Annotated in this window: 59 protein-coding genes (1 of these 59 running past the window's edge); 48 read left to right on the top strand and 11 right to left on the bottom strand. The window is 69.0% G+C overall.

All coding sequences use genetic code 11. The features are described 5' to 3' along the window. Window positions 1-25 precede the first annotated feature (25 nt). From EHW97_RS08465 to lysA, 3 genes are read left to right on the top strand one after another with little or no spacing between them, the layout of a single operon-like run. Complete coding sequence (locus EHW97_RS08465) at window positions 26-415, top strand: response regulator (RefSeq protein WP_124236734.1); 390 nt, start codon at window positions 26-28, stop codon at window positions 413-415. 20 nt (window positions 416-435) lie between these two features. Next, a complete protein-coding gene (gene argS / locus EHW97_RS08460; RefSeq protein ID WP_124236733.1) occupies window positions 436-2100 on the top strand; it encodes an arginine--tRNA ligase in 1665 nt (554 codons plus the stop codon). After that, window positions 2100-3497 (top strand): diaminopimelate decarboxylase, encoded by a 1398-nt coding sequence (gene lysA / locus EHW97_RS08455; protein ID WP_208001959.1) that lies wholly within the window; start codon window positions 2100-2102, stop codon window positions 3495-3497. The genes argS and lysA overlap by 1 nt, the downstream gene beginning before the upstream one ends. Before the next feature lie 162 nt (window positions 3498-3659). Here the strand turns inward: lysA and soxR are convergent, their stop codons facing one another. After that, window positions 3660-4148: a redox-sensitive transcriptional activator SoxR gene (gene soxR, locus EHW97_RS08450; protein WP_124236731.1), complete on the bottom strand. Its 489-nt coding sequence runs from the start codon at window positions 4146-4148 to the stop codon at window positions 3660-3662. A 54-nt stretch (window positions 4149-4202) separates the two neighbouring features. Between soxR and EHW97_RS15300 the strand changes: the two genes are divergently transcribed. From EHW97_RS15300 to EHW97_RS15295, 24 genes are all read left to right on the top strand, one after another. Continuing rightward, window positions 4203-4352: a hypothetical protein gene (locus tag EHW97_RS15300; protein ID WP_166367448.1), complete on the top strand. Its 150-nt coding sequence runs from the start codon at window positions 4203-4205 to the stop codon at window positions 4350-4352. Further along, complete coding sequence (locus EHW97_RS08445) at window positions 4349-5704, top strand: MFS transporter (RefSeq protein ID WP_124236730.1); 1356 nt, start codon at window positions 4349-4351, stop codon at window positions 5702-5704. The genes EHW97_RS15300 and EHW97_RS08445 overlap by 4 nt, the downstream gene beginning before the upstream one ends. A 63-nt stretch (window positions 5705-5767) precedes the next feature. Next, window positions 5768-7069: a homoserine dehydrogenase gene (locus tag EHW97_RS08440; protein ID WP_124236738.1), complete on the top strand. Its 1302-nt coding sequence runs from the start codon at window positions 5768-5770 to the stop codon at window positions 7067-7069. Beyond that, window positions 7070-8134, top strand: coding sequence for a threonine synthase (gene thrC / locus EHW97_RS08435; protein WP_124236729.1), 1065 nt, complete (start codon window positions 7070-7072; stop codon window positions 8132-8134). Next, on the top strand, window positions 8131-9009 hold the full coding sequence (gene thrB / locus EHW97_RS08430; RefSeq protein ID WP_124236728.1) for a homoserine kinase: 879 nt from the start codon (window positions 8131-8133) through the stop codon (window positions 9007-9009). The genes thrC and thrB overlap by 4 nt, the downstream gene beginning before the upstream one ends. 222 nt (window positions 9010-9231) lie before the next feature. After that, window positions 9232-11121: a transcription termination factor Rho gene (gene rho, locus EHW97_RS08425; RefSeq protein WP_124236727.1), complete on the top strand. Its 1890-nt coding sequence runs from the start codon at window positions 9232-9234 to the stop codon at window positions 11119-11121. Window positions 11122-11345: 224 nt separating this feature from the next. Beyond that, a complete protein-coding gene (gene rpmE / locus EHW97_RS08420) occupies window positions 11346-11552 on the top strand; it encodes a 50S ribosomal protein L31 (RefSeq protein WP_121793116.1) in 207 nt (68 codons plus the stop codon). Window positions 11553-11640: 88 nt separating this feature from the next. Continuing rightward, the gene (gene prfA / locus EHW97_RS08415) at window positions 11641-12705 is read left to right on the top strand and encodes a peptide chain release factor 1 (RefSeq protein ID WP_124236726.1); all 1065 of its coding nucleotides are present in this window, start codon (window positions 11641-11643) and stop codon (window positions 12703-12705) included. Beyond that, the gene (gene prmC / locus EHW97_RS08410) at window positions 12702-13535 is read left to right on the top strand and encodes a peptide chain release factor N(5)-glutamine methyltransferase (RefSeq protein WP_124236725.1); all 834 of its coding nucleotides are present in this window, start codon (window positions 12702-12704) and stop codon (window positions 13533-13535) included. The genes prfA and prmC overlap by 4 nt, the downstream gene beginning before the upstream one ends. Window positions 13536-13571: 36 nt before the next feature. Further along, window positions 13572-14159, top strand: a complete 588-nt coding sequence (locus EHW97_RS08405; protein ID WP_124236724.1) for a CDP-alcohol phosphatidyltransferase family protein — start codon at window positions 13572-13574, stop codon at window positions 14157-14159. Next, window positions 14156-14653 (top strand): YqaA family protein, encoded by a 498-nt coding sequence (locus tag EHW97_RS08400; protein ID WP_124236723.1) that lies wholly within the window; start codon window positions 14156-14158, stop codon window positions 14651-14653. Before EHW97_RS08405 ends, EHW97_RS08400 begins: the two co-directional genes overlap by 4 nt. Window positions 14654-14780: 127 nt before the next feature. Next, a complete protein-coding gene (locus EHW97_RS08395) occupies window positions 14781-15425 on the top strand; it encodes an L-threonylcarbamoyladenylate synthase (protein ID WP_124236722.1) in 645 nt (214 codons plus the stop codon). Then, complete coding sequence (locus EHW97_RS08390; protein ID WP_124236721.1) at window positions 15425-16546, top strand: MraY family glycosyltransferase; 1122 nt, start codon at window positions 15425-15427, stop codon at window positions 16544-16546. The genes EHW97_RS08395 and EHW97_RS08390 overlap by 1 nt, the downstream gene beginning before the upstream one ends. Continuing rightward, a complete protein-coding gene (locus tag EHW97_RS08385; RefSeq protein WP_124236720.1) occupies window positions 16543-16977 on the top strand; it encodes a Cg1360 family ATP-synthase-associated protein in 435 nt (144 codons plus the stop codon). Before EHW97_RS08390 ends, EHW97_RS08385 begins: the two co-directional genes overlap by 4 nt. An 84-nt stretch (window positions 16978-17061) precedes the next feature. Beyond that, entirely contained in the window at window positions 17062-17856 is a 795-nt protein-coding gene (gene atpB / locus EHW97_RS08380) for a F0F1 ATP synthase subunit A (protein WP_243696358.1), read from the top strand. A 130-nt stretch (window positions 17857-17986) separates the two neighbouring features. Continuing rightward, the gene (locus tag EHW97_RS08375) at window positions 17987-18172 is read left to right on the top strand and encodes a F0F1 ATP synthase subunit C (RefSeq protein ID WP_208001963.1); all 186 of its coding nucleotides are present in this window, start codon (window positions 17987-17989) and stop codon (window positions 18170-18172) included. A 40-nt stretch (window positions 18173-18212) separates the two neighbouring features. Further along, complete coding sequence (locus EHW97_RS08370) at window positions 18213-18746, top strand: F0F1 ATP synthase subunit B (RefSeq protein WP_124236719.1); 534 nt, start codon at window positions 18213-18215, stop codon at window positions 18744-18746. After that, window positions 18746-19546 carry a F0F1 ATP synthase subunit delta gene (locus tag EHW97_RS08365; protein WP_124236718.1) on the top strand — a complete coding sequence of 267 codons (801 nt, stop codon included), beginning with the start codon at window positions 18746-18748 and terminating at the stop codon, window positions 19544-19546. The genes EHW97_RS08370 and EHW97_RS08365 overlap by 1 nt, the downstream gene beginning before the upstream one ends. 33 nt (window positions 19547-19579) lie before the next feature. Continuing rightward, window positions 19580-21220, top strand: coding sequence for a F0F1 ATP synthase subunit alpha (atpA, locus tag EHW97_RS08360; protein ID WP_124236717.1), 1641 nt, complete (start codon window positions 19580-19582; stop codon window positions 21218-21220). 2 nt (window positions 21221-21222) lie between these two features. After that, on the top strand, window positions 21223-22161 hold the full coding sequence (locus EHW97_RS08355; protein ID WP_124236716.1) for a F0F1 ATP synthase subunit gamma: 939 nt from the start codon (window positions 21223-21225) through the stop codon (window positions 22159-22161). A 5-nt stretch (window positions 22162-22166) separates the two neighbouring features. After that, window positions 22167-23609 carry a F0F1 ATP synthase subunit beta gene (gene atpD, locus EHW97_RS08350; protein WP_124236715.1) on the top strand — a complete coding sequence of 481 codons (1443 nt, stop codon included), beginning with the start codon at window positions 22167-22169 and terminating at the stop codon, window positions 23607-23609. Continuing rightward, window positions 23609-23986 carry a F0F1 ATP synthase subunit epsilon gene (locus EHW97_RS08345; RefSeq protein ID WP_124236714.1) on the top strand — a complete coding sequence of 126 codons (378 nt, stop codon included), beginning with the start codon at window positions 23609-23611 and terminating at the stop codon, window positions 23984-23986. Before atpD ends, EHW97_RS08345 begins: the two co-directional genes overlap by 1 nt. 20 nt (window positions 23987-24006) lie before the next feature. Beyond that, window positions 24007-24453: a DUF2550 domain-containing protein gene (locus EHW97_RS08340; protein WP_124236713.1), complete on the top strand. Its 447-nt coding sequence runs from the start codon at window positions 24007-24009 to the stop codon at window positions 24451-24453. Window positions 24454-24508: 55 nt separating this feature from the next. Beyond that, window positions 24509-24670: a hypothetical protein gene (locus EHW97_RS15295; RefSeq protein ID WP_166367447.1), complete on the top strand. Its 162-nt coding sequence runs from the start codon at window positions 24509-24511 to the stop codon at window positions 24668-24670. A 48-nt stretch (window positions 24671-24718) separates the two neighbouring features. Here the strand turns inward: EHW97_RS15295 and EHW97_RS08335 are convergent, their stop codons facing one another. The 3 genes from EHW97_RS08335 to EHW97_RS08325 form a co-directional block, all read right to left on the bottom strand. Beyond that, entirely contained in the window at window positions 24719-25303 is a 585-nt protein-coding gene (locus EHW97_RS08335) for a cob(I)yrinic acid a,c-diamide adenosyltransferase (protein WP_124236712.1), read from the bottom strand. Window positions 25304-25476: 173 nt separating this feature from the next. Continuing rightward, the gene (locus EHW97_RS08330; RefSeq protein WP_124236711.1) at window positions 25477-27120 is read right to left on the bottom strand and encodes an acyl-CoA dehydrogenase family protein; all 1644 of its coding nucleotides are present in this window, start codon (window positions 27118-27120) and stop codon (window positions 25477-25479) included. Beyond that, on the bottom strand, window positions 27117-27770 hold the full coding sequence (locus EHW97_RS08325) for a TetR/AcrR family transcriptional regulator (protein ID WP_124236710.1): 654 nt from the start codon (window positions 27768-27770) through the stop codon (window positions 27117-27119). The genes EHW97_RS08330 and EHW97_RS08325 overlap by 4 nt, the downstream gene beginning before the upstream one ends. A 70-nt stretch (window positions 27771-27840) precedes the next feature. Between EHW97_RS08325 and EHW97_RS08320 the strand changes: the two genes are divergently transcribed. Both EHW97_RS08320 and EHW97_RS08315 read left to right on the top strand, forming a co-directional pair. Next, a complete protein-coding gene (locus EHW97_RS08320) occupies window positions 27841-29373 on the top strand; it encodes a class I adenylate-forming enzyme family protein (RefSeq protein ID WP_124236709.1) in 1533 nt (510 codons plus the stop codon). Window positions 29374-29452: 79 nt separating this feature from the next. Next, entirely contained in the window at window positions 29453-31429 is a 1977-nt protein-coding gene (locus EHW97_RS08315) for a protein meaA (RefSeq protein ID WP_243696357.1), read from the top strand. 91 nt (window positions 31430-31520) lie between these two features. On the opposite strand, the gene EHW97_RS15290 is transcribed toward EHW97_RS08315, so the two are convergent. Next, on the bottom strand, window positions 31521-31679 hold the full coding sequence (locus EHW97_RS15290; RefSeq protein ID WP_166367446.1) for a hypothetical protein: 159 nt from the start codon (window positions 31677-31679) through the stop codon (window positions 31521-31523). A 60-nt stretch (window positions 31680-31739) separates the two neighbouring features. On the opposite strand from EHW97_RS15290, the gene EHW97_RS08310 reads away from it, so the two are divergent. Continuing rightward, complete coding sequence (locus EHW97_RS08310) at window positions 31740-32264, top strand: ferritin (protein WP_124236708.1); 525 nt, start codon at window positions 31740-31742, stop codon at window positions 32262-32264. Window positions 32265-32333: 69 nt separating this feature from the next. Here the strand turns inward: EHW97_RS08310 and nucS are convergent, their stop codons facing one another. Continuing rightward, window positions 32334-33011 carry an endonuclease NucS gene (gene nucS, locus EHW97_RS08305; protein ID WP_124236707.1) on the bottom strand — a complete coding sequence of 226 codons (678 nt, stop codon included), beginning with the start codon at window positions 33009-33011 and terminating at the stop codon, window positions 32334-32336. A gap of 95 nt (window positions 33012-33106) precedes the next feature. Here nucS and EHW97_RS08300 point away from each other — a divergent pair, with 95 nt between their 5' ends. From EHW97_RS08300 to EHW97_RS08290, 3 genes are read left to right on the top strand one after another with little or no spacing between them, the layout of a single operon-like run. Further along, complete coding sequence (locus EHW97_RS08300; RefSeq protein WP_124236706.1) at window positions 33107-34297, top strand: 3-hydroxyacyl-CoA dehydrogenase family protein; 1191 nt, start codon at window positions 33107-33109, stop codon at window positions 34295-34297. A 36-nt stretch (window positions 34298-34333) separates the two neighbouring features. Continuing rightward, a complete protein-coding gene (locus EHW97_RS15745) occupies window positions 34334-34621 on the top strand; it encodes a hypothetical protein (protein WP_124236705.1) in 288 nt (95 codons plus the stop codon). 1 nt (window position 34622) lies between these two features. Continuing rightward, the gene (locus tag EHW97_RS08290) at window positions 34623-35405 is read left to right on the top strand and encodes an alpha/beta hydrolase (RefSeq protein ID WP_124236704.1); all 783 of its coding nucleotides are present in this window, start codon (window positions 34623-34625) and stop codon (window positions 35403-35405) included. A 57-nt stretch (window positions 35406-35462) separates the two neighbouring features. Here EHW97_RS08290 and ccrA read toward each other — a convergent pair whose 3' ends face one another. Together ccrA and mce are read right to left on the bottom strand one after the other, a co-directional pair. After that, window positions 35463-36800, bottom strand: coding sequence for a crotonyl-CoA carboxylase/reductase (gene ccrA, locus EHW97_RS08285; RefSeq protein ID WP_124236703.1), 1338 nt, complete (start codon window positions 36798-36800; stop codon window positions 35463-35465). Window positions 36801-36898: 98 nt separating this feature from the next. Continuing rightward, the gene (gene mce, locus EHW97_RS08280) at window positions 36899-37348 is read right to left on the bottom strand and encodes a methylmalonyl-CoA epimerase (protein WP_124236702.1); all 450 of its coding nucleotides are present in this window, start codon (window positions 37346-37348) and stop codon (window positions 36899-36901) included. Between the two features lie 113 nt (window positions 37349-37461). On the opposite strand from mce, the gene EHW97_RS08275 reads away from it, so the two are divergent. From EHW97_RS08275 to EHW97_RS08255, 5 genes are all read left to right on the top strand, one after another. After that, window positions 37462-38652, top strand: coding sequence for an acetyl-CoA C-acetyltransferase (locus EHW97_RS08275; protein WP_124236701.1), 1191 nt, complete (start codon window positions 37462-37464; stop codon window positions 38650-38652). Continuing rightward, window positions 38653-39612 (top strand): methylmalonyl Co-A mutase-associated GTPase MeaB, encoded by a 960-nt coding sequence (gene meaB / locus EHW97_RS08270; RefSeq protein WP_124236700.1) that lies wholly within the window; start codon window positions 38653-38655, stop codon window positions 39610-39612. 62 nt (window positions 39613-39674) lie between these two features. After that, a complete protein-coding gene (locus EHW97_RS08265) occupies window positions 39675-40592 on the top strand; it encodes a tetratricopeptide repeat protein (protein WP_124236699.1) in 918 nt (305 codons plus the stop codon). A gap of 46 nt (window positions 40593-40638) precedes the next feature. Continuing rightward, on the top strand, window positions 40639-41376 hold the full coding sequence (locus EHW97_RS08260) for a hypothetical protein (RefSeq protein WP_124236698.1): 738 nt from the start codon (window positions 40639-40641) through the stop codon (window positions 41374-41376). Continuing rightward, window positions 41373-42344 carry a DUF8094 domain-containing protein gene (locus EHW97_RS08255; RefSeq protein ID WP_124236697.1) on the top strand — a complete coding sequence of 324 codons (972 nt, stop codon included), beginning with the start codon at window positions 41373-41375 and terminating at the stop codon, window positions 42342-42344. Before EHW97_RS08260 ends, EHW97_RS08255 begins: the two co-directional genes overlap by 4 nt. 7 nt (window positions 42345-42351) lie before the next feature. Here EHW97_RS08255 and EHW97_RS08250 read toward each other — a convergent pair whose 3' ends face one another. Continuing rightward, window positions 42352-43212 carry an NUDIX hydrolase gene (locus tag EHW97_RS08250; RefSeq protein ID WP_208001958.1) on the bottom strand — a complete coding sequence of 287 codons (861 nt, stop codon included), beginning with the start codon at window positions 43210-43212 and terminating at the stop codon, window positions 42352-42354. A 65-nt stretch (window positions 43213-43277) separates the two neighbouring features. Here EHW97_RS08250 and EHW97_RS08245 point away from each other — a divergent pair, with 65 nt between their 5' ends. After that, on the top strand, window positions 43278-44333 hold the full coding sequence (locus EHW97_RS08245) for a DUF418 domain-containing protein (protein ID WP_124236696.1): 1056 nt from the start codon (window positions 43278-43280) through the stop codon (window positions 44331-44333). Between the two features lie 77 nt (window positions 44334-44410). Here the strand turns inward: EHW97_RS08245 and EHW97_RS08240 are convergent, their stop codons facing one another. Both EHW97_RS08240 and EHW97_RS08235 read right to left on the bottom strand, forming a co-directional pair. Then, entirely contained in the window at window positions 44411-44668 is a 258-nt protein-coding gene (locus tag EHW97_RS08240; protein ID WP_124236695.1) for an HPr family phosphocarrier protein, read from the bottom strand. Window positions 44669-44678: 10 nt separating this feature from the next. Further along, a complete protein-coding gene (locus EHW97_RS08235; RefSeq protein ID WP_124236694.1) occupies window positions 44679-46727 on the bottom strand; it encodes a PTS fructose transporter subunit IIABC in 2049 nt (682 codons plus the stop codon). A 161-nt stretch (window positions 46728-46888) separates the two neighbouring features. On the opposite strand from EHW97_RS08235, the gene EHW97_RS08230 reads away from it, so the two are divergent. The 9 genes from EHW97_RS08230 to EHW97_RS08190 all read left to right on the top strand — a co-directional run. Next, window positions 46889-47668 (top strand): enoyl-CoA hydratase/isomerase family protein, encoded by a 780-nt coding sequence (locus EHW97_RS08230; RefSeq protein ID WP_124236693.1) that lies wholly within the window; start codon window positions 46889-46891, stop codon window positions 47666-47668. A gap of 2 nt (window positions 47669-47670) precedes the next feature. Continuing rightward, window positions 47671-48633 carry a hypothetical protein gene (locus tag EHW97_RS08225; RefSeq protein WP_124236692.1) on the top strand — a complete coding sequence of 321 codons (963 nt, stop codon included), beginning with the start codon at window positions 47671-47673 and terminating at the stop codon, window positions 48631-48633. Between the two features lie 173 nt (window positions 48634-48806). After that, complete coding sequence (locus tag EHW97_RS08220; RefSeq protein ID WP_243696356.1) at window positions 48807-49586, top strand: electron transfer flavoprotein subunit beta/FixA family protein; 780 nt, start codon at window positions 48807-48809, stop codon at window positions 49584-49586. 15 nt (window positions 49587-49601) lie between these two features. Further along, window positions 49602-50549, top strand: a complete 948-nt coding sequence (locus EHW97_RS08215) for an electron transfer flavoprotein subunit alpha/FixB family protein (RefSeq protein WP_124236690.1) — start codon at window positions 49602-49604, stop codon at window positions 50547-50549. 75 nt (window positions 50550-50624) lie between these two features. Then, on the top strand, window positions 50625-51509 hold the full coding sequence (locus tag EHW97_RS08210) for a hypothetical protein (protein WP_124236689.1): 885 nt from the start codon (window positions 50625-50627) through the stop codon (window positions 51507-51509). A 198-nt stretch (window positions 51510-51707) separates the two neighbouring features. After that, a complete protein-coding gene (locus EHW97_RS08205; RefSeq protein ID WP_124236688.1) occupies window positions 51708-53321 on the top strand; it encodes a peptide ABC transporter substrate-binding protein in 1614 nt (537 codons plus the stop codon). A gap of 129 nt (window positions 53322-53450) precedes the next feature. Beyond that, window positions 53451-54377, top strand: a complete 927-nt coding sequence (locus tag EHW97_RS08200) for an ABC transporter permease (protein WP_124236687.1) — start codon at window positions 53451-53453, stop codon at window positions 54375-54377. Between the two features lies 1 nt (window position 54378). Then, on the top strand, window positions 54379-55347 hold the full coding sequence (locus EHW97_RS08195) for an ABC transporter permease (RefSeq protein WP_243696355.1): 969 nt from the start codon (window positions 54379-54381) through the stop codon (window positions 55345-55347). After that, window positions 55344-56044, top strand: partial view of a dipeptide ABC transporter ATP-binding protein gene (locus EHW97_RS08190; RefSeq protein WP_124236685.1) — the start only. It continues 1006 nt past the right edge of the window; the window shows 701 of its 1707 coding nt (coding positions 1-701); the start codon lies at window positions 55344-55346; its stop codon lies beyond the right edge, outside the window. Before EHW97_RS08195 ends, EHW97_RS08190 begins: the two co-directional genes overlap by 4 nt.

The following is a 56044-nucleotide window of genomic DNA, read 5'->3' as shown; positions in this document are numbered from 1 at the left end:
CCGCATGCTCCGCTAGCGTGGTGCCGTGGCCACCGTGCTCGTGGTCGACGACACCCCGTCGATCCGCTTCCTGATCCGGACCAACCTCGAGTTGGCGGGTCATCGTGTGATCGAGGCGTTCGACGGTCAGGACTCGCTGGACATGCTCGCGGCCTGCGATCCGCTGCCCGATGCCGTGACGATGGACATGATGATGCCGCGCATGGACGGAGTGACCGCGGTCGAGCGCATCCGTGCGGACGAGCGTTGCCGCGAGCTGGGCATCGTGATGGTCACCACCCAGGGTCAGCAGTACGACGTCGCGCGCGCCGGGCGTGCCGGGGTCGACGCGTACGTCACCAAGCCGTTCCACCCCGACGCGCTCGTCGCCACGATCGAGCGCGTCATCGCCGACCGACAGGCCGAGCGCAGGTGACGCGTCGGTAGGCTGGGACGGTGACTCCCGACCAGCTTTCCGCGGCAATCGTCGCTGCCCTGCAGTCCCTCGTCGACGACTCCTCGCTCACGCTGAGCGACGGCGTCCCCGCCTCCGTGCGCGTCGAGCGACCCAAGGTCAAGGAGCACGGCGACTACGCCACCAACGTCGCGATGCAGCTGACCAAGAAGGCGGGACGGCCGCCGCGCGAGATCGCAGAACTGCTCGCCGACCGGTTGAGCGTCTCCGACGGCATCGCTAGCGCCGAGGTCGCGGGACCGGGATTCCTCAACATCCGGGTGGCCGCCGGTGCGCAGGGCGACGTCGCCCGGCACGTGCTCGAGGCCGGGGAGTCCTACGGTCACGCAGCGGAGTCGACGGGCCGCCGGATCAATCTCGAGTTCATCAGCGCCAACCCCACCGGCCCACTCCACCTCGGTCATACGCGGTGGGCGGCCGTGGGCGACGCCCTCTCGCGCGTACTCCGTGCCGCAGGCAATGAGGTGACCAACGAGTTCTACATCAACGACCGCGGGTCGCAGATGGACAAGTTCGGTGCCTCGCTGCGCGCCCGCGCTCTCGGGCATGAGCCGCCGGAGGACGGTTACCACGGTGCGTACGTCGCCGACCTCGCCGCGCAGGTCGTCACCGCGCACCCGGGCATCCTCGAACTGCCGGAGGACGAGCAGCTGCTGGCGTTCCGCGAGGAGGGCTACGCGATGCAGCTCGCCGAGCAGCGCAGCGAGCTGGAGGAGTTCCGCACCGTCTTCGACGTCTGGTTCTCCGAGCGGTCGCTCCACGAGTCCGACGCCGTCGAACACGGCATGAAGCGCCTGCGCGAGCAGGGCCGCCTGTTCGAGTCCGACGGGGCGACGTGGATGCGCACCACCGACTTCGGCGACGACAAGGACCGGGTGCTCGTCCGCTCCAACGGCGAACTCACCTACTTCGCCTCGGACACGGCGTACTACGTCAACAAGCGCGAACGCGGCTTCGACCAGTGCCTCTACCTGCTCGGCGCCGACCACCACGGCTACGTGGGGCGGCTGTCGGCCATGGCCGCGTGCGTCGGCGACACCCCCGGCGAGCAGATCGAGATCCTCATCGGCCAGTTGGTCAAGATCCTGTCGAACGGGCAGGAGCTCAAGTTGAGCAAGCGCGCCGGCACGATCGTGTCCCTGCGCGAGCTCATCGACCTCATCGGCGTGGACGCGCTGCGATACACGCTGATCCGGTATCCGGCCGACTCGCCACTGACCCTCGACGTCGCCGAGATGACGCGCAAGAGCAACGACAACCCGGTCTACTACGTGCAGTACGCGCACGCGCGTCTCGCGTCGATCGTCCGCAACGCCGCGGATCTCGGCCTCGTCTTCGATCTCGAGCGGTTCGACCCCTCGCAGCTCTCCACCGAGCGCGAGGGTGACCTGCTGCGGTCGCTCGCGGAGTTCCCGCGGGTCGTCGCGCAGGCTGCTGAGCTGCGCGAACCGCACCGGATCGCGCGGTACCTCGAGGACACCGCCTCGGCCTTCCACAAGTTCTACGACACCTGCCGGGTGCTGCCCCAGGGTGACGAGGAGATCAGCGACGTCCACCGCGCTCGCCTCGTCCTCGTCGCCGCCACCCGCCAGGTCGTCGCCAACGGGCTGACGATGCTCGGCGTCTCGGCCCCTGATCGGATGTGATGATGCGCGCACACGAAGCAGGTGCCCTGCACGGGCAGGCCGGAGATCGCGGTCCCGCGTGGTTGCGCCACCCCGAGGACGTCAACGCGCTCGTGCCCTCGCTGTGGGCCGAGAACGTCGCCAAGAGCGACGGCGTCGTGACGGTCGCAGGCGTCGGCGTCGACGAACTCGCCCGTGAGTTCGGCACGCCGCTGTACGTGCTCGACGAGGCGGACTTCCGTCACCGCGCCCGGTCTTTCCGCGAGGCCTTCGCCGGCGCTGACGTGTACTACGCGGGCAAGGCGTTCTTGTCAGTGGCAGCCGCCCGGTGGATCGCCGAGGAGGGGCTGAACCTCGACGTGTGCACCGGCGGTGAGCTCGCCGTCGCGTTGCGCGCGGAGTTCCCGCCCGAGCGCATCGGTCTGCACGGCAACAACAAGTCCGTGGCCGAACTGCGTCGCGCGCTTGAAGTGGGCGTCGGCCGGATCATCGTCGACTCCTTCGAGGAGATCGGCAGGCTCGGCGCGTTGGCCGGCGAGCTGGGCGTGCGCGCACCGGTGATGGTGCGCGTCACCGCGGGCGTCGAGGCACACACGCACGAGTACATCTCCACCTCGCACGAGGATCAGAAGTTCGGCTTCTCGATCGCCGGCGGCGACGCTATGGAAGCCGTGCGGCGCATCCTCGCCGACGAGGGTCTCAACTTCCTCGGCTTGCACTCGCACATCGGCTCGCAGATCTTCGTCACCGACGGTTTCGAGGTGGCGGCGCGGCGCGTGCTGCGACTGCACGCGCAGATCGCGAGCGAGCTCGGGGTGGTCGCGCCCGAGCTCGACCTCGGCGGCGGATTCGGCATCGCGTACACCACGCAGGACGATCCGAGCAGCCCGGAGACGCTGGCGCGCGGCATGCGCGGGATCGTCGAGGGGGAGTGCGCAGCACTCGGCGTGGACGTTCCGCGCCTGTCGATCGAGCCTGGCCGCGCGATCGCCGGGCCCTCGACGTTCACGCTGTACGAGATCGGCACGACCAAGCGGGTCGCGCTCGACGGGGGCGGGGCGCGTCACTACGTGGCCGTCGACGGCGGCATGAGCGACAACATCCGGCCTGCGCTCTACAGCGCGGACTACTCCTGCACCCTCGCCTCGCGCGAGTCGACGGCGGAGCCCGTGCTCAGCCGCGTGGTCGGCAAGCACTGCGAGAGCGGGGACATCGTCGTCAAGGACGAGTACCTGCCGGCCGACGTCGCGCCCGGTGATCTCCTCGCCGTGCCTGGCACGGGGGCGTACTGCCGCTCGCTCGCCAACAACTACAACCACGTGCCGCGCCCGGCGGTCGTCGCCGTGCGCGACGGCGAGGCACGCCTCCTGTTGCGTCGCGAGACCGAGGACGACCTCCTCGCCCTCGACCTCGGCTGAACTCCCAGGACCCGAAACGAGCGACCGGCTGCCGGGTCAGGTGGTCGAGTAGCGACCGAGCGACGAGGGAGCAATGGAGCCGTGGCAGTAAGGGCGTAGCCGCCACGGAGCGAGACCATGAGGCAATGTGGTCTCGATGCGGTCGGTCGCTGAGCGACCTTCCTACTCGACCACCAACGACTCGTTCCTGAGCGTCTGTGCGGGTGGCATGCGGCGGGGGCCGGGACCTTCGGCGGCGAGGCGGTCGTCGGGGTTGTAGAGGCTGCAGGACTTGAGGGACAGGCATCCGCACCCGATGCAGCCGTCGAGCTGCTCGCGCAGACGCTGGAGGCCGGCGATCCTCTCGTCGAGTTCGTCGCGCCAGGAACGGCTCAAGCGCGCCCAGTCGGCCTTCGTGGGGGAGTGATCCTCCGGCAGCGTGCTCAGCGCCTGGCGGATGCGGGTCAAGGAGATGCCGACGCTCTGGGAGACGCGGATGAAGGCGACGCGGCGTAGAACGTCCCGGTGATACCGCCGCTGATTCCCCGCGGTGCGCTCGCTGCTGATCAGTCCTTCGCGCTCGTAGTAGTGCAGCGTCGAGACGGCCACGCCGGTACGGCGGGCGACCTCGCCCGGACCGAGGGCATGGCTGCGTAATGCGCGGTGAGACACGTCACCCTCCTTCGAATTGACCTCAACCTTACTTGAGGTTGTTCGATCAGTGTCATGACGATCTCATGGCTCGCAGTACTCGCCGTCCTCGCCCTCCCGACCACGAACGACAGGCCCTCCGCCGCGCCCCTGCGCGACGTCGAGCACGCCCGCTGCGTGCGGGAGGCGCTGCGTGATGCGGCCTTGGCGCGGGTCGTGCGATGACGGCGGTCGAGTCGGGCGTCTCGTGGCGGACCGCCGGATTGAGCGCCGCTGTGGCCGGCCTGTTCACCACCGCGTTCCTCGTCGCGTTCGAGTCCTTGGCCGTCGCCACGGCGTTGCCGATCGTCGCCGACGACCTCGACGGTCTGTCGTTGTACGCGGTGTCCTTCGCCGCGCCGGCCGCGACGGCCGTGGCGGCGATGACCGTGGCCGCCTGGTGCTGCGACCGGTACGGCCACGCCCCCGTGATGGTCGCCGGTGTGCTCGTCTTCGCGCTCGGCCTGGTGGTCGCCGGAGTCGCCTCGACGATGACGCAGTTCGTCGTCGGGCGTGCGGTGCAGGGCGTCGGCAGCGGACTGATCGGTGTCGCGCTCTACGTGCTCGTCGGGCGTACGTTTCCGCCCGAACTTCGACCGCGCGCGTTCGTGGTGCTCACCAGCGCGTGGGTGCTACCGGCCGTCGTCGGTCCGGCCGTCGCCGGGACGGTCGCGGAGCATGTGGGGTGGCGATGGGTGTTCCTCGGCGTGCCGGTGCTTGCGTTCGTCGCCCTTGCCCTGCTGCGTCCGGCGCTCGCCACGTCCCACGGCGACGCCTCGGTCGTGGCGGATCGTGGGCGCGTGTGGCGCTCGCTCGTGGTCGCGGCCTCGGTGTTCGCGGTGACGATCGGCGGTCAGCGCACCGTCGCCTGGTGGCCGCTCCTCGTCCTCGGCGGCGCGGTGGTCGCGCTCGCCTCGGTCGTCGCGCTCCTTCCGCCCGGGACGTTCCGCGCGCGTCCGGGCCTGCCGTCGGTCATCGCCACTCGCAGCCTCACGAGTACCGCCTTCTTCGTGGCCGAGTCTTTCGTGCCGCTTGGGCTCGTCCAACTCAGAGGATTGTCACCGACCGTCGCCGGACTGTTCCTCACCGCGACCGCGGTTCTGTGGTTCGCAGGCTCGTGGTGGTCGACTCGCTCGAGGTGGTGGCGCTCGCGCCGCCGTCGCGTCGTGGTGGGTGCGGCCGCGGTGGTGGTCGCCGTCGTCGCCGCGTCAGCCGTCGTGATCGACGCGGTCCCGATCGCCGTGATCGCGGCCGGGTGGGCCTTCGGCGGTCTCGGGATGGGAATGGCGATGCCGACGCTCAGCGTCCTCGTGCTCGACCTGTCGACCCCGGACACTCAGGGACGCAACAGCGCCTCGATGCAGACGAGTGATGCGGTGCTGCAGGCATTGGTCATCGCCGTGTGCAGCGGTGTCTTCGCCGCCCTGCTCGCGCAGGGCGGTGCCACTCCGTTCGTCGGCGTCTTCGCGATCGCCGCTGTGGTCGCCGTCGTCGCCGTGCCGGTGGCGACGCGTGTCGGCCCCGACGAGAGTCGTTGACCGCGGGTCGGGACATGGCGTCGGCGCTCACGACGACGCCGATAGGCTGAGCAGGTGACCAGTATGCCTCTCGCGGACCGCCGCCCTCTGCGCATCGCCCTGCTCGGGTGCGGTGTCGTCGGCACCGAAGTGGCCCGGGTCCTCACGAGCGACGCCGAGGAATTCGCCCGCCGCATCGGTGCCCCCGTCGAACTCGTCGGCATCGCCGTGCGCCGTGCCGGCCGCCGTCGTGACCTGGACGTCCCCGAGGAACTGTTCACCACGGACGCGATGGGACTCGTCACCCGAGGCGACGTCGACGTCGTGATCGAGGTGATCGGCGGCATCGAGCCCGCGCGCGAGCTCATCCTCGCCGCGCTCGAGCACGGCGCCTCGGTCGTCACCGCCAACAAGGCGCTGCTCGCCGAGGACGGAGAGACCCTGTACGAAGCGGCAGCCAAGGCCGAGCGCGACCTCTACTACGAGGCCGCCGTGGCCGGGGCGATCCCGATCGTCCGCCCGTTGCGCGAGTCCCTCGCCGGCGACCGAGTCACGCGGGTGCTCGGGATCGTCAACGGCACGACCAACTTCATCCTCGACGCCATGTCCACGACGGGCGCCGGATTCGCCGACGCGCTCGACGAAGCCCAGCGCCTCGGCTACGCCGAGGCCGACCCGACAGCGGACGTCGAGGGCTTCGACGCGGCCGCGAAGGCGGCGATCCTCGCCGGTCTGGCCTTCCACACCCGCGTCACGATCTCCGACGTGCACCGTGAGGGCATCACCGAGGTCACCGCCGCCGACGTCCGCTCCGCCGAGGAGATCGGATCGGTGGTCAAGCTGCTCGCGATCTGCGAGCTGGACGCCGAGGGCGCCGTATCGGCCCGGGTTCATCCGGCGATGATCCCCACGTCGCATCCGCTCGCGAGCGTGCGGGGCGCGTACAACGCCGTCTTCGTCGAGAGCGAGGGCGCCGGACAGCTCATGTTCTACGGGCCGGGTGCCGGTGGAGCTCCCACCGCGAGCGCCGTCCTCGGCGACGTGGTGACCGTGGCCCAGCACCGGCTCGCCGGAATCAGCGGCGTGGGCGAGTCCGCGCACGCCAGCCTCGAGATCGTGCCGATCGGGCGAGCCCGTACCCGCTACCACGTCGCGATCGACGTCGACGACCGTCCGGGCGTCCTCTCGGCCGTCGCGCAGGCGTTCGCGGCGCACGACGTCTCGATCAAGACCGTTCGTCAGGAAGGCCACGGCGGCGATGCGCAGCTGGTCGTGGTCACGCACGAGGCCGAGGACGCCGCGCTGTCGGCGACCGTGGCCGACGTGCGCGAGCTCGACATGGTGCGAGGCGTGTCGTCCGTCATGCGCGTGGAAGGAGTGTCCTGAATGGCGCAGCCGTGGCGCGGAGTCATCACCGAGTATCGCGAGTGGCTCCCGGTCACCGATGCGACGCCGACCATCACCCTCGGTGAAGGCGGCACGCCGCTCGTGCATTCGTCGTGGCTCTCCGAGATCGTGCGCGGCGACGTGTTCATCAAGGTCGAGGGCGACAACCCGACCGGCTCTTTCAAGGACCGCGGCATGACCGCGGCGATCTCGGTCGCGGCCGGTGAGGGCGCGAAGGCCGTGGTGTGCGCATCGACCGGTAACACCTCGGCGTCGATGACCGCGTATGCGGCACGGGCCGGGCTCACCCCGATCGTCCTGGTGCCGCACGGCAAGATCGCCGCCGGCAAGATGGCGCAGGCGGTCATGCACGGCGCCGACATCATCCAGGTCCGCGGCGGCTTCGACGAGTGCCTCCAGGTGTCGCGTGCGCTGGCCAAGGACTACCCGGTCGCTCTGGTGAACTCCGTCAATCCGGTGCGGTTGGAGGGACAGAAGACCGCCGCGTTCGAGATCGTCGATGTGCTCGGCAAGGCGCCCGACATCCACGTCCTCCCGGTCGGCAACGCCGGCAACATCTCGGCCTACTGGATGGGGTTCCGCCAGTACGCCGATGCCGGCGTCGCCGACCATCGCCCGGCGCTGTGGGGATTCCAGGCCGCGGGAGCGGCCCCGCTCGTGCGCGGCGAGATCGTGCGCGAGCCCGACACCGTCGCCACCGCGATCCGCATCGGCAACCCGGCGTCCTGGTCTCTCGCCGAGGCCGCGCGTGACGAGTCCGGCGGCCGCATCGACGCCGTGACGGACGAGCAGATCCTCGACGCCCAGCGCGAACTCGGTGCCCACGAGGGCGTCTTCGTCGAGCCTGCCTCGGCTGCGGGCGTCGCGGGACTTCTCGCCGCCGCCCGCGCCGGTGAGGTTGCGACCGGCCAGACGATCACCATCACGGTGACCGGTCACGGGCTCAAGGACATCGACACCCCGCTGTCGCGGATCGAGTCCATCGTCGACGACGTCATCGATCCCAGCGTCGAGGCCGCGGCCGAGGTGGCGGGGTTGGCATGAGCTTCGTCCAGCATCCCGTCACCGTGCAGGCGCCGGCCACGAGCGCGAACCTCGGCCCGGGCTTCGACGCGCTGGGTCTCGCGCTGACGTTGCGCGACACGGTCACTGCCGAGGTCGCGGGGGAGGGCCTGACGATCGACGTCCGCGGTGAAGGTGCGCAGGACGTCCCGCGTGACGCCTCCCATCTGCTGTACCGCGCCATGTCCTCCGCGTTCGACCTGCTGGGCGAGACGCCCCCCGGGCTGCGGCTGACGTGCGAGAACGTCATTCCCCACGGTCGCGGTCTCGGTTCGTCCGCGGCGGCGATCAGCGCCGGCATCGTGCTGGCCCGCGCGCTCGTCGAGGGCGGACACGATCGTCTCGACGACCGGGCGGTCCTGCAGCTGGCGACGGATCTCGAAGGTCACCCGGACAACGTCGCGGCCGCCTTGTCGGGCGGCTTGGCGATCGCGTGGATCGACGGGGCGGCCGCGGAGGCGGTGCGGCTCGACGTCGACGTCGACGTGACCGTTTTCGTCCCCCAAGAGCCGGTGCCGACGCACACGGCTCGCGGCCTGCTCCCGAGCGAGGTGTCGCACGCCGACGCCGCCTTCAATGTGGGCCGCGCGGCGCTGCTCATCGCCGCCCTGCGCGACGATCCGTCCCGGTTGATCTCGGCGACCGAGGACCGGCTGCACCAATCGTTCCGTGCTGACGCCATGCCCGGGTCGTACAAGCTGCTGCGTCAGCTGCGGGTCGAGGGAATCCCGGCGGTCATCTCGGGTGCCGGCCCCAGCGTGCTCGCGTTCACGCACGGTATCGGCGACGCCGCGCCGGACGGCTGGAGCGTTCACGAACTCGGTGTGTCGAAGCTCGGCACCCACATCGTCGGCTGACGCTCGGCCGCGACACGCGAAAGTGCCACCCCGGAGGAAATACTCCGTCGAGTCGGGGTGTTACAGTGGTGTACGTCGGAGTCGAGAAGTCTTCTCCCCGACGCCATGCCACTCTCAGTGCCCGTCAGATGCGGGCCCGCCCATGTTGAGAATCCGCTCGGGTCGTGGTGCTTTCCATACCGAGCCAATGGGTTCGTGGCTGTCCAGAAGGATTGAAACCGAGTGACTGAAACCAGCACCACCGAGACCGAAGCCGCGCCGAAGAAGCCGGCGCGCAAGTCCGGAGGCTCCCTCGGCGGCAAGGTGCTCGCCGAACTGCAGGAGATCGCCGCGGGCTTGGGCATCGACGGTTCGAAGATGCGCAAGGGCCAGCTCATCGACGCCATCAAGGAAGCGCGTGGAGAGGCCCCCAAGGCCGAGAAGCCCGCTGCCGCTGCTCCCGCCGCCCATGAGTCCGGCACGGCCGAGACGCAGCAGGAGGCCGCGCCGAAGCGCCGCTCCCGCCGCTCCGCCTCGCAGGCCGATCCCGCCGCCACGGACGCGCCGGCCGCGGCCGATGATTCCTCCGCCACGGCGCAGCCCGCCGACGCGACCGAGGTCAAGAGCGACAAGAACGACAAGGGCGCCGACGCCAAGAAGCACGACGGCGACCGCAACGACAAGAACAAGAACGATCGCGGCGACAAGAACGACCGCGGCGACAAGAACGACCGTGACGACAAGTCGAAGTCCGACGGTAAGAACGATCAGCGCGATCGTGGCGGCAACGACAACCGCGGCAACCAGCGCGACGACAACCGTGGCGGCAACGACAACCGCGGGAACCAGCGCAACGACAACCGCGGGAACCAGCGCAACGACAACCGTGACGACGACAACGCCGGGGGCAACCGCCGGCGCAACCGTCGTGGTCGCGGGCGCGGCAACAACCGCGGCATGGAGGCCGAGCCCACGTTCACCGAGGACGACGTCCTGGTGCCCGCCGCGGGCATCCTCGACATCCTCGACAACTACGCGTTCGTCCGCACCACCGGCTACCTGCCCAGCGAGAACGACGTCTACGTCTCCATGTCGCTCGTGCGCCGGCTCGGCCTGCGCCGCGGTGACGCCGTGGTCGGCCAGGTGCGCCAGCCCCGCGAGGGCGAGCGCAAGGAGAAGTTCAACCCGATGGTCAAGATCGACTCGGTCAACGGGATGGACCCCGAGGAGGGCAAGCGTCGCGTCGACTTCGGCAAGCTGACGCCGCTCTACCCGTCGGAGCGTCTGCGCCTCGAGAGCGAGGCGGGCGGACTCACCGGCCGCGTCATCGATCTCGTCTCGCCCATCGGCAAGGGCCAGCGCGGCCTCATCGTCTCGCCGCCCAAGGCCGGTAAGACGATGACGATGCAGCAGGTCGCCAACGCGATCACCGCGAACAACCCCGAGTGCCACCTCATGATCGTGCTCGTCGACGAGCGCCCCGAGGAGGTCACCGACTTCCAGCGCACCGTCAAGGGTGAGGTCATCGCTTCGACCTTCGACCGTCCGGCCTCGGACCACACCGCGGTCGCCGAGCTGGCCGTCGAGCGCGCCAAGCGTCTCGTCGAGCTCGGTCACGACGTCGTCGTGCTGCTCGACGGCATCACGCGCCTGGGCCGTGCCTACAACCTCGCCGCGCCCGCCTCCGGACGCATCATGTCCGGCGGTGTCGACTCCTCGGCGCTGTACCCGCCGAAGAAGATCTTCGGCGCTGCGCGCAACATCGAGGACGGCGGCTCGCTGACGATCCTCGCCACTGCGCTCGTCGAGACCGGCTCGCGCATGGACGAGGTGATCTTCGAGGAGTTCAAGGGCACCGGCAACTGGGAGCTGCGCCTGCGTCGCGACTTCGCCGAGAAGCGCATCTTCCCGGCGATCGACGTCGACGCCTCGAGCACCCGCCGCGAGGAACTCCTCATGGCCAAGGACGAACTCGCGATCGTGTGGAAGCTGCGTCGTGTGTTGTCGGGCCTGGAAGGTCAGCAGGGACTCGAGCTCGTGCTCGACAAGCTCAAGAAGACCTCGAGCAACGTCGAGTTCCTCATGCAGATCAACAAGACGATGCCCGGCGGCGCCAGCAACGGCGACGACTGAGCGTCCCTCACTGACGACGGGCCCCTGGGGGAGCTTCGCAGTCACCAGCTGACAGCGAAGCTCCCCGCAGGGCGCAGATGTCCTCCATCTCCTGGTCATCGGCGCCCGGGAACAAGGCGGGCCCGAAGTTGGTTGTACGAGAAGCAACTGGCAGAATTGCCCCTTGGTTCTGGTTCACGGACTGCGCCGTGGTCCGACCCAGCGACCTGACGAGAGGACCCACCATGAAGCAAGGCATCCACCCCGAGTACGTGGAGACCCAGGTGACCTGCACCTGCGGCAACACGTTCACCACGCGCAGCACCGCGACCGAGGGCACCCTGCGTGCCGACGTCTGCTCGGCCTGCCACCCGTTCTACACGGGCAAGCAGAAGATCCTCGACACCGGCGGACGCGTCGCTCGCTTCGAGAAGCGCTACGGCAAGAAGTAACGCCGTCAGAACGCCGGTCCTGCACCGCAGGGCCGGCGTTCTCCTGTGTTCAGGACGAACCCGAGGATCGATCGAGTAAGGAGCCGGTGTGTTCGAGGCGGTGGAGTCGCTGGTCCGCGAGCATCGCGAGCTGGAGAGCGCGATGGCCGATCCGGCCGTGCACGCCGATCCGGCGCGCGCGAAGAAGCTCGGGCAGCGGTACGCGGAGCTGACGGCGATCGTGCGGACCTACCGCGAGTGGCAGCAGGCTTCCGACGACCTCGAGGCGGCGCGCGAACTCGGCCTCGACGACGAGGTCGGCGATCTCGAGCAGCGCATCCCCGAACTCGAGGAGCGCCTGCAGCGGCTCCTCGTCCCGCGCGATCCCTCCGACGGCAAGGACGTCATCCTCGAGATCAAGGGCGGCGAGGGCGGCGAGGAGTCGGCGTTGTTCGCCGGTGACCTTCTGCGCATGTACACCCGCTACGCGGAGCAGCGTGGGTGGCGCACCGAGATTCTCGACGCGACAGAGTCCGCGCTCGGCGGGTACAAGTCGGTGACCGTCGCGGTCAAGGCGAAGGGCACCCCCGAGCCGGGGGAGGCGCCGTACGCGCTGCTGAAGTTCGAGGGCGGTGTTCACCGGGTTCAGCGCGTCCCCGTGACCGAGTCGCAGGGCCGCATCCACACCTCGGCCGCCGGCGTGCTCGTGCTTCCCGAGGCCGAGGAGATCGACGTCGAGATCCACGACAACGACCTGCGGATCGACGTGTTCCGCAGCTCCGGTCCGGGCGGTCAGAGCGTCAACACGACGGATTCGGCCGTGCGCATCACCCACCTGCCGACCGGCATCGTCGTGAGCATGCAGAACGAGAAGAGCCAGCTGCAGAACAAGGAGCAGGCACTGCGCGTGCTGCGGTCGCGACTGCTCGACGCCGCCCAGGCCGCCGCCGACGCCGAAGCCGCGGACGTGCGCAAGTCGCAGGTCCGCACCGTCGACCGTTCCGAACGTGTGCGCACCTACAACTTCCCGGAGAACCGCATCTCCGACCACCGCACCGGGTTCAAGGCGTACAACCTCGACCAGGTGATGGACGGGGCGCTCGACGACGTCATCGCCTCGCTCGTCGACGCCGATCTCGCCGAACGGCTGGCCTCGCTGGAGTCGGCGGAGTGACCACCAAGGCACTCCTGGAGCAGGCGACCCAGCAATTGGCCGAGGCGGGCGTCGCCTCGCCGCGGGTCGACGCCGAACTGCTGCTCAGCCACGTCACCGGCGTACCGCGCGCGCTGCTCGTGGTGGCGGCCCGACTCGATGACGTGCAGCGACGCAGCTTCGCCGAACTCGTCGATGCGCGGGCGCGGCGCGTTCCCCTGCAGCATCTCACCGGCAGCGCGGGCTTTCGTTACGTCGACCTCGAGGTCGGCCCGGGCGTGTTCGTTCCGCGCCCCGAGACCGAGCTGCTGGCCGGCTGGGCGATCGAGGCGGCTTCGCCGCAGGAGCGGCCCGTCGTCGTCGATCTCTGCACCGGATCGGGAGCGATCGCGCTGTCGATCGTCCACGAGGTGCCGCACGCCCGCGTTCACGCGGTCGAGCTCGACGAGCTGGCGTTCGGCTGGGCGCAACGCAATCTCGACGGCACCGGGGTCGATCTGCGCCAGGGGGACATGGCCGACGCCTTCACCGACCTCGACGGGTCCGTCGACGTCGTGGTGGCCAATCCGCCCTACATTCCTCTCGAGGCCTGGGAGAGCGTCGCTCCCGAGGCGCGCGACCACGACCCGGAGCTCGCGCTCTGGTCCGGTGACGACGGCCTCGACGCGATGCGCGTGCTCGAGCACGTGGCCTGGCGTCTGCTCAAGCCCGGGGGCGTGGTGGGCGCCGAGCACGCCGACGCTCAAGGGCAGACGGCTCCGGGCGTTTTCGCCGGGCGATGGACCGATATCCACGATCACCTCGATCTCGCCGGTCGTCCGCGCTTCGTGACGGCACGAAAGCCGGGCTGACGTCGGCGGGCGGAGGCCGCAGCGTAGGGTTGACGCGTGAGCGCGCAGTTGCCCGGTCCGGGGCCGTTCAAGACGATCCCGAACCTCGTCACGATCGTGCGGACGGTGGCAGCCACCGCGCTCGGCCTCATCGCACTCGGCGTCGATGACCGCGTTCCGTGGCTCATCGCGGGCTATCTGACCTACTGGCTCGGGGACAGCCTCGATGGCTTGCTCGCCCGTGTGCTGGGCCAGGAGACGCGGGCCGGGGCCGTCTTCGACATCTGCAGCGACCGGCTCTGTACGGCGATCCTCGCCTGCGGTCTCGTCCTCGAACAGCCGCACTTGGCGGTGCCGATCGCGATCTTCCTCCTGAACTTCATGGTCGTCGACAACGTGTTGTCGCTGGCGTTCCTGCTGTGGCCGATCGTCAGCCCCAACTACTTCGGGCGCGTCGACCAGACGGTGTTCCGCTACAACTGGTCGCACCCGGCCAAGGCGCTCAACAATGTGGGCATCGTCGTCGCCGTCGTCATCGGCAACCTGTGGCTCGCCCTCGTGATCGTCATCGCGCAACTGGCCGTCAAGATCGCGAGCGCGGTGCGGGTGGCCCGGTTGAGCACCCACCGAGAGACGGTGGCGTGACCGATCTCCTCACCGTGCTCAGCGCGCTGGGCTTCGGTGTGCTGTCCTCGATCATCCCGCTGTTCAACTCCGAGCTGTACGTCGGCGTCGTCGCCGCCGCGACGCAGCCGCACGTGGCCGCCATGGCCGTCCTGGCGATGGCGGTCGGGACCGTCGCCGGCAAGCTCATCCTCTTCGTGCTCGCCAGTCGCGGCTCGGAGAGGTTCGGCGTCGGCAAGGCGCTCAACGGCGACGACAAGCCGATGCCGACGACGCGGTTCAAACTGTGGCTTCGCCAGACGAGCGACCTGCTCATGGCCTGGCTCGGCGACTCGCGCCTCGGCCCCTTGACGATTCTGTTGGCGGCGTCGATCGGCATCCCGCCGTTGTTCGTCGTCGCCGTCATGGCCGGAGTCGCCCGCCAGAACATCGTGCTGTTCGGCATCGCGGTCTTCGTCGGCAGGCTCGCCCGCTTCGCGGTGGTCGCCGTGCCCATCGCCCTCGCGGCCCATTGACGGGCCCGGCGCCCCACCCGCCGTCCCGCCGCTGTTCGCGCCGGCATGCCGGTCGGCGGGCGGTCGCGGCGGGGGCGTGCCGCGTCCGGGGCACGCGGGTGCGGCGGCGGCGACTACGCTGGCCCGCGTGAGAATTCACGATCTGACGCAGGACCTCGAGGCCGGTATCGCCGCGGCCGAACGCGCCGTCCGCGACGGCCACCTGGTGGTGCTGCCGACGGACACCGTGTACGGCGTCGGTGCCAACGCCTTCGCTCCGGCCGCGGTGCAGCGGCTGCTCGAAGCGAAGGGGCGGACCCGGCAGAAGCCTCCGCCGGTCCTGATCGGCCGCGTCGGAACGCTCGACGCCCTTGCCATCGACATCCCCGGATGGCTACGCCGGATGCTCGATGAACTGTGGCCGGGCGCCCTCACGGTCGTACTCCGCGCCCAGCCGTCACTCACCTGGGACCTCGGCGAGACGCACGGCACCGTCGCCGTCCGCGTGCCGGGCGACGAGCGGGCCCGACGTCTGCTGGATGTCACCGGACCGCTCGCCGTGAGCAGCGCCAACCGCACCGGAGAACCGGCGGCGACTACCGTCGAGGAGGCGCAGGAGATGCTGGGCGACAGCGTCGCGGTGTATCTCGACGGAGGGCCCTCCGGGGATGCCGTGCCCTCGACGATCCTCGACATCACCGGGACCACGCCGCGTATCCTGCGGCAAGGCGCCCTTCCGCTGGAGCGACTGCACGAGTTCAACAACACCATCGAACCGGCAGCGGGGGAGTAGTGCGCGAGTACCTCGTCGTCTTCGGCATCGCTCTCGGCGTCACGTACCTGCTGGCGTCGATCGCCCGGCAGTCGGCCCATACGCTCGGCGCCGTCGCCCGTGTCCGGGAGCGGGACGTGCACGCGGTCCCGATGCCGTACTTCGGGGGTCCGGCGATGCTCGGCGGCCTCGTGGCGGCCTACCTCGTCGCGACGCACCTGCCCTTCCTCTCGCGCGGCGACGCGACGGTGTTCGAAGACGTCCGCGCGGTGATCGTCGGCGGAGCGCTCATCTGCGCCGTGGGCATCGTCGACGACGTCTTCGAGCTCGACGCGCTCAGCAAGTTCGCAGGCCAGGTGTTCGCCGGTGTCGTCGTCGTGGCCATGGGCGTGCAGTTCGTCTACCTGCCGCTGCCGGGCACCTACTTCGGCCTCGATCAGTTCCAGGCGATGATCTTGACCGTCCTGCTGATCGTCGCCACGGTGAACGCGGTCAACTTCGTCGACGGGCTCGACGGTCTCGCGGCCGGCATCGTCGGTATCGGGGCCATCGCGTTCTTCACTTACGCCTTCGTTCTGGCGGTCGAGAACGGCGAGTCGAGGGCGATGTCCTCGGCACTGCTGACCGCCGGTCTCGCCGGCGTGTGCCTCGGCATCCTGCCGCACAACTTCTTCCCGGCGCGGATGTTCATCGGCGACTCGGGCTCGATGCTGATCGGCTTCGTCCTGGCCTGTTCGGCCATCAGCCTCACCGGGCAGTTCCCCGCGACGAGCATCTCAGAGGGGATCGGGGGATCGGACGCCAGCTTCGTCGCGGCGTTCCTCCCGCTCATCCTGCCGTTCGCGATCGTGTCCATCCCGTTCGTCGACATGGGCCTCGCCGTCATCCGGCGTACGCGCGCCGGCCGTTCGCCCTTCAGCCCCGACAAGATGCATCTGCACCATCGTCTGCTCGAGATCGGCCACTCGCACCGGCGCGCCGTGCTGCTGATGTACGCGGCGGCGGCGCTCGTGGCGTTCGGCGTGGTGATCTTCAGCCTGTTCAGCGGATGGCAGCTCGTGGCCGTGTTCGGCCTGCTGACGGCGCTCGTCGCTGCCGCCATCGTGCTGCTGCCGCGCTTCGAGGCGAAGGTCTGGAAATGAGCGGACCGCGCCGGATCACGGCTGCCGTCGCCCTGGTGGTGATCGCCGTCTGTGCTGCCGTGGGAGCGAGCCGCAGCGGACCGGCGGGGGCCGTCTCGGCGCTCGTCGGCGGTGCCGTCGTCATCGTCTTCCTCGGCTCGACCGCGGCAGTGCTCGGGCCCATGGTCAAGGTGCTGCCGCACGCGTCGATGGCCACGTCGATGCTGTTCTACCTGACCAAGATCGCGGCGCTGCTGGCGCTGTTCATCGTCCTTCAGGACTTCACGCGTCCCGCTGGACCACTTGACCGGGTCATCCTGAGTGGTACGGTCATCGTCGCCACCATCGTCTGGCTCGTGACCCGCACCATTGACGACACCCGCGCGAGGGTGCCGACCTTCGACCTGCCTGACGACCCTGACAGTGCCCCTGATAAGTTGGAGGGGCAGTGAGCGGCGTCTCTCCCGCGCACTGTGCTCCCGTGACGCAAGCCCAGGCGGTTCGCCACGCAACCGCGCCACAGAAGGATTGACGACTTGACGATCGCGACCGTGATCAGCGCCGCTTCCGGCGGTGAAGGGTTCGCCCCGCCCGGACCCGCCGATTTCCACTTGCCGCCGTTGTTCGGCGAGGTCACCAAGCCGATGGTTCTCGTCGTGCTCGCCGCGATCCTCGTCTTCGCCTTCACCTATCTCGCTGCTCGCCCGGCCGCCGTTGTGCCCGGGCGTTTGCAATTCGCGGGCGAGTACGTCTACGGGTTCGTGCGCAATGGCATCGCCCGCGAGAGCATCGGCTCCGAGCACTTCATGAAGTTCGTGCCGTACCTGTTCTCGCTGTTCCTGTTCATCGCAGTGAACAACTACTTCGGCCTCATCCCGTTCATCCAGTACCCCACGATGTCGCACTTCGGCTTCCCGTTGGGTCTGGCACTGCTGACATGGGTCCTCTACATCGGCGTGGGCATCGGCAAGCACGGTTTCCTCGGCTACCTCAAGCACGTCACGATCCCCACCGGCGTCAAGGGCCCGGTCCTCGTGATCATCATGCCGCTGGAGTTCCTGTCGAACATCCTGGTGCGGCCGGCGACGCTCTCGCTGCGTCTGTTCGCCAACATGTTCGCCGGTCACCTGCTGCTCATGCTGTTCGCCTTCGGTGGCGAATACCTGCTCTTCGAGTCCACGAGCCTCATCAACGGCGTCGCCGGCGTGCTGTCGTTCGTGATGTTCGGCGCCGTCACCGTCCTCGAGCTGCTGATCATGTTCCTGCAGGCGTACGTCTTCACCCTGCTGACGGCCACCTACCTCGGGGAATCGCTCGCCGACGAGCACTGAGCCACCAGACTTCGCTCCGGCCACGGAGCGGCACAACTGAATACGTCCCACCATTCCCGGACCGCTCGGGTCCAGAACAGACGCTTGGAGCGTCACGACGAAAGGAAAAGCCGTGGAAGGCTCCCTCAACATGCTCGGCTACGGTCTCGCGACCATCGGTCCGGCCGTCGCCGTGGGTCTGATCTTCGCCGCGTACATCAACGGCGTCGCCCGTCAGCCCGAGGCGCAGTCCCGTCTGCAGCCGATCGCCATTCTGGGCTTCGCCCTCGCCGAGGCTCTCGCCATCATCGGTATCGCCCTCGCGTTCGTGATCTGATCGCCGGCGACCGACTGGCGTACTAACACCAAGGAGCAGCATGTCCGAATCGCTCATGGCGGCCGCCGGCGAGCCGAATCCGCTCGTCCCGCATACCGTCGAGATCGTTCTGGGCGCGGTCGTCTTCCTCCTGCTCGTCGCCGCGATCGCCAAGTTCGTGGTCCCGCGCTTCGAGAAGGCGTACGCCGAGCGGACCGCCGCGATCGAGGGGGGCATCGCCGAGGCCGAGCAGGCACAGAACGAGGCCAAGGCCGCACTCGAGCAGTACACCGCGCAGCTCGCGGACGCCCGCCACGAGGCGGCGGCGATCCGCGAGGAGGCCAAGGAGCAGGGCGCCCAGATCATCGCCGAGATGCGGGCTCAGGCTCAGGCCGAGGCCGAGCGCATCACGTCGACCGCGCACGCGCAGATCGAGGCCGAGCGCGCCCAGGTGGTGGCTCAGCTCAAGAGCGAGGTCGGCGCCCTGGCCACCGAGCTGGCCGGTCGCATCGTGGGGGAGTCCCTCGCCGATGATGACCGTCAGAAGCGCACGGTGGCCCGGTTCATCGACGAGCTCGAGGGGTCAGCCAACTGATGCGCGGAACGTCAGCGACATCGCTGGACGCCGTCCTGGCCGCGGTCGACGCGGCCCAGGGCGACGCCCGTGATCTCGGCTCCCAGCTCTTCACCGTGGTCGACGCGATCGATCGGGCACCGGCGCTGCGCCGGGTCCTGACCGACCCGTCGACGGCGACCGAGGCGAAGCAGGCCCTCGTCCGGTCGATCTTCGGCGGCAAGGTCTCGTCTGACACCGAGAAGGTGCTCGACGCGGCCGTTGCCGGACGGTGGGCCGCTGGCCGCGACTTCACCGACGGCTTGGAGCAGGCCGGTATCGTGGCCTATGTGCGAGCCGCTGAAAATGCTGGAATCGCAGAGCGGTTCGAGAACGAGCTGTTCGAGGCCGGCCAGGTCGTCATCGACGACATGGGCCTGCGCCGGGCGGTCAGCGACAAGGCGGCGCCCGCGTCGCTGAAGAAGCAGCTGCTCACGGAGGTCTTCGGCGGCAAGGTGACCGACGAGACGCTCGCCGTCCTGCAGCAGGCATCCGTGGGCCGCACGGGCTCCTTTGAGAAGGTGCTCCGCCGCTTCGACCGGCTCGTCGCTGCGCGTCGTGGTCGCACGGTCGCCACGGTGCGCGTCGCGTACGAGCTCGATGCCTCCGAGCGCGACCGGCTCGCCGCAGCCCTGCAGCGCAAGTACGGCAACGACGTCCAGCTCAACGTGATCGTCGATCCTGCCGTCGTGGGCGGCATCGCCGTCACCGTGGGCGACGAGGTCGTCGACGCCACGATGTCCACCCGCCTCGAGACCGCCCGCCGGGCGCTCGCTGGCTAACCCCGATCTCTACCTCAAGAAGGCAGGCACAAAATGACGGAACTCTCGATCCGTCCGGACGAGATCCGCGACGCGTTGCAGAAGTTCGTGTCGGACTACTCGCCGACCGCGGACAAGGCCGAGGAAGTCGGCATCGTCGCGGAGGCCGGTGACGGCATCGCCCGCGTCGAGGGTCTTCCCTCGGTCATGGCCAACGAGCTGCTCGAGTTCGAGGACGGCACCCTCGGTCTCGCCCAGAACCTCGACGTGCGCGAGATCGGTGTCGTCATCCTGGGTGACTTCGCCGGTATCGAGGAGGGCCAGCAGGTCCGCCGCACGGGTGAGGTTCTCTCCGTGCCGGTGGGCGAGGGCTACCTCGGCCGTGTCGTCGACCCGCTCGGCAACCCGATCGACGGTCTCGGCGAGATCGAGACCGAAGGCCGCCGCGCCCTCGAGCTTCAGGCTCCCTCGGTCGTCCAGCGCAAGAGCGTGCACGAGCCGCTGCTGACCGGCATCAAGGCGATCGATTCGCTGACGCCGATCGGTCGTGGTCAGCGTCAGCTGATCATCGGCGACCGCCAGACCGGCAAGACCGCCATCGCGATCGACACGATCATCAACCAGAAGGAGTTCTGGGAGACCGGCGATCCGAGCAAGCAGGTCCGCTGCATCTACGTCGGCATCGGCCAGAAGGGCTCGACCATCGCCTCGGTGCGCGGCGCGCTCGAGGACGCGGGCGCGCTGGAGTACACGACGATCGTCGCGGCCCCCGCGTCGGACTCGGCGGGCTTCAAGTACCTCGCCCCGTACACCGGCTCGGCGATCGGCCAGCACTGGATGTACCAGGGCAAGCACGTCCTGATCGTCTTCGACGACCTGTCGAAGCAGGCCGAGGCCTACCGCGCCGTGTCGCTGCTGCTGCGTCGCCCGCCGGGCCGTGAGGCGTACCCCGGCGACGTGTTCTACCTGCACAGCCGGCTCCTGGAGCGTTGCGCCAAGCTGAGCGACGAGCTCGGCGCGGGCTCGATGACCGGTCTGCCGATCATCGAGACCAAGGCCAACGACGTGTCGGCGTACATCCCGACCAACGTCATCTCGATCACCGACGGTCAGATCTTCTTGCAGTCGGATTTGTTCAACGCCAACCAGCGTCCGGCCGTCGACGTCGGCATCTCGGTGTCGCGCGTGGGCGGTGCGGCGATGACCAAGTCGATGAAGGCCGTCACCGGCTCGCTCAAGGTCGAGCTCGCCCAGTACCGGGCGATGGAGGCCTTCGCGATGTTCGCGTCCGACCTCGACGCCGCCTCGAAGGCGCAGCTGGCCCGCGGTCAGCGCCTGATGGAGCTGTTCAAGCAGGACCAGTACCAGCCGTTCCCGGTGGAGCAGCAGGTCGTGTCCATCTGGGCCGCCACCACGGGCAAGCTCGACCCGGTGCCTGTCACCGACGTGCACCGTTTCGAGACGGAGTTCCTCGACTACGTCAAGCGCTCGCACGCGGGTGTCCTGGACGCGATCCGCGAGAGCGGCAAGTTCGAGGACGACAGCGAGCAGGCTCTCGAAGCCGCGTACGACTCGTTCCTGGACCAGTTCGAGACCAGTGAGGGTCACTCGATCAAGGCCGGGCGCGAGGAGTTCGAGGCACTCGGCGACGAGGACGTCGAGCAGGAGCAGATCGTCAAGCAGAAGCGAGGCTGAGCATGGCCGTTTCGCTCCGCGAATACCGCGCGAAGATCAAGTCGACCCAGTCGATGAAGAAGATCACGCGCGCCATGGAGCTGATCGCCGCCTCACGCATCATCAAGGCACAGCAGCAGGCGGCGGCGGCAGCGCCGTACGCTCGTGAGCTGACTCGCGCGGTCTCGGCGGTGGCGACGTTCTCGGACGTCGACCACCCCCTGACCACCGAGAAGGAGAACCCGACCCGGGCCGCGGTGCTGGTCATCTCCAGCGACCGTGGTCTGGCGGGTGCCTACTCGGCCAGCGTGCTCAAGGAGGCCGAGCGCCTCGCCGAGAAGCTGCGCGGGGAGGGCAAGTCGGTCGACTACTACCTCGCCGGACGCAAGGCCGAGACGTACTTCAAGTTCCGGCAGCGTGATTTCGTCGAGTCGTGGACCGGTTTCTCGGACAAGCCCACGTACGACGATGCACGCACGATCGGCAACACGCTCGTCGCGGCCTTCCAGGCGGACGAGTCCGACGAGTCCGACGAGGATGCGGTGGACCCGCGCCTCGCCGTGGACGAGTTGCACATCGTGTTCACGCGCTTCCGGTCGATGCTGACGCAGGAGCCGTCGACGATCCGTCTGCTCCCGCTGGAGGTCGTCGAGGGCACTGAGCCGCCCGCCGAAGGTGATCTGCTCCCGCTGTACGAGTTCGAGCCGAGCACCAACGAGGTGCTGGACGCGCTGCTGCCCAAGTACGTCCACAGCCGGATCTACTACTGCCTCTTGCAGGCGGCGGCCTCGGAGCTGGCAGCGCGCCAGAAGGCCATGAAGTCCGCGACGGACAACGCCGAGGACCTCATCCAGAAGTACACCCGCATTGCCAACCAGGCCCGCCAGGCTGGCATTACCCAGGAGATCAGCGAGATCGTGGGTGGCGCGAACGCGCTCGCCGACGCCGCTGGGAGTGAGTGAGAGACATGACTGCCACCGTCGAAGAGAAGAAGACCGCCACGGGCCGCGTCGCCCGGGTGATCGGTCCGGTGCTCGACATCGAGTTCCCGTCCGACGCCATGCCCGACATCTACAACGCGCTCAAGGTCGACACCGAGGTCGCGGGTGTGAAGGAGACCCTCACGCTCGAGGTCGCGTTGCACATCGGTGACGGCATGGTCCGCGCGATCAGCCTCCGTCCCACCGACGGCGTCGTCCGCGGCAGCACCGTCATCGACACCGGGGAGCCGATCACGGTGCCCGTGGGCAACGCGACGCTCGGCAAGGTGTTCAACACCACCGGCGACGTGCTCAATCTCGAAGAGGGCGAGACCTTCGAGGTCGAGGAGCGCTGGGGCATCCACCGCAAGGCTCCGGCGTTCGACCAGCTCGAGTCCAAGACGCAGATGTTCCAGACCGGCATCAAGGTCATCGACCTGCTGACCCCGTACGTGCAGGGCGGCAAGATCGGCCTGTTCGGTGGTGCCGGCGTCGGCAAGACCGTGCTGATCCAGGAGATGATCGCCCGTGTCGCCCGCGACCACGGCGGCGTTTCGGTGTTCGCCGGCGTCGGCGAGCGCACGCGTGAGGGCAACGACCTCATCGCCGAGATGGAGGAGGCGGGCGTCCTCGGACAGACCGCGCTCGTCTTCGGTCAGATGGACGAGCCCCCGGGAGCGCGTCTTCGCGTCGCCCTGTCCGCCCTGACCATGGCGGAGTACTTCCGCGATGTTCAGAAGCAGGACGTGCTGCTGTTCATCGACAACATCTTCCGGTTCACGCAGGCCGGCTCGGAGGTCTCGACGCTGCTGGGCCGCATGCCCTCGGCCGTCGGCTACCAGCCGACCCTCGCCGACGAGATGGGCGTGCTGCAGGAGCGCATCACGTCGACGCGCGGCCACTCGATCACCTCGATGCAGGCGATCTACGTGCCCGCTGACGACTACACGGACCCGGCTCCGGCCACGACGTTCGCGCACCTGGACGCCACGACCGAGCTCAACCGTGAGATCGCGTCGATGGGCATCTACCCGGCCGTCGACCCGTTGACCTCGACGTCGCGCATCCTGGACCCGCGCTACATCAGCCAGGATCACTACACCACCGCGACGCGCGTGAAGTCGATCCTGCAGCGCAACAAGGAGCTCCAGGACATCATCGCGATCCTCGGTGTCGACGAGCTGAGCGAAGAGGACAAGACGATCGTGTCGCGCGCTCGTCGCATCCAGCGCTTCCTCAGCCAGAACACGTACGTCGCCAAGCAGTTCACCGGCATCGAGGGCTCGACCGTCCCGCTCGACGAGACGATCGACGCCTTCACCAAGATCTGCGACGGCGAGTACGACCACGTGGCCGAGCAGGCCTTCTTCATGTGCGGCGGTCTGGACGACGTCGACAAGAAGTGGGCCGAGATCCAGAAGAACTCCTGATGGCGGGGCCCTTGCAGATCGAGCTCGTCGCGGCCGACCGTGTGGTCTGGTCCGGCGAGGCGTCGGAGATCATCGCGCGCACGTCCGAGGGCGACCTCGGCGTGCTCGCCGGCCACGCGCCGCTGCTCTCGCTGCTGGTTCCGGGCGTCGTCATGATCAAGCCGATCGAGGGCCCGATCGTCCAGGCCGCGGTGGGGGACGGGTTCCTCTCCGTGGCGGATGATCACGTGTCGATCCTCAGCGAGGACACGTGGCTGCTCGAGGAGATCGACGAGGCCGAGGTGCGCCACGAGCTCGCCCAGGCCGAGGCGGCCGACGACGACGACGCGCGTCATCGCGCCGAAGTCAAGCTGCGCCTGCTCGGTAAGGCGGCCTGAGTTGGGCGAGGGAGTGAATCATGCCGCTGTGGCTGTGGCTGGTTGACTCCCTCGCCCTCCTCGTCCTCCTCGGCGTGGCGTTGCTCATCACGCTCGCCGTGCGTCGCCGGTGGCTCACCCGCCGCGGCGGCGCCTTCGAGATGAGCGTCAACCGCAACGAGGACGCGTCGGCACGTGGTTGGATCCTCGGGATCGCGGTCTACGGCGCCGGCGACGTGAGCTGGTACCGCACGTTCTCCCTGTCGCTACGACCCAAATACCGGTTCCCTCGAGGCGACGTGCTCATCGAGGGCAGGCGCGAACCGCAGGGCGCCGAGGGGTACGCGATCCACGACGGACACGTGGTGGTGCGCACCGAGAATCCCACCCCGGTGCGCCAGCTGGCGCTGAGTCCCTCCGCGTTGACCGGTCTCCTCGCGTGGCTCGAATCGTCACCACCGGGCCGCGGGGTCAACAAGGTCGTGTAGTCGCGATAGCCGAAAAGGCGTGCGCGACCTAGTTCTTCTGTGTCAGGATGAAGACGTGAAGAAGATGATCGCCTCCACGTTCGTGGCCGCCGCGGTTGTGCTGAGCATCCCGGCCCCCTCGAACGCTGCCACAGTGGACACCGCCAAGAGTGCCGTCACCAAGCCGGCCAAGCCGGCGATCGACTGGTACACGCCGACTCGTATCGACTGGTACTGAGAGACGCACGACGAAGGGGCCGTCCGACCGGACGGCCCCTTCGTGGTGTCAGCTCGTGGTCCCGCGTTCCCCGCCGGGCACCCAGAGCACGTCGCCGTGCTCGCGGTTCGCGTAGCGGGCGAGGATGAAGAGCAGATCGCTGAGCCGGTTGAGGTACTTCGCGGTGAGGACGTTCATGCTGTCGCCGTGTTCCTCCAACGCGGACCACGCCGAGCGCTCGGCACGACGGGCGACGGTCCGCGCGACGTGGAGTTCGGCGGCCGCCCGGGTGCCGCCGGGAAGGATGAACGATCGCAGTTTGGGCGTGGCCTCGTTGTAGCTGTCGCACCACTGCTCGAGCCGGTCGATGTAGTCGGGCTCGACCCGCAGCGGGGGATACTCCGGGTTCTCGACGACGGGAGCGCCCAGATCCGCCCCGACGTCGAAGAGGTCGTTCTGGATGTGGGTGAGTACCGCGACGACGTCGTCGTCGAGTTCGCCGAGCGACAGCGCGACGCCGATGTGGCAGTTCGCCTCGTCCACGTCGGCGTAGGCGACCAGGCGCGTGTCGTTCTTGGACGTGCGGCTCATGTCGACCAGCGCCGTCGTGCCGTCGTCGCCGGTGCGCGTGTAGATGCGCGTCAGATTCACCATGACCCGAGTCTAGGCGCGAGCGGCCGCACCGAGGCCCGTCCCCTCCGGCCCGCGTCCGTCCCGAATTCCCCGCGCCCGGGCCCGCGAGTGGTGCAGATTCGTCACGCCACCGCCGCTGCGAGGACGAATTCGCACCGCTCGCGGGCGCATCCGCACCACTCGGCGGGCGTCGATCAGCGTTCGATCCCGGTGCGGGCGACGAGCGCGGCAGCGTCGACGGTCGCCGGGAGGGTGCCGTACTCCATGCCGCGGTCCTCGCCCAGACGCGCGGCGACGAACGCGTCGGCCACGACGGCCGGAGCTTCGCGGATGAGGATGGACGCCTGAAGCGCGAGCGCCATCGACTCGATGACCCGCCGCGCGATCCGAGGAGCGGCCTGCGGGTCGGCGGCTGCCTCGCCGAGGAGCGCGTGCAATTGCTTGAGATGCGCATCGAAGGTCGTCGAATGCCCGGCCGCGTGGCCGACCTCGCGCACGAACGCATCGACCGCCTGCGGCTCGCGGGCCATCGCGCGCAGCACGTCGAGCGCGATGACGTTGCCTGAGCCCTCCCAGACCGCCATGACGGGTTGTTCGCGGTAGCGGCGGGCGAGCGGGAAGTCCTCCGTGTACCCGTTGCCGCCGAGGCACTCGAGCGCCTCGTAGGCGTGGTGCGGCCCACGCTTGCACACCCAGTACTTCGCGACGGCCGTGGCGAGCCGGGCGAACGCGGCCGACTCGTCGTCGTCCGCGTCGAAGGCCGCGCTGGCGCGAATCGCCGTCCATGTCGCCGCCTCGGCCTCGAGTTGCAGGTCGGCGATCACCGCCGTCATCGCCGGCTGGTCGACGAGGGTCGCGCCGAACGCCTGGCGATGTGCCACGTGCCAGGACGCCTCCGCCACGGACTGACGCATGCCGGCGGCCGAGCCGAGGATGCAGTCGAGCCGCGTCTGGTTCACCATCTCGATGATCGTCCGCACGCCGCGGCCGGGCTCGCCGACGAGCCAGCCCGATGCGTCGACCAGTTCGATCTCCGACGAGGCGTTGGACTTGTTGCCGAGCTTGTTCTTGAGGCGCTGAATGAAGAAGCCGTTGCGCTCGCCGCCGGGAAGGACCCGCGGAACGAGGAAGCACGACAGTCCTTCGGGCGTCTGCGCGAGCACGAGGAACGCGTCCGACTGCGGGGCGGAGCAGAACCACTTGTGCCCGGTGAGACGCCACGTACCGTCGCTTGCCGGAACTGCGTGCGTGGTGTTGGCGCGCACGTCAGAGCCGCCCTGCTTCTCGGTCATCGCCATGCCGAAGACCGCACTGTCCTTCGTCGCGGGGTCGCGCAGCTCCGGGTCATAGGAGGTCGAAAGGACTTTGGGAAGCCAGAACTCAGCCACCTCGGGCGAGGCCAACCGCAGCGACGGCACGACGGCGTGGGTCATGCTGACCGGGCAGGCATGCCCGGGTTCGATCTGGGCGAACGCCATGAACGTCGCAGCGCGAGCCACGTGCGCCCCCTCGCGGGACCCGGACCAGCACGACGTGTGCGCTCCGTGGGAGATCGCGTCGCCGAAGATGCGGTGATACGCGGGGTGGAAGCGGACCTCGTCGACGCGGTGTCCCCAGCGGTCATGGCTGGAGAACTCCGGTGTGAAGACGTTGGCGAGCTCGGCGTCGCGCTGGAAGTCCGCCCGCCCGACCAAGGCGCCGATGTCCGACAGTCGGTCGTGCGCCCAGCCCCCGCCGTAACGGTGTACGGCCTCGACGAGCGCAGGGTTGCTGGTGAACTCGTTGATCCCGGTACGCGGGGGAGCTTGGTTGGTCACCTCGTGGGTCGCTGTGCTCATGGTGTCTCCTGACGGCTGGTTGGGACAGAGGTGGATGCGCCGAGGGCGCGGCAACAGAAGGTGACGATGGCGTCGACGATGACGGCGTCCTCCAGGGCGTCGAGACCGTCGTAGCCGACGGGATTGAGCCGACCGACGAGCGACTCACTGATCGCTCCGATCAGCGCGGCACCGCTGAGCCCGACGTTCTGCGGCGCGAAGGTACCGTCGGCGATGCCGTCGCGCAGGATGCTCTCCGCGAGGTCGACGTAGGCGCGGCGATACGTTAAGCGTTCGGCTTCGACGATGGGGGAGACGGGCTCGAACAACAGCGACCATGCGAGCTGGCGTCCGCGCAATGCGCGCCCGGCGAACGTGCGGATGAACGCGTCGAGACGTGCGTGGGCTGCGGGATCGGCGGCCGCCGTCGCCGATCGCACCGCAGTCAGCTCGTGCGATGCAGACTCGCGAAAGACCGTCGCCAGGAGTTCGTCGCGATTGTCGAAGTAGGTGTACACGAGGCCCACGCTCGTGCCGCACTCCTGGGCGATCGCGGTGATCTTGGCTCCCGCGAAGCCGTGGCGCGCCACCAGCTCCCGCGCGGCGCGAAGCAGACCGGCGCGGCGCTCCTCGGCGCGCCGGCGCGTGGCGTCCGTCTCACGGTAGGGCACGGGTCACACCCTCACGAAGGAATGAAACATGGTTCAATACTACCCACACCCCCGGAGCAGGAGGAAGACCATGCACCTGACAGCGGTACTCGAGCGCGCCGCCCGCACCACGCCAGAGAAGGTGGCGGTGGTGGCCGACGACGTCACCTTGACCTACGGCGAGCTGCTGGATCGGGCCCGGCGCGCGGCGTCCGCCTTCGTCGACCGGGGTGTGCAGCCGGGAGACCGTGTCGCTGTCATGGCCTTCAACACCCCCGGTTTCGTCGTCGCTGCCTTCGGAACCTGGTTCGCGGGTGGCGTGCTGGTGCCGGTCAATCACAAGCTCACCGTCCCCGAGGTCCGTTACGCCGTCGAACACAGTGGAGCGGTGGTCGGTGTCGTCGCCGCTGACCTCGCTTCCATCGCCACGGACGCAGCTTCGGGCATCACCTGGATGACTACAGAGGCCGTGGTCGACGGCCTCGAGGCGTTCGACGAACTCGCCGAGACGTGCACGCCGATCGAGAGCGCGGTGGACGACGACATCGATGCCCCGGCCCAGTACCTCTTCACCTCCGGCACGACAAGTTCGCCGAAGGCGTGCGTGCACACGCATCGGACGATCAGCAGCGCCTCGCCCTTGATGGTGTCGACGCTCGGTTTCACGCGTGATGAACGTTTCCTCATCGCCATGCCGATCTGGCACGCAGCGCCGCTCAACTGCTGGTTCCTCACGATGATGTTCCTCGGTGCGACGGTGATCCTGCAGCGCGAGTACCACCCCGTGCAGATGCTCCAGAACGTCCAGCGGCACCGGGTCACGGCGTTCTTCGGAGCCCCGATCGCCTACACGATGCCGGTCCAGCTCGCTAAAGCCGGCAAGCTCGACCTGGCGGCGTTCGACCTCTCCAGTGTGAACAAGTGGATCTACGGCGGAGCGCCGCTCGGCCGGGAGGTGGCCATCTCGCTCATCGAGGCGTACGGCACGGACCGGTTCTTCCAGGTCTACGGCATGAGCGAGATGGGACCGGTCGGCACGGCCCTGTACCCGGACGAGCAGGTCACCAAGGCCGGGTCCGTCGGTCGCGGCGGGCACCCGGGGGTCGACCTGCGTGTGGTCGGGATCGACGGATCGGATGTCGGCCCGGGCGGCACCGGCGAGATCTGGTTGAGGGCCGACACCCGCATGTGCGGATACCACGACAACGAGGACGCCACCCGTGAGAGCTTCGTCGGACCGTGGTTCCGCACCGGCGACGTCGCGCGCGTCGACGAGGACGGCTACCTCTTCATCGTCGACCGCCTCAAGGACATCATCATCGTGGGCGGTGAGAACGTGCACTCTCAGGAAGTGGAGGAGGCGCTGCGCGGGCACCCGCGCATCGCGGACATCGCGGTGGTGGGCCGGCCGGAGCCCGAATGGGGCGAGGTCGTCGTCGCCGTGTACGTCAGTGCCGACGGCGAGGACGTGTCGATCGAGGAGCTTCGCGCGCACCTCGCTGACAAGGTCGCCCGGTACAAGCTCCCGCGCGAAGCGGTGCGCGTCGAACAATTGCCGCGCAATCCGTCGGGCAAGCTCACCAAGCATGTCATTCGCGAGGAGCTGCTCGTTCCGCGCAGCTGAGCGGTGACGGCACCTCGACGTGGTCCGCATCACAGTCCGGCGGGTGCCCAGTTCCGTTACCTAGCGGTAACGTGTGGCCATGCCAGACAAGCCTTGGGTGATGCGCACCTACGCCGGCCACAGTTCGGCCGCGGAGTCGAATGCGCTGTACCGTCGCAACCTCGCCAAGGGACAGACCGGTCTCTCGGTCGCCTTCGACCTGCCGACGCAGACCGGCTACGACCCCGACCATGAGCTCAGCCGCGGGGAGGTCGGCAAGGTCGGGGTGCCGATCCCGCATCTGGGGGCCATGCGCCGGCTGTTCCAGGACATCCCGCTCGGCGAGATGAACACGTCGATGACCATCAACGCCACGGCGATGTGGTTGCTGGCGATGTACCAGGTCGCGGCCGAGGAGCAGGGCGTCGACGCCGCGGCTCTCGCCGGCACGACGCAGAACGACATCATCAAGGAGTACCTCTCGCGCGGCACGTACGTGTTCCCGCCGGAGGCGTCGATGCGGCTGACCACCGACATGATCGCGTACACGGTCAACCACATCCCCAAGTGGAATCCGCTGAACATCTCGAGCTATCACCTGCAGGAGGCCGGCGCCTCGCCGGTGCAGGAGCTCGCGTTCTCGCTGTCGACGGCGATCGCCGTGCTCGACGCGGTCAAGGACTCCGGCCAGGTGCCTGAGGACAAGTTCGAGAAGGTCGTCGGCCGCATCTCGTTCTTCGTCAACTCCGGTGTGCGCTTCATCGAGGAGATGTGCAAGATGCGCGCCTTCGGTGAGCTGTGGGACGAGATCACGCGTGAGCGCTACGGCGTGCAGGACCCCAAGATGCGCCGCTTCCGCTACGGCGTGCAGGTCAATTCGCTCGGCCTGACCGAGGCGCAGCCGGAGAACAACGTGCAGCGCATCGTGCTGGAGATGCTGGGCGTCACGCTCAGCAAGAAGGCTCGCGCTCGCGCGGTGCAGTTGCCGGCCTGGAACGAGGCGCTGGGTCTTCCGCGTCCGTGGGACCAGCAGTGGTCGCTGCGCCTCCAGCAGGTCCTCGCCTTCGAGTCCGACCTGCTCGAGTACGACGACATCTTCGACGGCTCGCATGTCATCGAGGCCAAGGTCGCCGAGTTGGTGGAGGGCGCGAAGGCCGAGATCGACCGAGTGCAGGCGATGGGCGGTGCGGTGGCCGCTGTCGAGTCGGGCTACATGAAGCAGGCGCTGGTGTCCTCGCACGCCGAACGTCGGGCCAAGATCGAGTCCGGCGACATCAAGGTCGTCGGCGTGAACTCCTACACCGAGACCGAGCCGTCGCCGCTCACGGCCGACCTCGACGCGGCGATCATGGTCGCCGACCCGCAGGCCGAGGCCAACGCCATCGCCGACGTGCAGGCGTGGCGCGAGCAGCGCGATCAGGCGGCGGTCGACGAGGCGCTGGCCAAGGTGCAGGCCGTGGCCAAGACGGACGAGAACCTCATGGAGGCGACGCTCGCCGCCGTGCGTGCGGGCGCCACGGTCGGCGAGTGGGCCGGGGCGCTGCGCGAGGTCTTCGGCGAGTACCGCGCCCCGACCGGTGTCAGCGGCGTCGTCGGCGTCACCGAGGCAGGGGCGGAGCTCACCGCGGTGCGCGAGCGGGTCAAGGCGACGGGGGAGGAGCTCGGCGGACGCCGGCTCCGGTTCCTCGTCGGCAAGCCGGGGCTCGACGGCCACTCCAACGGCGCCGAGCAGGTCGCCGTGCGCGCCCGCGATGCCGGGTTCGAGGTCATCTACCAGGGCATCCGCCTGACGCCGAGCCAGATCGTCTCGGCGGCGGTGGCCGAGGATGTCGATGTCGTCGGGTTGTCGATCCTGTCCGGCTCGCACATGGAACTCGTGCCCGAGATCCAGCGCGGACTGGTCGAAGCCGGGCTGGACAACGTTCCGGTCATCGTGGGCGGCATCATCCCCGAGTCGGACGCACGGCGGCTCGAAGCCGCCGGCATCGCCGCGGTCTTCACCCCCAAGGATTTCGGCATGACCGAGATCATGGGCCGCGTGGTCGAGGAGATCCGCAAGGCCAATGGTCTGAGCTGATCACGACGAAGGCCAGGCACACCCAACGTCGGTGTGCCTGGCCTTCGTAGCGCGACAGGATCGACTCGCCTAGGCTCGGAATGCCGCGCGGTCAGGCGGCCTTGCTGGTCTGGTCCTTCTTCTTGACCTTGACGAGCTTGCGCTTTTTGACCGTGTAGCCGTCGGGAAGTGTGCCGTCCTTGAGCATGCGGATGGGGCAGCGCTTACAGCGCGGCTTGCTCTCGCAGCACTTCTTCTTCGGCTTGGGCACGTTGCGAGATTATCACCGGAAGTGAGGCTGCCCTCACTTCGCGAGACAGGAGAACATCACATGGCCGCTCCGGCATTCGTCGAGAAGCTGCAAGAGCAGATCGGGCACGAGTTCGCCGCCCACCAGCAGTACGTCGCGATCGCGACGTACTACGACGCGCTGACGATGCCGCAGATGGCAGCGCTGTTCTACGCGCAGGCCATCGAGGAACGCGACCACGCGATGATGATGGTGCAGTACCTCTTGGACGCCGACGCCAAGGTCGTCATTCCGGCGCTCGAGGCACCGATCATGGACTTCGCCGACGTCGTGGCGCCCGTCCAGCTCGCGCTGGACCAGGAGAAGCGCGTCACCGCGCAGATCAACGAACTCACCCGCATCGCCCGCGAGTCGTCGGACTTCGCGTCCGATCAGTTCATGCAGTGGTTCATCAAGGAGCAGGTCGAGGAGGTCGCCAAGATGAGCGATCTGCTGGCCGTCGTCACCCGCTCCAAGGACGACCTCGAGCGCATCGAGGACTGGGTCGCCCGCGAGGAGACCGGCGAGGAGTCCGACCCGACCGCACCGCCCATCGCCGGCGCCTAGACCCCAGATTTGCGCGCTAAGCGTCGACCCGCGCCCCGCGCGGTTGACGGTTAGCGCGCAAATCTGGGTTCAGAACAGGCGCAGGCTCGGGTCGTCGATGCCGCGGAGTTCGTCGTAGTCGACGACGACGCAGGTGATGCCGCGGTCCTCGGCCAGCACGCGGGCCTGCGGCTTGATCTCCTGCGCGGCGAAGATGCCCCGCACCGGCCGCAGCGCCGGATCACGGTTCATGAGTTCGAGGTACCGAGTGAGCTGCTCGACGCCGTCGATCTCGCCGCGACGCTTGATCTCCACGGCCACCGACGCTCCGGCCGCATCCCGGCACAGCAGGTCGACCGGGCCGATGGCCGTCATGTGCTCGCGGCGCACCAGGCTCATGCCCTCGCCTAGCGCCGCGGTGTGCTCGGCGAGCAGTTCCTGGAGGTGCTTCTCCACACCGTCCTTCTGCAGGCCCGGATCGACGCCGAGGTCGTGCGAGGAGTCGTGGAGGATCTCCTCGATGCGAATCCGCAGTGTGTCGTCGGACTTGGTCGCCGAGACCGTCCACTCGATGACGCCGTCCTCGGCCACGCCCTCGCGGAGGCGGCACGGCGGGCTCATCCAGTTGAGCGGCTTGTACGAACCTCCGTCGGAGTGCACGAGCACCGAGCCGTCCGCCTTGACCATGATGAGCCGGGTGGCGAGCGGCAGGTGGGCGGTGAGCCGACCGGCGTAGTCGACCTGGCAACGGGCGATGACGACCCTCAACGCGAGTCTCCCCTCCGGGTAGGTGTGGCGTGGGCTACGCTTTGCTACCAGCCGGTAACCGGCTCGTGCAAGGACGTCCCGAAGGAGACTATGGCATGCAGGACATCGTGGACCGCATCGTGGCCGACGACCGCGACGGTCAGATCGCCCGGACGCTGCTCTACCCCTACCTCAACCACGCCGCGACCATGTTCGGCAGCGGCTACGCGACGGCCGCCGACATCGACGCCGGCATGAAGTTCGGCTGCGGCTACCCGGTAGGCCCGCTCACTCTGATCGACGCCCTGGGTGCCGAGACGGTGGTCGCGGGGCTGCGCGAACTCCACCAGCGCACCGGCGACCCGCTGCACGAGCCGGCGTCCGTTCTCACCGAGCACGCCGCCGGCGACGGCTCGTTCTCCGAAGGCCCGGATGCGGCCGCGGACGCCCCGCAGATCCGCCGTCCGATCAGCACTGTCGGTGTCGTGGGCACCGGCACCATGGCCTCGGGCATCGTCGAGGTGTTCGCCAAGTCCGGATACGACGTCGTCGTCGTCGGCCGGGGCGAGGAGAAGGTGCAGGGCGTTCTGGACCGCATCACCAAGAGCCTCGACAAGGCGGTCGCGCGCGGCAAGCTCGACGAGGACGGCAAGGCCGCGGTGCTCGCTCGGCTGACGGGTGCCACTGAGCGCGAGGCGCTCGCCGACGTCGATCTCGTCGTGGAGGCCATCGCCGAGGACCTCGACATCAAGCTGCAGCTCTTCGCCGACCTCGACCGGATCTGCAAGCCCGGTGCGATCCTCGCCACGACGACGTCCTCGCTCTCGATCGCGCAGTGCGCCGGCGCCACCAGCCGCCCGGCCGACGTCATCGGCATGCACTTCTTCAACCCCGCCCCGGTCATGAAGCTCGTCGAGGTCGTCACCACGGAGCAGACCGCCGAGGACGTCGACGAGACCGTCCGCGCGCTCTGCTTCGCCACCGGCAAGCACCCCGTGTCCTGCGGAGACCGTGCCGGGTTCATCGTCAACGCACTGCTGTTCCCGTACCTCAACGACGCGATCCGCTTGCACGAGGCCGAGGGCGCCTCGCTCGAGGAGATCGACGACGCCATGAAGGCGACGGGTCTGCCCATGGGGCCGTTCGAGCTGCTGGACGTCGTGGGCAACGACGTGTCGCTGGCGATCCAGCAGACCCTCGTGGGCGCGTTCGGGCACGAGGGCTGGACCCCGGCGCCGACGCTGGAGAAGCTCGTCGCCGACGGCAAGCTCGGTCGCAAGACCAAGGAGGGCTTCCACAGCTACTGAGACATCGCCACGGGCCCTCGCCCGTAGGATGGACACATGTCTCGACGCAAGGCCGCTGCCGCTCGCGCGCAGCGGCTTTCGCGTCCCCAGGGGCCGGTACGCCCCTCCGAAGAGCTCGTCGAGAAGCGGGACGGCCGCTGGTGGGTGCGGTCGCTGACCGGCTCGTCCTCGACCAAGGCGTACACGTGTCCGGGATGTTTCCACCCCATCCGCCCCGCCACACCGCACGTGGTGGCGTGGCCGGAGCTCAAGTCGCTGCTCAGCGACGACGCGATCGACGAACGCCGGCACTGGCACACCGCGTGCTGGCGACGAAAGGTGTGACGTGGCCGAGAAGATCCGCGGCAACTCGATGCTCCCCGCCCGCCGCGAGCCGATCGAGCTGCACACGGCCGACGGGCTGACGCTCATCGGCGAGGTGGCGCTACCCGCCGACCGCCCGCCGGTGGCCACGATGGTCTGTCTCCATCCGCTGCCCACCCACGGCGGCATGATGGACAGCCACGTCTTCCGCAAGGCCTCGTACCGCCTGCCCGCGCTCGCCGGGATCGCGGTCCTCCGCTTCAACACCCGCGGCACCGAGAGCGTCCAGGGCAAGAGCGAGGGTGAGTTCGACCGGGCCGTGGGGGAGAAGTGGGACGTCGCCGCCGCCCTCGAATACGCCGAGTTCCACGATCTGCCCAACATCTGGCTCGTCGGGTGGTCGTTCGGCACCGACCTGACGCTGATGTACGGGCTCGACCCGGCCGTGCAGGGCGCGGTGCTGCTGTCGCCGCCGCTGCGATACAGCGAACCCGAGCACCTCGCAGCCTGGGCCGAGGCGGGCAAGCCACTCACCGCCATCGTCCCCGAGCACGACGACTACGTGCAGCCGCCCGAAGCGCGGGAGCGGTTCGCCGCGGTGCCGCAGGCCGAGGTGGTCGCGGTCGAGGGCGCCAAGCATCTGTGGGTCGGCCACACCGAGCGAGTCCTCGACGAGATCGTCGCGCGCCTCGCGCCGGACGTGCCCCTCCCGTTGCCGCAGGCGTGGGACGGACCGATCGAGCAGGCCGACTCCTCGGCCTACGCCGATCGCACCACCGCAGTGTTCAAGGACGTTCCGCGCTGACGCTGGGAACACGACAGGGCCCTGTCCCTGACGGTACCGGGCCCTGCGAGCGAGCGATCAGACGCCGCGGAAGCGGTTGATCGCGTCGAGGTGCTTGGCGCGCTTCTCCTGATCGCGCACGCCCAGTCCTTCCTCGGGGGCCAGCGTCAGCACGCCGACCTTGCCCTGGTGCTTGTTGTGGTGCACGTCGAGCGCCGCCTGTCCGGTCTCGGCCAGCGGGTAGACCTTCGAGACGGTCGGGTGGATGAGGCCCTTGTCGATGAGGCGGTTGGCCTCGTAGGCCTCGCGGTAGTTCGCGAAGTGCGAGCTCTTGATCTGCTTGAGGTTCATCCACAGGTAGCGGTTGTCGTACTCGTGCATGTAGCCCGAGGTCGACGCGCACGTGATGATCGTGCCGCCCTTGCGCGCGACGTAGACCGACGCGCCGAAGGTCTCACGGCCCGGGTGCTCGAAGACGATGTCCGGGTCCTCGCCGCCGGTGAGCTCGCGGATCTTCTTGCCGAACCGCTTCCACTCGCTCGGGTCCTGGGTGCTCTCGTCCTTCCAGAACTTGTAGCCCTCGGCCGAGCGGTCGATGACGAGCTCGGCGCCCATCGACCGGACGATCTCGGCCTTCTCGGGGCTGGAGACCACACACACCGGGATCGCGCCGCCGTTGAGGGCCATCTGGGTGGCGTACGAGCCGAGGCCGCCGGACGCACCCCAGATCAGGACGACGTCGCCCTGCTTCATGTTGGCGCCGTTGCGGCTCACGAGCTGGCGGTACGCGGTCGAGTTGACCAGACCCGGGCTCGCGGCCTCCTCCCACGACAGGTGCGCCGGCTTGGGCATGAGCTGGTTCGTCTTGACGATCGCCAGCTCGGCGAGGCCGCCGAAGTTCGTCTCGAAGCCCCAGATGCGCTGCTCGGGGTCCATCATCGTGTCGTCGTGGCCGTCGGGGCTCTCCAGCTCGACCGACAGGCAGTGCGCCACGACCTCGGCGCCCGGCTTCCAGGCATTGACGCCCGGACCGGTGCGCAGGACGACGCCGGCGAGGTCGGAACCCACGATGTGGTACGGCAGGTCGTGCCGCTTCGTGTACTCCGACAGGCGTCCGTAGCGCTCCAGGAAGCGGAACGTCGAGACGGGCTCGAAGATCGAGGTCCACACGGTGTTGTAGTTGATGGCGCTGGCCATCACGGCGACCAGAGCCTCGCCGGGTGCCAGTTCCGGCACCGGTACCTCGTCGAGGTGCAGGCTCTTGCGCGGGTCCTTCTCCTTGGTGGCGATGCCCTCGAACATCGTCTCGTCCTCTTTGTGGACCGTGATCGCACGGTAGGACTCAGGAATGTCGATGGCGGCGAAGTCCTCCGAGGAGGTGTCGCCCGCCATGATGGCGTCGAGAATGTTCTGCACGGGATGTCCTCCGGTGTCGGGGTGTTGCCGTGATGTTACCGACGAGAAACTTGGTCCGCCACGCTCCGGAGTGTGACGCAGGTCTCCCGCCGCTGGACTCAGTGAGGGTCGGTGGCCGGTTCGACCAGCTCGACGAGAACGCCGCCGGCGTCCTTGGGGTGCACGAAGTTCACGCGGCTGTCGGACGTACCGCGCTTGGGGGCGTCGTAGAGCAGGCGCACGCCGCGCTCGCGCAGCGTCGCCGAGACGGCGTCGATGTCGGTGACGCGGTACGCGAGCTGCTGGATGCCCGGGCCGTTGCGGTCGAGGAACTTCGCGATGGTGGAGCTGTCGTCGAGGGGGGCGAGCAGCTGGATGCACGAGCCGGAGTCACCGACGGCGAGCATCGCCTCGCGTACTCCCTGCTCCTCATTGACCTCCTCGTGAACGGACTGGAGGCCGAAAACGCGAGCGTAGAACTCGAGCGCGTCATCGAGGTCGGGCACGGCGATGCCCACGTGATCGATGGCCACGAGCAGGTGGCCGGGGACGAGGTGTTCGCTGGACATGCTCGCAGCGTAGTGGCACGTCGACGGCCCGTCCTGTGACCCCTGCCACACGGGTACCCGCGAATGTTAACCGCGAGTAAAGTGAGCCCAACGTCACGCGAAGGAGCTTTCCCATGACCCAGTCCGTCATCGTCGCCGGTGCGCGCACGCCGATCGGACGGCTGCTCGGCGGCCTCAAGACCCTGTCCGGTTCCGATCTCGGCGGTATCGCCATCAAGGGGGCCCTCGAGCGAGCCGGCATCTCCGGCGATCAGGTCGATTACGTGATCATGGGCCAGGTACTCGGTGCCGGTGCCGGGCAGGTGCCGGCCCGGCAGGCCGCGTACAAGGGCGGCATCCCGCTCGATGTCCCCGCGATCACGATCAACAAGGTGTGCCTCTCGGGCATCAACGCCATCGCGCTGGCCGACCAGCTCATCCGCGCCGGAGAGTACGACATCGTCGTCGCCGGCGGTCAGGAGTCGATGACGCAGGCTCCGCACCTGCTCACCGGTTCGCGGGAGGGCTTCAAGTACGGCAAGACCACGATGCTCGACCACATGGAGTACGACGGCCTGTGGGACGCCCTGACCGACCAGGCGATGGGCTCGCTCACCGAGCAGCGCAACGCGTCCGTCGAGTCCTACAGCCGTGAGGAGCAGGACGCCTTCGGTGCCCGCTCGCACCGGCTCGCCGCGCTGGCGCAGAAGAACGGCGTGTTCGACGACGAGATCGTCCCGGTCGAGATCCCGCAGCGCAAGGGCGACCCGATCGTCATCAGCTCCGACGAGGGCGTCCGCGGTGACACCACGGCCGAGTCGCTCGGCAAGCTGCGTCCCGCCTTCGCCAAGGACGGCACCATCACGGCCGGCACCGCCAGCCAGATCTCCGACGGTGCCTGCGCCGTCGTGGTGATGAGCAAGGCCAAGGCCGAGGAGCTCGGCCTGACGTGGCTCGCCGAGATCGGCGCCCACGGCACGGTCTCCGGACCGGATTCCTCGCTCCAGGACCAGCCCGCCAACGCGATCGTGAAGGCGCTGGACAAGGAGGGCCTCCAGCCGACCGACCTCGATCTGGTCGAGCTCAACGAGGCGTTCGCGGCGGTCGGCATCGCGTCGACCCGCAAGCTGGGCATCTCCGAGGACATCGTCAACGTCAACGGTGGCGCCATCTCGCTCGGCCACCCCATCGGCATGAGCGGCGCGCGCGTCGTGCTGCACCTGGCGATGGAGCTCAAGCGGCGCGGCGGCGGACTCGGCGCTGCCGCGTTGTGCGGTGGCGGCGGTCAGGGCGATGCGCTGATCATCCGCGTCCCGAAGAACTGAGTGGGCTCCCGGCCCCACGACGTCGCCGACCTGGTCTCCCGCGCCCGTCGCGGTGAGGCCAGGTCGGTCGCACGTCTGATCTCTCTCGTCGAGGCCGAATCGCCTGTGCTCCGCGAGGTCAGCGCGGCGCTGGCACCGCACGCGGGGCGTGCCCACGTCGTCGGGTTGACCGGTTCGCCCGGGGTGGGCAAGTCCACCAGCACCTCCGCACTCGTCACGGCGCTGCGCCGTCAGGGGCGCACGGTCGGCGTGCTCGCGGTCGACCCGAGTTCGCCGTTCACCGGCGGTGCGCTGCTCGGCGACCGCATCCGGATGGAGGAGCACGCCACCGATCCGGGCGTGTACTTGCGCTCGATGGCCAGCCGCGGTCACCTCGGCGGCTTGTCGTGGGCGACGCCGCACGCGATCCGGGTGCTCGATGTCGCCGGGTGCGACGTGATCCTGGTGGAGACCGTGGGTGTGGGGCAGTCCGAGGTGGAGATCGCAGGGCTGGCCGACACGACGCTCGTGCTCGTCGCGCCCGGGATGGGCGACGGCATCCAGGCGGCCAAGGCCGGCATCCTCGAGGTCGGCGACGTGTTCTGCATCAACAAGGCGGACCGCGACGGCGCCACGACCACGCGCCGCGAACTGCGCACCATGCTGTCCATGACGCACCGCTCGGACGGGGCGTGGACGCCGCCGATCGTCATGACGGTGGCGACCTCGGGTGACGGCATCGACACCGTGGTGCAGGCGATCGATGACCACGGCACGCATCTGCGTGACAGTGGAGAGCTGCGGCGACGGCGCCACGCCCGGGCGCGTCGGGAGGTCGAACGCATCGCGCTCGCCGAGATGAGCCGCCGCTTCGAGGTGGGCAGCGAGGACCGACTCGATCAACTCGCCGAGGACGTGCTGTCCGGGCGCGCCGACCCGTTCACGGCTGCGGACGCCCTGCTCGCCGCCACCCCCGGTTGAGCGATCGGGACCCGGCACGCGACCCGGCCCCACGCCACCGGTCGACTTCCTACAATGGGCGCATGACGTTCTCGCGCCCCGGTGCCATCGACCTGTCCGCTCTCGCGAACTCCCAGCCGGCGCCTTCCGCCGCGCCGGGTCAGGCCGCCGACGGAGCGGTCTACGTCATCGACGCGACCGAGCAGGACTTCCAGAACATCATCCAGTCCTCGCTCCAGCACCTTGTGGTGCTGGCGCTGTGGTCGCCCCGCTCGCCGCAGAGCAGCGACTTCACCGACCTCCTCGTGCAGGCCACGACGCGGTACCAGGGAGCGATCCAGGTCGCCCGGGTGGACGTCGACGCCAATCCCGGCATCGCGCAGGCTTTGGGAGCGCAGGCCGTGCCGCTGGTCGTCGGCCTCGTCAAGGGGCAGCCCGTGCCGCTCTTCCAGGGCACGGTCGACGCGGCAGAGATCGCGCGCTACTTCGACGAACTCGTGAAGCTCGCCGCCCAGCACGGGCTCACGGGCCGCGCCGCTCCCTCCGGTCAGGCGACCGGCGCTCCCGCGGACGAGGAGGAGCCGGCCGACGACCCGCGTTTCGCCGCCGCCGATGAGGCGTTCGCCGCCGGTGACTTCGCCACCGCCATCGCGGAGTACGAGAAACTGCAGGCGCAGCACCCCGGCGAGAGCGAGATCGGCGAGCGACTGGCCGGCGTGAAGCTCATCGCGCGCACCCACGGGGCCGACCTCGCCGCCGCGCGGCAGGCAGCAGCCGATCGCCCCGACGACCTCGAGGCGCAGATGCTCGTGGCTGATCTCGACGTCTCGGGTGGCCACGTCGACGACGCCTTCGCCCGGCTGATCGATCTCGTCCGTCGCACGAGCGGCGACGAGCGTGAGGCCGTGCGCCAGCGCCTGCTCGAGCTGTTCACCGTCGTCGGCATCAACGATCCTCGGGTCGCCACGGCACGCCGCGCCCTCGCCACGGCGTTGTTCTGATCACACCTCCGCTACGGTTCTTCCCATCGGCCGAGGGGAGGGAATCGTGCGGGTCGGGTGGTGGCGAGTGCTCCAAGCGCTCGCGGCGGCGGCGTTGGTGACGGGCGTCGTCGGTGCTGTCGTTCTCGGTCCCGACAGCCGTTTCGTCTCCGGGCCGCACGCGATCGACACCGACGTCTCGGCGGTCGTCACGCAGCCGGGAGTCCTCACGTGGAAGAACCTCCAGGTCGAGGTGCTCGCCGAGGTCCCGGCCAACAAACCCGTCTTCGTCGGACTGGGCAACAGCGTCGACGTCATGAGCTACCTCGACTCGACCCGCCGCCTGGAGGTCACCGGCTTCGGTACGCCGTGGTCGCCGGAGACGGGGCTGATCGACGGCAATCCCGCGGCTCCGGCCGCGCCGACCGCCCTCGACTGGTGGATCGACGGTCAGGGTGGTCTCGGTGGTGCCGCCATCGACACGCGGCTGCCCGACGAGACCGTCTCGGTCGCCATCGTCTCGGTCGGCGAGGCGAATCTGCGCGGTCTCGAGGTGAGCATCGCCTACGGCCTGCACGGCGGCTTCGCCCGTTCGCTCGGCCTCATCGCGGCCGGAGCGGCGATCATCGCGCTCGTGCAGTTGCTGCTGGTCCGCACCGACGAGGAGGACGTCGTCTACGTCGTCGTCGACGAGGACGGCACCGAACGCGAGATCTCCGCGGACGAACTGGACGAGCTGGGGGAGTACGAGGTGGTCGAGGAGACCGTCGTCGAGGACGCGCCGGTCGAGCAGGAGCCGCGATGAGGCGTCTCCCGATGCTGGCCGGCGCGCTGGCAGCCGCGTTGGCGTTGTCCGCCTGCGCCGTCCCGCGCGAGCGTGCCGCCGAGGACCTTCGCCCGGCCAAGCTCGCCGTCGCGCCCAGCGAGGTCGACGACGTGGTGGCGAAGTACCGCGAGGTGCGCAGCGCCGCCGTCGACGCGCTCGACGCCAAACCGCTCTCGACCGTGGAGACCGGGCCCGTCCTGGCCGTCGACACCGGGATGTTCGAGGTCGCTGAACTGCTCGAACGCGAGGAGTTCGCGCTCGACGGTCCGTTCACGGTGGAGTCCACGATGCTGCCGCGCTTCGACAGCTACCCGCTCTGGTTCGTCGCCCTCGTTCGCGACGAGGAGACAGGCCGCCGCCAACTCCAGGTGTACGAGCGCACGACCGCGGCGGACCCGTGGCTGCTGACCGCGACCCCTGAACTCGCCGGTGACACCCCGCTGCCGGAGATGCGCCGCGTCGGTGACGCCACACGACGTGTGGGCCCCGATGACGGCGAGGGCATGGTGACCGCGCCGCGCTCCGCGCTGCAGGGGTTGGCGAGCGCCCTCGACGAGCCCGAGGCCGAGGAGGCGGCCGCGTGGGCTGAGGACCCCTTCGTCGTCCAGATGCGGGAGACCGCCACGCAGAACGCCGACCTCGAGGGCAGCGACTTCGCGCAGAGCTGGGCCGCGGACGAGCAGATCTATGCGTTGCGCACCGCCGACGGCGGCGCCCTGGTCTTCGGCACCCTGCTGCGGCAGGACACCTTCGACGTCGACGCGGGACTTCGCGTGACGTGGCCGGAGGAGTCTCCCCAGCGCGCGTTCTGGCCCGACGGCGTCGTCGGCCGCGGCTCGCTGCGCTACTACCACCAGGTTCTGGTCCGCGTCCCTCCGGCCGGATCGGACGAGCCCGCGGCGACGTTGGGGACGTTCGGCGGCGTGGTGGGATCCGCCGGGCAGTGAGCCGGACTCACTCGGGCTGGAGCGGCGCCTCGCGGTAGGCGGGCAATGTCCCGGCCTCCACCGCTTCCAGAAGTTCCGCGGTAGCGCCCGTCGCTCGTTCGCGGACCGTGTCCAGGTCGCACCAGTGCACGGCCTTGATCTCGCTGCGCTGCAACGCCATGGTGGCGACGGTGTCACTGGCGATGGTGCCCAGGTCGAACACGAAGAGGCAGGCGTCGTCCCAGCCTCGCCACGGGGGAAGCCAGTTCATCGTCACGAGCTGCTTGACCTCCACGGAGATGCCGAGCTCCTCGTGCAGTTCGCGCACCAGGCCGGTCGCGGGCGACTCGCCGACTTCCACCACCCCGCCGGGGAGGTCCCACTCGCGCTTGTAGGTCAGCTCGCACAGCAGGTATCGCCCGTTCTCGTCACGCAGCAGTCCCTGACCGATGACGCGCTTGCGGGGAAGTCCGGCGTTGAGGATCGCGATGAAGCCGTCGCGCGTCGCGGCCGGCGGATCGTTGACGAGCCGCGCGACGGTCACGGTGTGCTGCCCGTCGGCCTGCCGGGCGACGCCCTCGCGACGAAGGCCGGCGATGGACGCGGCGCGCAGGTCGCCGGGGGAGGCGGCATCGACTTGCGCCGAGACGCGTCGCCAGCCCAGTTCGGTGAACGCGTGCTCGATGCCGAGGCGAAGTGCGCGGCTGGCCAGCATCGGCTCTGCGTGCGGTCCGAAGTTCCAGCGCAGCGAGCCCGCGTGCTTGCCTTCGGGGCGCAGTGCCACGGTCCCGATCCGGTCGCCGTCGACGAGCACCGCGAAGCCGATGAACTCGGACGAGCCCGACGTCGGCTGAAGGGTCAGGTCGCCGTCCTCCAGTGCCTCAGTCACGATCCCGAGGCTACCTCGTGCGGCAGCGTGCGCCCGGCGTGCTGACCATGTGATGGAATCACCCCATGCCCGCGCCGGACGCTCCCGTCGTCGCCACCGGAGCCGATCGGTGGCCCCTGCCCGACCTGGCCCGCGGGCTCGCGATCGTCGCGATGCTCATCGCCCACGCGCAGGTGCTGATTCCCGCGCGATCGGAGTTCGTCAGCGAGATCCTCGCGCGGATCAACGACGTCGCCTCGCCGCTCTTCGGTCTCGTGATGGGAATGTCGGCGGCGATCATGCTCGGCGCTCGTGATGAACCCGCGGGAAGAGTCGTCTGGCACAACACGCTGCGCGGCGCCGTGCTGATCGGACTGGGGATCTGGCTCGAGACCTGGGGGAGCTGGGTGGCGATCGTCCTCGCGATCCTCGGGTGTCTGCTGATCGTGGGGACACCGCTCCTGTTGCTGGGCCGCCGCGTGGTCGCTGTGCTCGCGGCCGTTCTCTTCGTCGCCGCGCCGTTCGTCAACGACGCCCTGCAGCGGGCCATCGAGTGGCCGGGCGGGTATCACGCCGACATCGCCAACTCGCCGAGCCCATGGGAGCTGCTCGTCCGCTGGTTCATCGCCGATCCGCACTACCGCGTGTCGTCGCTGTTGCCGTTCTTCCTCGTCGGCGCGCTGCTGGTGTGGAGCGGGGCCGCGCGACGTCCGGATGTGAGCTGGTCGCTGGTCGCGGTGTGCGTGGGTGCCGGGCTCGAGTTCGTGGCGACGGCCTGGCGCTCGGCGCTCGGCGACGTGGTGGAGTCCGGGTCGCTGCCCGATGCGGTGCACGACGCGGCGCTGGTGACGCTGGTGCTCGGGTTGTGCGGGCTGCTCGTGGCGTGGCGTCCGATGCAGTCGCTGCTGCGCCCCGTGCGCGAACTCGGGACGGTCGCGCTGTCGCTCTACGTGCTGCAGATCGCGGTGATCGCGTGGCTGAACCGCGACGAGGTCCGGCCCGTGCCGGAGAACGACTGGTCGGGCTGGTGGCTGATCGTGCTGGGAGTGGCGCTCGTGGGCTGGGCGTGGGCCCATTGGCTCGGCCGCGGGCCGGTCGAGTGGCTGACCGGCATCGTGTCCGGTCGGTACCGCCGTCGCTGAACCCAGATTTGCGCCGAGAACGTCAACCGAACCCCCCGCTGGTTGACGATCTGAGCGCAAATCTGGGTTCAGCGCGATCAGGCGTCGAGGTCGGACTCGACGAGGTCGGCGATCTTCTCCATGACGCTCGCGTCGTCGCTCTCGACGGTGACCTCGTCGCCCTTCTTCGCGCCGAGCGTCATGATGAGCAGCGCGGAGCCGGCATCGACGGGCTGCCCGCCGGCGGTCGCGAGCGTCACGGGGACGCCGGCCTCGCTGGCCGCCTGAGCGATGGTCGAGGCGGGGCGGGCGTGCAGACCGACGGACGAACCGACGGTCACGGTCTTACTGGGCATGACGGTCCTCTCAGGCGTTGGCGGGCGCAGGCGCCCCGGATGATGCGACCGGCTCGCGACGGCCGAACTGCTTGGCCGCCGTCACGGCGATCGCACTGACGACGGTACCGGCGACGATGGAGACGAAGAACCACAGGACGTGGTCCACCGCGAAGAACACGAACACACCGCCGTGGGGAGCGGCCAGCGTGACGCCCGTTCCCATCGCCATGGCGCCGGCCACCGCGGAGCCGAGCATCATCGACGGGATGACGCGCAGCGGGTCGGCGGCGGCGAAGGGGATCGCGCCCTCGGAGATGAACGCGGCACCCAGCAGCCAGGCCGCCTTGCCGTTCTCGCGCTCCTCCTCGGTGTACAGGCGCGGCCGCAGCGCGGTCGACAGCGCCAGCGCGAGCGGCGGCGTCATGCCGGCGATCATCACCGCCGCCATGATCTTCAGCTGGGTCGCGTCGCCGGACGCGATGGCGTCGGCCGTGAGGCCCGTCGTGGCGAACACGTACGCCGCCTTGTTCACCGGACCACCGAGATCGAAGGCCATCATGAGACCGAGGATCGCGCCGAGCACGAGCGCCGATCCGCCGCTGAGGCCGTTGAGCCAGTCGGTGAGTGCCGAACTGGCGTCGGCGATGGGCCGGCCGATGAGCAGCAGCATGAGCAGGCCGACGACGAGGGTCGTCACCAGCGGGATGATGACCACCGGCATGAGGCCCGCGAGCCAGCGGGGTGCGGAGCGCCGCGTGAACCAGCCCGCGACCATGCCGGCGAGCAAGCCGCCGGCGATGCCGCCGAGGAAGCCCGCCCCGATCTGGTTGGCGAGGAAGCCGACCACGAAGCCGGGCGCGATACCGGGCCGATCGGCCATGGCGTAGGCGATGTACCCGGACAACGCGGGCACGAGGAAGCTGAACGCCCAGGAGCCGAGCAGGAACAGCAGCGCTCCCAGGTACGCCATGAGCGGGCTGCCGAACAGGGTGTGCTCGAACGGATCGGGCAGGTTGGTCAGGGAGTTGTCCTGCAGGATCGCCGTCGCCGGGTCTCCGGCCACCTCGTACCCGGCGAGCAGGAAGCCCAAGGCGATGAGCAGACCGCCGGCGGCGACGAACGGGATCATGTAGCTCACACCGGTGAGGAGCCACTGGCGCAGCTTCAAGCCGAACGACGCGTGCTCGTCGCCGCCCGAGCCGGTCGAGGCCGTTCCGCCGCGGACGGGCGCGACCGTGCGGGCGTCGGGGTCCGCAGCGGCGGCGAGGGCCTCACGGATCAGCCCATCGGCGTCGTCGATGCCGCGCTTCACGCCACTTTCCACCACGGGCTTGCCCACGAAACGCTGCTTGTCCTTGACTCCGACGTCGGTGGCGAAGATGACGGCGTCCGCGCGCTCGACGGTCTCAGGATCGAGACGCTTGCTGCCCGAGGAGCCCTGCGGCTCGACGTGCAGCTCCACACCGGCCTCGCGCGCGGCTCGCTCGAGCGACTCCGCCGCCATGTAGGTGTGTGCGATGCCGGTGGGGCAGGAGGTCACGGCCACGAGCGAGACCGGGGTGGCGGCGTCTTCGGACTCGACCGCGTCCTCGGTCGGCTCGTCAGGTGCGTCGGTCTTCGCCGGAAGTGCGGGAGCCACCGCCTCGTCCACGAGCGCGACGATCTCGTCGGCCGAGGTGGCCGAGCGCAGAGCGGCGGTGAACTCCGAGCGCACGAGGGCACGAGCGAGTGCGGACAGCAGGGCGAGGTGATCCGCATCGCCCTCCGCCGGAGCGGCGATGAGGAACACGAGCTCGGCCGGACCGTCCGGAGCGCCGAAGTGCGCGGGCGCGCTCAGCCGGGCGAAGGCCAACGAAGCCTCGCGGACGGCCGCCGAGCGGCAGTGGGGGATGGCGATGCCGCCGGGGAGTCCGGTCGCGGACTGCCCCTCGCGCTTGAGCGCGTCTGCCGCGAGGCCCGCGGCGTCAGCGCGTCCGGCATCCTCCACCCGCTGGGCGAGTGCCGTGATGACAGAACGCGGATCGGCGCCCAAGTCGACATCGAGCGCGACGAGGTCCGAGACGATGAGGTCGGTCATGACGTCTACTTTCTCGAGCCACTTCGTGGATATGTGTGTGTTTGTGTGGCTTCATGTGAGTTTGCGACGTGGCTCACGTCCCTGTCAACTCCGGCCGCGTGACGTGGGACGATGCGGGAAGTAGTCGTCGGCCGGTGCGCCGGGAGGAAAGGAACGCGCAAGTGGGAGAGTACGCACGGCTCGAGGTCACCGACGGTGTCGGCACGCTTCGCCTGGACCGTCCGAAGATGAACGCCCTCGACGCTCAGATGCAGGAGGAGATCGTCGAGGCCGCGCGCGAGGCCGACCGCCGCGAGGATGTCGCGGCCGTCGTCGTCTACGGCGGGGAGCGGGTCTTCGCTGCCGGGGCGGACATCAAGGAGATGGCCGAGATGGGGTATCGCGAGATGCTCGCGCACGGTCACCTGCTCCAGGACTTCACGCGCGCGCTCGCCGCGATCGGCAAGCCCACCGTCTCCGCCGTCACCGGTTTCGCGCTCGGCGGTGGCTGCGAGGTCGCGCTCGCCACCGACGTGCGTTTCTGCGCCGACAACGCCAAGCTCGGCCAGCCCGAGATCCTGCTGGGCATCATCCCCGGCGCCGGCGGAACGCAGCGCCTCGCACGTCTCGTCGGGCCGGCGAAGGCCAAGGAGCTCATCTACACCGGCCGTTTCGTCGACGCCGAGGAAGCGTTGCGCATCGGCCTGGTCGACGCGGTTCACCCCGCCGACCGGGTCTATGAGGAGGCGGTCGCGTGGGCGCGCCAGTTCGTCGGCGGTCCGGCCCTGGCGTTGCGCGTGGCGAAGGACGTCGTGGATCGCGGTCTGGAGACGGACCTGCAGACCGGTCTGGAGATCGAACGGGCCGGATTCACCGGACTCTTCGCGACCGAGGACCAGAAGGCCGGCATGGCGTCGTTCATCGAGAACGGCCCGGGCAAGGCCACGTTCAGCGGGCGCTGATCATGAGTGCCTCCGAGGACAAGGCGCGGGCGCGACAGCTGCGCGCCGAGGCCCGGCGGCGTCGTCGGGACGAGGCGCTGCGGCGCTATCAGGAACGGACCGAGCGCCGTCACGAACGCGATGCGCTGGAGGAGTCGCGGCGCGCGGCCGAGGAGCGCATCAAGCGCGAGCACGAGGAGGCCCGCGCCCTGCTGGAAGCGGAGCGACTCGCGGCAGAAGCCGCTGAGCGTGAAGCTGCCGCCGCCGAGGCGGCGCGTCTCGCCGAGGAGGCGGAAGCCGCTGAGCGGGAAGCGGCTGCCGAGGCCGCGCGCCTGGCCGAGGGGGAAGCCGGCACCGGCACGGCACCTGGCTCGGGCGAGGTGACATCAGCTGGCGAGGACACGGCCATGGTCGAGCCCGACCCGCAACCGGAGTCGACGGTCGTCCTGGCCGATGACGACTCCGATGCTCCGGTCGGGCCCGGGGCCAGTGAGGTGCCGACGGCCGGAACCGAGGTGGACGCCGACGGTGCCGGGCTTGCGAGCGTCGACGCATCCCCCGCCGACGCGACTGACGAGAGCCGGGCGACTTCTGCGCCGAGCATGACCGCCGGCCTGCCGAGCGCGCCTCGGGAGTTCGCCGGCTCGGCGTCGGCGGACACCGCGGTGCCCGCGCCGCCGAGCCCTCGCCGTTCCCTGCTGGCGCGGGTCGTGCGGTTCCTCGGTTCCTGCGCCGTGGCGGTGGGAAGCCTGGCGTCGGTGGTGCTGGCGCTCGGTGCGCTCACGCTGGCGCTGGGGGAGCGGCCCGCCGGTCTCTTCGAGGCGATCGAGCCGGTCTGCCGCGCGCTGGCGCTCGGGACCGGGGCGGAGCTCTCACCGCTGGACACGCTCGTCACCTGGATCGTCGCCGCCGTCGCGTACCTCATCATCGGCTTCGCGCTGCAGGCCTTCTCGCGACAGATCACCGGACGGCGCCGCCGGGTGTGACTCAGGACACTGCGCCACGGCCGGTGGCGTAGTTAACCTGTGGGTAACATCGCTCGTTAAGAAAGGGTCGCCTCACCATGTGAAGTCTTCACATGGCAAGGTTGATCCGACCAGTCGTCAGACTGCCGTGGGTCCCAGCCGGGCTCACGCCCCGATTTCACAGGAGGGTCCTCGTGACCAAGATCGTTGTCGCTGTGAAGTACGTGCCGGACGCCACGGCCGACCGTACGTTCGAAGCCGATAACACCGTCGACCGCGAGAACGTCGACGGTCTGCTGTCCGAGCTCGACGAGTACGCCGTCGAACAGGCTCTGCAGGTCGTCGAGGCCGGCGAGGGTGAGGTCACCGTGCTCACGGTCGGTCCCGCCGATGCCGCCGACGCCGTGCGCAAGGCCCTGCAGATGGGCGCCGACTCCGGTGTTCACGTCGAGGACGACGCCATCGCCGGCTCGGACGCGTTCGCCACCTCGCTCGTGCTCGCCAAGGCGATCGAGAAGCTCGAGTACGACATGGTGTTCTTCGGCATGGCCTCCACCGACGGCTCGATGGGCGTCGTTCCCACGCTCGTCGCCGAGCGACTGGGTCTGCCCGCGGTCACGTACGCCTCCGAGGTCACCGTCGAGGGCGACACGGTGAAGATCCGTCGCGACAGCGACGCCGCCACCCAGGAGATCGAGGCCAGCGGCAAGGTCGTCGTGAGCGTCACGGACCAGACCGGTGAGGCTCGCTACCCGTCCTTCAAGGGCATCATGGCCGCCAAGAAGAAGCCCGTCGAGGAGTGGACGCTCGCCGACCTGGGCATCGACGCGAGCGAGGTGGGGCTGGACAACGCTTGGACCAAGGTCGAGTCCTACACCCCGCGCCCGCCGCGCACGGCCGGCGAGATCATCACCGACGAGGGAGACGGCGGCGTCAAGCTCGTCGAGTTCCTCGCCTCCAAGAAGTTCGTGTGAGTAGGAGCCTGAATCATGAGTGAAGTCCTCGTTCTCATCGATGCCCTCGAGGGCAAGGTCACCAAGCCCTCGCTGGAGCTCCTCACCATCGCACGTCGCATCGGCGAGCCCTCCGCCGTCGTCTTCGGTGCAGCCGACACCGGCGTGCTGGCCGAGTACGGCGCCGAGAAGATCTACACCTTCGACGACGCCGCCTACAGCGAGTACCTCGTCGCCCCCAAGGCCGACGGCGTGACGCAGCTGGTCAAGGAGAAGAGCCCGGCCGCGGTCCTCGTCCCCTCCACCACCGAGGGCAAGGAGGTCGCCGCTCGCGTCGCGCTGCGGACCGAGTCCGGTCTGATCACCGACGCCGTGGACGTCACCGTCGATGGCGGCACGATCACCACGACCCAGTCGGTGTTCGCCGGCAACTTCACGGTCGCCGCGCAGGTCACCAAGGGCACGCCGATCATCGCGGTCAAGCCGAACTCGGCAGCGCCGGAGCAGGCTTCCGGTGCCGGCGCCGTCGAGGCGGTCTCCGCCGAGGTGGCCGAGGTGTCGAAGACCGCCAAGATCACCTCGAACAAGCCCAAGGAGACCTCGGGTCGTCCCGAGCTCACCGAGGCCGCGATCGTCGTCTCCGGCGGCCGTGGCACGGGTGGCGACTTCTCCGACGTCGAGGCGCTCGCCGACGCTCTCGGTGCCGCCGTCGGCGCCTCGCGCGCCGCGGTGGACTCCGGCTGGTACCCCCACACCTTCCAGGTGGGCCAGACCGGCAAGACCGTCTCGCCGCAGCTCTACATCGCCAACGGCATCTCCGGCGCCATCCAGCACCGGGCCGGCATGCAGACCTCGAAGACGATCGTCGCGGTCAACAAGGACGACGAGGCGCCGATCTTCGAGCTCGTCGACTTCGGCGTCGTGGGCGACCTGAAGCAGGTGCTGCCGCAGGCCACCGAGGAGATCAAGAAGCGCAAGGGCTGATCGCCCGCGCGCTGGACGAAGGCCCCTGGATGATGCTCATCCGGGGGCCTTCGCCACTGAAGGGAGGAGGCGCCGATGAGGTCATCGGTCGTGCGGCTCGCCGGCGACGACACGGCGATCGCGACGGTGGTGTCACGGGCGAGCGCGCTGATCCCGGCGGGTCGGGCCGCCCGGCACGGGAGTGAGCGGGCGTGGGTCGACCGCGTCATCGACCTCGCCCTGCTCCGCGCCGAGATCGTGCGCCGCATGGCGGCTGAGGGTCGAGGGGAGCGTTCGGCGGTGACCTCGTCCGCGCCCCGGCAGCCGCCGCTGTGGTGGACCGTCTACATCGTCGGCGTCGTCGCCGGATTCGTCGGCACCGCGGTCACGCTGCCGCCGAAGGGGCGCGACACCCAGGACCCGGTGCTGATGATGACGATCGCGGAGCCGGCGGTCGTCGTCGGCGCGGGCGTCCTGCTGCTCCTCGCGATGCTGCCGCTTCCTGCTGCCGTCCGCCAGTCGCCGTCGATGCTGCCGGCCGCGGTGCTCGTCGCGGTCGTCGCGGTGCTGGCGGGCCTCCTCATGAGCCTGCGATACGGGGCGATGGTCGAGGCGGTCGGCGCACGGCCCGTACTGTCGTGGTCGCTCAGCGTCGCGGCGTTGCTCGTGGCGAGCGGCGTCCTCGCCGGGCGTCGCCACGCGACGGGCGGGAAGCCCGCTCGTCCCCGGACGCGGGCGCAAGACGGGGTGCGGGAGGCGCGGCGGCGCGCGCAACGACTTGCACGCGAGTTGTCGTACACCCCGCGACGTCCTGGTGAGCTCGAGCGATCCTGGGCGCGGGTCCTCGACGATCTCGACGGCTCCGTCGAGCCCGCCGTCGTCGAGCAGGCGCGAGAGCTGGGACCCTTCGCGTACATCGTCTGGGCGTACTACGACGGCGACCTCGCCCTCCCGCGGCTCCGGAACCTCCGCCGCCGCTAGGGACTCGCCGCGCCGCGATCGCGATACGGCCTCCGATGATCGGGTTGTCCATAGCTCGCGTGAACCCTTCGCGATGGCTCATCGGTTCGGTAACACTTTGATTAAGGTGCCTGTCGCCCTCTGTCGGAGCACCCGTCCTGAGTGATAGCAATGAGGTTGCGCCTGATCTGGCGTACCCATGTACAGGAGGAAAACCCCATGCGACTCACTCGGCGGACACGCCTGGCGGGCATCGCGCTGGTCGCGGCCGGCAGCCTGACCCTGGCTGCCTGCGGCGGTGGAGACGGTGGCGGCGACAGCGCCAACAACGTCATCACGTCGAACAGCATCGAGCCCCAGAACCCCCTCGTGCCGAGCAACACCAACGAGGTGGGCGGCGGCAACATCATCGACCTCATCTTCGCCGGCCTCGTGTCGTACACGACCGATGGCGAGACCGAGATGGAGGTCGCCGAGTCGATCGAGTCCGAGGACAACGTCACCTGGACCGTCAAGCTCAAGGACGGCTGGACGTTCTCCGACGGCAGCCCCGTCACGGCCAACTCCTTCGTGGACGCGTGGAACTACGGCGCCAACCCCGAGAACGCTCAGCTCGGCGCGTACTTCTACTACCCGATCGAGGGCACCACGGCCGACGGCACGATCGAGAGCGGTGACACGATCTCCGGTCTCAACGTCGTCGACGACCTGACCTTCACGATCAAGCTCAAGAACGCCGAGGCCGACTTCCCGGGCCGCCTGGGCTACTCGGCGTACTTCCCGCTGCCGGAGGTCGCGTTCGAGGACATGGAGGCCTTCGGCGAGAAGCCGATCAGCAACGGCCCCTACACGCTCGAGACGTGGGAGCACGACGTCGAGGCCGTGCTCGTCCCGAACGAGGACTACGACGGCAACCGCAAGGCGCAGAACGACGGCATCACCTACAAGTTCTACCAGGATCCCGACGCCGCGTACACCGACGTCCAGTCGGGCAACCTCGACGTGCTCGACCAGGTGCCGCCGAGCGCGCTGACCACCTACGAGAACGACGACTCGGTGCAGGCGTTCTCCGAGCCCGGTTCGGTCAACTCGACCATCACCATCCCGTCCTCGCTCCCGCATTTCGGTGAGGACGAGGAGGGCAAGCTGCGTCGTCAGGCCCTCTCGATGGCGATCGACCGCGAGGAGATCACCTCCAAGATCTTCGACGACTCGCGTTCGCCCTCGACCGACTTCAGCTCGCCGCTGATGCCCGGTTACACCGAGGATGTCGAGGGCAACGAGGTCCTCGAGTTCGACGCCGACAAGGCCAAGGATCTCTGGGCCCAGGCCGACGCCATCAGCCCCTTCGAGGGCACGTTCGAGCTGTCGTACAACGCCGACGGCGCGGGCAACAAGGAATGGGTCGAGGCGGTCGTCAACCAGTGGCGCACCAACCTCGAGATCGAGGCGGAGCCGAAGGCGTTCCCGACGTTCGCCGAGTTGCGCGAGCTCGTGACCAACCGCACCATCGGCACGGCGTTCCGTACCGGCTGGCAGCCTGACTACCCGTCGATCTACAACTACCTCGGCCCGGTCTTCGGCACGGGCGCCGGCTCGAACGACGGCGACTACAGCAACCCGGAGTTCGACGAGCTGCTGGTCAAGGCCTCGAGCGCGCAGAACGACGAGGAGCGCTATCAGGCGCTTGCTGACGCGCAGGCGATCCTCATGGAGGATCTGCCCGCGATCCCGCTGTGGAACACCAACATCTCCGCCGCGGCGGCAGAGGGTGTCAACAACGTGGAGTTCAACTGGCAGAACAAGCCGGAGCTCCAGCGCGTCACCAAGTAATCACCACTGTGGTGGGGCGACACCTCTCGGGGTGTCGCCCCACCCGTGTGTGAACCCACCCTCCCCCCGCGCGCCGGTGCGACCCACCGCAGGGGAGTAGATTGATCCCTCGATCAGGAGGTCCTGCCCATGTGGTGGTATGTCGGCAAACGCCTGCTGCAGGCGATTCCCGTGGTGTTGGGCGCCACGTTGCTCATCTACGCGATGGTGTTCCTGCAGCCCGGCGACCCCATCTTGGCGCTGTTCGGAGAAAAGCCGGTCTCCGAGTCCGTCAAGGCGCAACTCGAGGCGCAGTACAACCTCGACCAGCCGTTCATCGTCCAGTGGCTGCTCTTCCTCGGCGGCGCCCTCACCGGTGACTTCGGCCTCTCGTACTCCGGCCAGCCCGTCGCCGACCTCATCGGCCGCGCGTTCCCGGTCACCCTCAAGCTCGCCCTGATGGCCCTCGTGATCGAGGCCGTGCTCGGCATCATCGCCGGCTTCTACGCCGGTCTTCGCCGCGGCAAGCTGTTCGACTCCACGATGCTCGTGGTCTCGCTGCTCGTCATCGCCGTGCCGATCTTCGTCCTCGGCTTCATGCTGCAGCTGGTGTTCGGCGTCCAGTTGCAGTGGGCGCCGGCGACGGTCGGCGGCGACGCCTCGATCACCCGCCTCATCCTCCCAGCCACCGTGCTCGGCCTGGTGTCCTTCGCCTACGTGCTGCGCCTGACGCGCACCTCGGTCGTCGAGAACCTCACCGCGGACCACGTGCGTACCGCCCGGGCCAAGGGCCTGAGCGAGAGCGAGGTCAACCGCAGGCACGTGCTGCGCAACTCGCTGATCCCCGTCGTCACCTTCCTCGGCGCCGATCTCGGCACTCTCATGGCCGGCGCGATCGTGACCGAGGGCATCTTCAACATTCCCGGCATCGGCAATCTCGCGTATCAGGCCGTGCTGCGAGGCGAAGGGCCGACGGTGGTCTCGGTGGTCACCGTCATGGTGCTCGTCTACGTCGTCATGAGCCTGCTCGTCGACCTGCTGTACGCCGCTCTCGACCCGAGGATTCGCTATGCCTGACATGACTCCTTTGCCTGGTCAGACGATCTACGTCGCCCCCGCGGCCGATACGCCGCTCGAGGAGACCGGGACGGTCGACACGAGCGCGCCGCCGGAGGGCCAGTGGAAGGAGGCCTGGAAGCAGTTGCGCAGCAACTGGATCTTCTGGGTCTCCGCGGTGCTGCTGGTCTTCATCTTCATCGTCGTCCTCTTCCCGGGGCTGTTCACTGACATCAACCCGCGCCAAGCCCAGCTGTCGCGCAGCCTGGAAGGGCCGTCAGCGGGCCACTGGTTCGGCTTCGACCGCCAGGGTTATGACGTGTTCTCGCGGGTGATTTACGGGGCGCGTGCCTCCGTCACGGTGGGCATTTTGACGATGCTGTTCGTGACGTTCGTCGGGCTGCTGACGGGAGCGATCGCCGGCTTCTACGGCAAGTGGACCGACACGATCATCTCGCGCATCGCCGACGTCTTCTTCGCCATCCCGCTGATCCTCGGCGCGATCGTGCTGCTCTCGTCGCTCAACAACGTCTGGTCGAACCGGGGCTACTGGGGCGGTGTGCTGGCCGTGGTGCTGGTGCTGGCGGTGTTCGGCTGGCCGCAGATGACGCGTATCGCTCGTGGTGCGGTGCTCGAGATCAAGTCGCTGGAGTTCATCGACGCCGCACGGGCCATCGGCGCCACCCGGCGCAGCAACCTGTGGCGTCACGTGATCCCCAACTCGCTGGCCCCGGTGATCGTCACCGCGACTGTCTCCCTCGGTGTGTACATCGTCGCGGAGGCCACGCTGTCGTTCCTCGGCATCGGACTGCCCCCGAGCGTCGTCTCGTGGGGCAACGACATCGCCGCCGCTCAGAGCCAGGTGCGTTCGGGCAGCAACCTGCACGTCCTGTTCTTCCCCGCCGGCGCCCTCGCCATCACGGTCCTGAGCTTCATGCTGCTCGGTGACGCTGTGCGCGACGCCCTCGATCCGAAGGCCAAGAAGTCATGACCGAACCTCTGTTGCAGATCACCGACCTGCAGGTCGCCTTCCGCGCCGGCAAGACGGATATCCCCGCGGTCCGCGGGGCGAGTCTGACCGTCTACCCGGGGCAGACCGTCGCCATCGTGGGTGAGTCCGGCTCGGGCAAGTCCACCACCGCGCACGCGATCATCGACCTGCTGCCCGGTACGGGCCACGTCACCGGCGGCTCGATCGTGTTCGACGGGCGCGACATCACGCATCTCAAGCGCCGCGAGCGTGAGGCGATCCGGGGCAGCCAGATCGGCTTGGTTCCGCAAGACCCGATGTCGAACCTCAACCCGCTCGTGCGGGTCGGGTCGCAGATCAAGGAGTCGCTGGAAGCCAACGGCATCGCCAAGGGCAAGGCCGCCGACAAGCGCGTGGTGGAGTTGCTCGAGGAGGCCGGGCTTCCCGATGCGGCCAGCCGTGCCCGGCAGTTCCCGCACGAGTACTCCGGCGGTATGCGCCAGCGCGCCCTCATCGCGATGGGCCTGGCGGCACGTCCGAAGCTGCTCATCGCCGACGAGCCCACCTCGGCGCTCGACGTCACGGTGCAGAAGCAGATCCTCGACCACCTGGAGACGTTGACCGCCGATCTGGGCGTCGCGGTGCTGCTGATCACCCACGACCTGGGCCTGGCCGCGGAGCGAGCCGACCACCTCGTGGTGATGTACAAGGGGCAGGT

It is taken from the genome of Aeromicrobium camelliae (assembly GCF_003850045.1).
GTDB classification, from domain to species: Bacteria; Actinomycetota; Actinomycetes; order Propionibacteriales; family Nocardioidaceae; genus Aeromicrobium; species Aeromicrobium camelliae.
The sequence above is the reverse complement of the archived record's forward strand: the minus strand, read 5'-3'. Positions and strand labels throughout refer to the sequence as shown.

What these genes read in the sequence shown, in the direction of transcription:
- lysA (WP_208001959.1), top strand. Translation starts at nt 2,100, where the DNA reads ATGATGCGCGCACACGAAGCAGGTGCCCTGCACGGGCAGGCCGGAGAT.
- EHW97_RS15300 (WP_166367448.1), top strand. Translation starts at nt 4,203, where the DNA reads ATGACGATCTCATGGCTCGCAGTACTCGCCGTCCTCGCCCTCCCGACC.
- EHW97_RS08445 (WP_124236730.1), top strand. Translation starts at nt 4,349, where the DNA reads ATGACGGCGGTCGAGTCGGGCGTCTCGTGGCGGACCGCCGGATTGAGC.
- EHW97_RS08440 (WP_124236738.1), top strand. Translation starts at nt 5,768, where the DNA reads ATGCCTCTCGCGGACCGCCGCCCTCTGCGCATCGCCCTGCTCGGGTGC.
- thrC (WP_124236729.1), top strand. Translation starts at nt 7,070, where the DNA reads ATGGCGCAGCCGTGGCGCGGAGTCATCACCGAGTATCGCGAGTGGCTC.
- thrB (WP_124236728.1), top strand. Translation starts at nt 8,131, where the DNA reads ATGAGCTTCGTCCAGCATCCCGTCACCGTGCAGGCGCCGGCCACGAGC.
- rpmE (WP_121793116.1), top strand. Translation starts at nt 11,346, where the DNA reads ATGAAGCAAGGCATCCACCCCGAGTACGTGGAGACCCAGGTGACCTGC.
- EHW97_RS08385 (WP_124236720.1), top strand. Translation starts at nt 16,543, where the DNA reads ATGAGCGGACCGCGCCGGATCACGGCTGCCGTCGCCCTGGTGGTGATC.
- EHW97_RS08375 (WP_208001963.1), top strand. Translation starts at nt 17,987, where the DNA reads ATGCTCGGCTACGGTCTCGCGACCATCGGTCCGGCCGTCGCCGTGGGT.
- EHW97_RS08370 (WP_124236719.1), top strand. Translation starts at nt 18,213, where the DNA reads ATGTCCGAATCGCTCATGGCGGCCGCCGGCGAGCCGAATCCGCTCGTC.
- EHW97_RS08365 (WP_124236718.1), top strand. Translation starts at nt 18,746, where the DNA reads ATGCGCGGAACGTCAGCGACATCGCTGGACGCCGTCCTGGCCGCGGTC.
- atpA (WP_124236717.1), top strand. Translation starts at nt 19,580, where the DNA reads ATGACGGAACTCTCGATCCGTCCGGACGAGATCCGCGACGCGTTGCAG.
- EHW97_RS08355 (WP_124236716.1), top strand. Translation starts at nt 21,223, where the DNA reads ATGGCCGTTTCGCTCCGCGAATACCGCGCGAAGATCAAGTCGACCCAG.
- atpD (WP_124236715.1), top strand. Translation starts at nt 22,167, where the DNA reads ATGACTGCCACCGTCGAAGAGAAGAAGACCGCCACGGGCCGCGTCGCC.
- EHW97_RS08345 (WP_124236714.1), top strand. Translation starts at nt 23,609, where the DNA reads ATGGCGGGGCCCTTGCAGATCGAGCTCGTCGCGGCCGACCGTGTGGTC.
- EHW97_RS08340 (WP_124236713.1), top strand. Translation starts at nt 24,007, where the DNA reads ATGCCGCTGTGGCTGTGGCTGGTTGACTCCCTCGCCCTCCTCGTCCTC.
- EHW97_RS08335 (WP_124236712.1), bottom strand. Translation starts at nt 25,303, where the DNA reads ATGGTGAATCTGACGCGCATCTACACGCGCACCGGCGACGACGGCACG.
- EHW97_RS08330 (WP_124236711.1), bottom strand. Translation starts at nt 27,120, where the DNA reads ATGAGCACAGCGACCCACGAGGTGACCAACCAAGCTCCCCCGCGTACC.
- EHW97_RS08320 (WP_124236709.1), top strand. Translation starts at nt 27,841, where the DNA reads ATGCACCTGACAGCGGTACTCGAGCGCGCCGCCCGCACCACGCCAGAG.
- EHW97_RS08315 (WP_243696357.1), top strand. Translation starts at nt 29,453, where the DNA reads ATGCCAGACAAGCCTTGGGTGATGCGCACCTACGCCGGCCACAGTTCG.
- EHW97_RS08310 (WP_124236708.1), top strand. Translation starts at nt 31,740, where the DNA reads ATGGCCGCTCCGGCATTCGTCGAGAAGCTGCAAGAGCAGATCGGGCAC.
- EHW97_RS08300 (WP_124236706.1), top strand. Translation starts at nt 33,107, where the DNA reads ATGCAGGACATCGTGGACCGCATCGTGGCCGACGACCGCGACGGTCAG.
- EHW97_RS15745 (WP_124236705.1), top strand. Translation starts at nt 34,334, where the DNA reads ATGTCTCGACGCAAGGCCGCTGCCGCTCGCGCGCAGCGGCTTTCGCGT.
- mce (WP_124236702.1), bottom strand. Translation starts at nt 37,348, where the DNA reads ATGTCCAGCGAACACCTCGTCCCCGGCCACCTGCTCGTGGCCATCGAT.
- EHW97_RS08275 (WP_124236701.1), top strand. Translation starts at nt 37,462, where the DNA reads ATGACCCAGTCCGTCATCGTCGCCGGTGCGCGCACGCCGATCGGACGG.
- EHW97_RS08265 (WP_124236699.1), top strand. Translation starts at nt 39,675, where the DNA reads ATGACGTTCTCGCGCCCCGGTGCCATCGACCTGTCCGCTCTCGCGAAC.
- EHW97_RS08255 (WP_124236697.1), top strand. Translation starts at nt 41,373, where the DNA reads ATGAGGCGTCTCCCGATGCTGGCCGGCGCGCTGGCAGCCGCGTTGGCG.
- EHW97_RS08245 (WP_124236696.1), top strand. Translation starts at nt 43,278, where the DNA reads ATGCCCGCGCCGGACGCTCCCGTCGTCGCCACCGGAGCCGATCGGTGG.
- EHW97_RS08240 (WP_124236695.1), bottom strand. Translation starts at nt 44,668, where the DNA reads ATGCCCAGTAAGACCGTGACCGTCGGTTCGTCCGTCGGTCTGCACGCC.
- EHW97_RS08235 (WP_124236694.1), bottom strand. Translation starts at nt 46,727, where the DNA reads ATGACCGACCTCATCGTCTCGGACCTCGTCGCGCTCGATGTCGACTTG.
- EHW97_RS08225 (WP_124236692.1), top strand. Translation starts at nt 47,671, where the DNA reads ATGAGTGCCTCCGAGGACAAGGCGCGGGCGCGACAGCTGCGCGCCGAG.
- EHW97_RS08215 (WP_124236690.1), top strand. Translation starts at nt 49,602, where the DNA reads ATGAGTGAAGTCCTCGTTCTCATCGATGCCCTCGAGGGCAAGGTCACC.
- EHW97_RS08210 (WP_124236689.1), top strand. Translation starts at nt 50,625, where the DNA reads ATGAGGTCATCGGTCGTGCGGCTCGCCGGCGACGACACGGCGATCGCG.
- EHW97_RS08205 (WP_124236688.1), top strand. Translation starts at nt 51,708, where the DNA reads ATGCGACTCACTCGGCGGACACGCCTGGCGGGCATCGCGCTGGTCGCG.
- EHW97_RS08200 (WP_124236687.1), top strand. Translation starts at nt 53,451, where the DNA reads ATGTGGTGGTATGTCGGCAAACGCCTGCTGCAGGCGATTCCCGTGGTG.
- EHW97_RS08195 (WP_243696355.1), top strand. Translation starts at nt 54,379, where the DNA reads ATGACTCCTTTGCCTGGTCAGACGATCTACGTCGCCCCCGCGGCCGAT.